Below are 57,671 nucleotides of genomic sequence, written 5' to 3' on the forward strand. Positions count from 1 at the left end.
ATTTCTTCTTCGCTTTTCAGCTCGATGTAGGCATCGATGAAGTCGTCGCTGAATACGCCGCCTTTGGTCAGGAACGCACGGCCCTTGTCCAGCTCTTCCAGGGCTTCTTTCAGGCTGCCGCACACTTGTGGGATCTCTTTGGCCTCTTCAGGCGGCAGGTCGTACAAGTTTTTGTCGGCGGCGTCGCCAGGGTGGATCTTGTTCTGGATACCGTCCAGGCCGGCCATGACCAGGGCAGCGAAGGCCAGGTATGGGTTGGCTGCTGGATCCGGGAAGCGAGCTTCGATACGGCGAGCGCGCGGGCTGGATACGTAAGGAATACGGATCGAGGCGGAACGGTTGCGAGCCGAGTAGGCCAGCATGACCGGTGCTTCGAAACCTGGGACCAGACGCTTGTAGGAGTTGGTCGACGGGTTGGTGAAGCCGTTCAGGGCCTTACCGTGCTTGATGATGCCGCCGATGAAGTACAGGGCGGTGTCGGACAGGCCGGCATAACCTTCGCCAGCGAAGGTGTTCTTGCCTTCTTTGGCGATGGACAGGTGAACGTGCATACCCGAACCGTTATCGCCGTACAGTGGCTTAGGCATGAAGGTAGCGGTACGGCCGTAGGCATCAGCCACGTTGTGTACGCAGTACTTCAGGGTCTGGACTTCGTCAGCCTTGGCGACCAGGGTGTTGAACTTCACACCGATTTCGTTCTGGCCGGCAGTCGCCACTTCGTGGTGGTGAACTTCGATGACCAGGCCCATTTCTTCCATGGCGTTGCACATGGAGGTACGGATTTCGTGGTCGTGGTCGAACGGCGGAACCGGGAAGTAGCCACCTTTGATGCCTGGACGGTGGCCTTTGTTGCCGCCTTCCACGTCCTGGTCGGACATCCACGAACCTTGTTCGGAGAAGATCTTGAACATCGAACCGGAGATGTCGGACTTGAACTTGACCGAATCAAAGATGAAGAATTCCGGCTCCGGGCCTACGAATACGGTGTCGCCGATACCGGTGGACTTCAGGTATTCCTCGGCACGCTTGGCGATCGCACGTGGGTCGCGGTCGTAGCCTTGCATGGTCGAAGGCTCGATCACGTCGCAGACGATGATCAGGGTTGGGTCTTCGGTGAACGGGTCGAGGACGGCAGTGCTGTCGTCCGGCATCAGGATCATGTCGGAGGCTTCGATGCCTTTCCAGCCAGCGATGGAGGAGCCGTCGAACATTTTGCCTTCTTCGAAGAAAGCATCATCCAGCGCGTCGCGAGCCGGCATGGTCACGTGGTGCTGAGTGCCTTTGGTGTCCGTGAAGCGCAGATCAATCCATTTAACGTCATGATCTTTGATGAGTTGAACCGACTTCGACATAGTGTCCTCCGGGTGGCTTCGGGCTGGGGTAGTGGAGTTAGCCCTTAGAATGTGGGTGATGCCGGCGCGGATAGTCCGCCATGGCAACCTGCCTCACAAGAGAGCAAATTGCATGCCAGTGCGCCAACATGGGTTTTTTGCTCCAAAAACGCCCTATAAAGGGTACATAGCGACAAAAGCCTGAAATACGAGCACCGAAATGTGGCGCAAGGCGATGCAAATGCACCTCTTTAGTGCGAGTCGAGTGTTGTGCATATTAACTGGTTAAACCTTGAGCGATTTCCGCTATAATCCGCGCCCCCCTTTTTCGGCAGGCCCTGCGCGCGCTGTTTCCATGAAATTAATCGTTAAAGTCTTCCCCGAGATCACCATCAAGAGCCGACCGGTACGGATGCGTTTCATCCGTCAGTTGGCCAAGAACATCCGTGCCGTGCTCCGCGATCTGGACCCGGCTGTGGTGGTGAACGGTGTGTGGGACAACCTCGAGCTGGAAACCCGCCTGACCGACGTCAAAGCCTTGAAGGACATGACCGAGCGCCTGAGCTGCATGCCGGGTATCGCGCATTTCCTGCAGGTGGATGAGTACCCGCTGGGGGACTTCGACGACATCACCGAAAAATGCAAACGGCACTTCGGCGACAGCCTTGAAGGCAAGATTTTTTCGGTGCGGTGCAAGCGTGCCGGCAAGCACCCGTTCAGCTCCATGGACGTCGAGAAATACGTCGGCAGCAAGCTGCGTCGCGAGTGCGGCGCCGCAGGAATTTCCCTCAAGGCGCCGCAAATTGAAGTGCGCATGGAAATTCGCGACCAACGGTTGTTTGTGATTCACAGCCAGCACGACAGCATCGGCGGCTACCCGCTGGGCGCCCTGGAACAGACCCTGGTCCTCATGTCCGGCGGTTTCGATTCCACGGTGGCGGCCTACCAGATCATGCGCCGCGGCCTGATGAGCCACTTCTGCTTCTTTAACCTGGGCGGGCGTGCACACGAATTGGGCGTGATGGAGGTTGCGCACTTTATCTGGAAGAAGTACGGCAGCTCCCAGCGCGTGCTATTTGTGAGCGTACCGTTCGAGGAAGTGCTGGGCGAAATTCTCGGTAAAGTCGATAACAGTCATATGGGCGTAGTTTTGAAGCGTATGATGTTGCGCGCTGCGTCCCGAATCGCCGATCAGTTGCAGATCGACGCGCTGGTGACCGGTGAAGCGATTTCCCAGGTTTCCAGCCAGACGCTGCCGAACCTGTCACTGATCGACTGCGTGACTGAAAAGCTGGTACTGCGTCCGCTGATCGCCAGCCACAAGCAGGACATCATCGACTTGGCAGAAGAAATCGGCACCGCCGACTTTGCCAAGCACATGCCTGAATATTGCGGGGTCATTTCGGTGAACCCCAAGACCCACGCCAAGCGCAACCGCGTGGAGTACGAAGAACAACAGTTTGATATGGCGGTTCTGGAGCGTGCGCTCGAGAACGCCAAGCTGGTCCCGATCGATCGTGTGATCGACGAACTGGGCCAGGATGTGCAGATCGAAGAAGTCAGCGAAGCCCTGGCCGGACAAATCGTCATCGACATCCGTCACCCGGATGCCGCTGAAGATGAGCCGCTGGAAGTCGCCGGCATCGACGTACAAACGCTGCCGTTCTATGCATTGAACGCGCGTTTCAAGGAACTGGATAACAGCCGTCAGTACCTGTTGTATTGCGACAAAGGCGTGATGAGTCGCCTGCATGCCCACCATTTGCTCAGTGAGGGGCATGCCAATGTGCGCGTTTATCGACCGAGCTAAGAGCCCGGGGCTGTTTGCCTGTGGCCTGCGTCACCGGCCCCCCGACTCTGCCGTCAAGCTGTAACGGCAAGGCCTGACTCTACTGTTAATCGCTGCCACGACCTGTCAGCACACCGAATCCTCTGATCGAGATACACAAGTGATCGAAAATCTACGTAACATCGCCATCATTGCTCACGTTGACCATGGTAAAACCACCCTGGTAGACAAACTCCTGCGTCAATCCGGCACCCTGGAGCGCAACGAGCTCAACGACGAGCGCGTGATGGACTCCAACGACCAGGAAAAAGAGCGCGGTATTACCATCCTGGCAAAAAACACCGCTATCAACTGGAACGGCTACCACATCAACATCGTGGATACCCCGGGCCACGCCGACTTCGGCGGCGAAGTAGAACGCGTAATGTCGATGGTTGACTCCGTTCTGCTGCTGGTTGACGCTCTAGACGGCCCTATGCCGCAAACCCGTTTCGTGACCAAGAAGGCTTTCGAAGCCGGCCTGCGTCCGATCGTGTGCATCAACAAGGTTGACCGTCCAGGCGCGCGTCCGGACTGGGTTCTGGACCAGATCTTCGACCTGTTCGACAACCTGGGTGCCACCGAAGAACAGCTGGACTTCAAAGTCGTCTACGCCTCGGCCCTGAACGGCATTGCCGGTCTGGAACACACCGACATGGCTGAAGACATGACCCCGCTGTACCAGTCGATCGTCGACAACGTACCGGCGCCTAAAGTTGACCGTGATGGTCCGTTCCAGATGCAAATCTCGGCACTGGACTACAACAGCTTCCTGGGTGTTATCGGCGTTGGCCGTATCGCTCGTGGTAGCGTCAAGCCGAACACCCCGGTTGTTGCTATCGGCGCCGACGGCAAGAAGCGTAACGGTCGTATCCTGAAGCTGATGGGTCACCACGGTCTGCACCGTATCGACGTTGAAGAAGCTTTCGCTGGCGACATCGTCTGCGTGAGCGGCATGGACTCCCTGTTCATCTCCGACACCCTGTGCCAGCCGGACAACGTTGAGGCGATGAAGCCTCTGACCGTTGACGAGCCAACCGTTTCCATGACCTTCCAGGTAAACGACTCGCCTTTCTGCGGTAAAGAAGGCAAGTTCGTGACTTCCCGTAACATCAAGGAACGTCTGGACAAAGAGCTGCTGTACAACGTTGCACTGCGCGTTGAAGAAGGCGACTCGGCTGACAAGTTCAAGGTTTCCGGCCGTGGTGAGCTGCACCTCTCGGTACTGATCGAAACCATGCGTCGCGAAGGCTTCGAAATGGGCGTTGGTCGTCCAGAAGTGATCATCCGTCAGGTTGACGGCGTGAAGCAGGAACCGTTCGAAAACGTCACCATCGACACCCCGGAAGAATCCCAGGGCAAGGTCATGGAAGAGATGGGCCTGCGTAAGGGCGACCTGACCAACATGGTGCCGGATGGCAAAGGCCGTGTGCGTCTGGAATACAACATTCCTGCTCGTGGTCTGATCGGTTTCCGTAACCAGTTCCTGACCCTGACCAACGGTGCTGGCATCCTGACCTCGATCTTCGATCGCTACGACACCATGAAGTCCGGCGACATGTCCGGCCGTCAGAACGGTGTCCTGGTATCGGTAGAAACCGGCAAGGCACTGACCTACTCCCTGGAAACCCTCCAGGCGCGTGGCAAGCTGTTCGTTGAGCACGGTCAAGAGATCTACAACGGTCAGATCGTTGGTCTGAACAGCCGTGACAACGACATGGGCGTCAACCCAACCAAAGGCAAGAAGCTCGACAACATGCGTGCTTCGGGCAAAGACGAAACCATCGCCCTGGTCCCACCTGTTCGCTTCACCCTGGAACAGGCCCTGGAATTCATCCAGGACGACGAGCTGTGCGAAGTCACGCCTAAGTCGATCCGCCTGCGTAAGAAGATCCTGGACGAAGGCGAGCGTACCCGCGCTGCCAAGAAAGCCAAGAACTGAGTTAACTCAGGCTGAATGAAAAACGCCCCCGGTCGAAAGGCCGGGGGCGTTTTTTTTGCCTGCAATTTGTGTTGTGCGGGCTCTTGTAGTGAGCGGGCTTGCCCCGCGCTGGGTGGCGAAGCCACCCCAAATCCAGGCACCTGAGTTTTATCTGGAAAAATGCAGAGACCGGGTTAGGGCCGCTTCGCAGCCCAGCGCGGGGCAAGCCCGCTCACCACAACAAGCCCGCTCACTACAAGGTTGTGATCAGAACTTGTCGAGGGTCTTGAACTTGGTCTCGCGCACCACTTCCTTCGGCTTGTACGCGCAATACCCCGGGCGCGGCCCGATCTTCGGGTGGTTGCGGCAAGTATCCGGGCGCTTGTCATAAATAGTGCAGAAGCGCGTCTTACGATCCAGGTACAGGCAGTCGTTGTTGCTCATGCGCTGCAGGGTAAAAATCTCGGATTTGTTGTTGTAGCGCTCGACGATGCCTTCCTTCTGCAACCGCTTGGCGATGTTCTTCGGCGGGTCGCCGCGCTCGAATTCATCGACGATGCCAATGCGGATCAGGTCCTTGATCTTCACCTCAACCGGCAGCGTGCAGCAGCTGGACACGCAGCCGCCGCACATATGGGCGGAATATTTCTGCCAAGTCTCGAGACGGTCGAGTTCCGCGGCGGCGATCAGTTGAGGCTTCATCGGGGTTCCAAAAGGTGGGGCTGTATCCGGGCGCGCGATCATACCGGGATTGGTGGTTTTTTGAACAATATTTTGCGTATTTCAGCTCAAAGGCTGGACATGGGCCGATCGGGCACGACCCCTGCATCAAATGCCTGTAAAGGTGAATGAGTTAAAAAACTGCCGAACCAGAGCGTCTACCGTCTGTCAGACCGACTAGGCTCTAGCAACTCTTTCAATCTCGCCCGAGGTCACACCGATGTCTCAGGAACCGCTTGCACGAGAAGCAGAGGTAGCCGCATTCCGCGATGCTGTCTTGACCAAACTCACCTACGCGGTGGGCAAAGACCCGGACCATGCCTTCGACCATGACTGGTTCGAAGCCATTGCCTTGGCCGCCCGCGACCAGATGGTCGACCACTGGATGGATCACACGCGGCGTATCTACCGCAAAGGCCAGAAGCGGGTTTATTACCTCTCCCTGGAATTCCTTATCGGCCGCCTGCTCTACGACAGCCTGAGCAACCTCGGCGTGCTGGAGATCGCTCGCGAAGCCTTGTCCGAGCTGGGTGTGGACCTCGAACGCATTCGCCTGCTGGAGCCCGACGCGGCGCTTGGCAACGGCGGCCTCGGCCGTCTGGCCGCGTGCTTTATGGAAAGCATGTCGACCTTGGGCATTGCCGGCCATGGTTATGGCATTCGTTATGAGCACGGCTTGTTCCGCCAGGCGATTGTCGATGGCTGGCAGCAGGAACAGACCGAACGCTGGCTGGATTTCGGCAACCCGTGGGAATTCGAGCGGGCCGAGGTGATTTACCCGATTGGCTTTGGCGGCAGCGTCGAGACCCTGCCGGATGCCTCCGGCAAGCTGATCCAAGTGTGGACGCCCAACGAAACCGTGCGTGCCGTTGCCTACGACACCCCGGTGGTCGGCTGGCGCGGCGCCAGCGTGAATACCTTGCGCCTGTGGCGTGCCCGTGCGGTGGAAGACCTGCACCTGGAGCGCTTCAACGCCGGTGACCACCTGGGCGCCGTCGCCGAAGTGGCCCGCGCCGAGAGCATCTCCCGAGTGCTTTACCCGGCGGACAGCACCGAAGCGGGGCAGGAACTGCGCCTGCGCCAGGAATACTTCTTCGTCGCCGCCTCCTTGCAAGACCTGTTGCGCCGCCACAAAAACATGCACGGCTCGGTCCTGAGCCTGGGCGAACACGCGGCGATCCAACTCAACGACACCCACCCCTCGATCGCCGTGGCTGAGTTGATGCGCCAGTTGGTCGACCTGCACGACATTCCGTGGGAAGCCGCGTGGGATGTGACCGTCGAAACCCTGTCGTACACCAACCACACCCTGTTGCCCGAAGCCCTGGAAACCTGGCCGGTCGGCCTGATGGAGCGCATGCTGCCCCGGCACATGCAGATCATCTACCTGATCAACGCCCAGCACATCGATGCGCTGCGCGCCAAGGGCATCCATGACTTCGACGTGCTGCGCGCTGTGTCCCTGATCGAAGAAGACAACGGCCGCCGTGTGCGCATGGGCAATCTGGCGTTCCTCGGCTCCCACAGCGTCAACGGCGTGTCCGGCCTGCACACCCAACTGATGCGCAGCACGGTGTTCTCCGAGCTGCACAAGCTCTACCCGGAGCGCATCAACAACAAGACCAACGGCATTACCTTCCGCCGCTGGCTGTACCAGGCCAACCCCAAGCTCACCGATATGCTGGTGGAAGCCTTGGGCCCGGACATTCTCGACAACATCGAAACCCGCCTGGGCGAGCTGGAAACCTTCGCCGAGAAACAGACCTTCCGCAAAGCCTTTGCCGACCAGCGCCTGCACAGCAAGCGTGCGCTGGCCGAGATCATCCATGAGCGCCTGGGCATTTCGGTGAACCCGGCGGCGATGTTCGACGTGCAGGTCAAGCGTATCCACGAATACAAGCGCCAGTTGCTCAACCTGCTGCACACCGTGGCGCTGTACCAGGCGATCCGTGCCGAGCCGGGCACCGACTGGGTGCCACGGGTGAAGATCTTCGCGGGCAAGGCGGCGGCCAGCTATCACCAGGCCAAGTTGATCATCAAGCTGACCAACGACATCGCGCGCACCGTCAACAACGACCCGACCGTACGTGGGCTGCTCAAGGTGGTGTTCCTGCCCAACTACAACGTCAGTCTGGCGGAAAGCATCATCCCGGCGGCGGACTTGTCGGAGCAGATCTCCACCGCCGGCTTTGAAGCTTCGGGCACCAGCAACATGAAGTTCGGCCTCAACGGCGCGCTGACCATCGGCACCATGGACGGCGCCAACGTGGAGATGCACGAGCGCGTGGGCGCCGATCACATGTTTATCTTCGGTCTCAGCGCACAGCAGGTCGAGGCACGTAAACACGCCGGGGAATTCAACGCCGGGCCCGATATTGCGGCGTCCCATCGTCTGAACGATGTGCTGCAAGCGATTCGGGGCGGGGTGTTCTCGCCGGACGATCCGGGCCGCTATGTGGGCTTGATCGACGGGTTGATCGACTACGACCGCTTCCTGGTCTGCGCCGACTTCGATTCCTACTGGGACGCCCAGGCGCGGGTCGAAGCGCATTGGCATGATTCCAAGGCGTGGTGGCGTTCGGCGGTGCTCAATACCGCACGGATGGGCTGGTTCTCGTCGGACCGGACGATCCGCGAGTACGCTACGGAAATCTGGAAAGCCCTCGACTAGATCTACTGTAGGAGCGAGCTTGCTCGCGAAAAACGCCAACGATAACGCGTGCTTTCTGATTTAACGCGGTATCTTTGCGTTCTTCGCGAGCAAGCTCGCTCCTACAGCACGGTTTGTTTAGGGAATATCGACCATGCAATGGATTTTCATGCTGATTGGCCTGGTGCTCGGCTGGACGCTCGATGAGTCGTTCTATGATGCGGGCATTGGTGCGCTGTTGGGGTTGGGCATTGGCCAGGCGATTCGCCTGTCGAAGCTGGCGGCCCAGGCGCAGCAACAGGCTGTTCAGTTGGAAGCCACGCAGAAGGCGTTGATCGCCCTGGGTGAGCGCCTGCGGCAACTGGAAGTACCCACGCCGACACGCACTGTCATCGTCGAGCCGCCTGTCCCTGAGGTGGCACCTGTCGCCAAGGCGCCTGAACTGGTGTGGGAGCTGCCGGCTGAATTGACGCCTGTCGCCATGGTCGCCGAACCGAGCCAGCCCTTGCCGGATGACGTCTGGACGCCTGCCCCGACGCCACGCCCGCCTCAAGAACCTGCCGCTCCCCGTGGCCCCAACCTGATCGAACGCGCCATCAGCGGCGCACGCAATTGGCTGTTTGGTGGCAACACCGTGCTGCGTGTCGGCGTGGTGCTGCTGTTTCTCGGCCTGGCGTTCCTGCTGCGCTACGCCACCGAAGGTATGGTGGTGCCGATCGAACTGCGTTACGCCGGCGTTGCGGCGGCGGCCCTTGGCCTGTTGGGCCTGGGCTGGTGGCTGCGGCTGCGCAACAGCAACTACGGCTTGATGCTGCAAGGCACCGGGATCGCGGTGCTGTACCTGACGGTGTTTGCCGCGATGCGCCTGCACCCGTTGATCGACCCGAGCGCGGCGCTGGGCCTGCTGGTGGCGGTCACGGTGTTCTCGGCGATCCTGGCGATTACCCAGGATGCGCTGGGACTGGCCTGTGCGGCAGCGCTCGGCGGCTTCGCGGCGCCGATCCTCACGTCCACCGGCGCCGGTAATCATGTCGCGCTGTTCAGTTATTTTGCCCTGCTCAATGCCGGTATCCTCGCCATCGCCTGGTTCAAGGCCTGGCGCCTGCTCAACCTGATCGGCTTTGTCGGCACCTTCGGTATCGGCTTTGCCTGGGGCATGCGTTCCTATACGCCTGAGTTGCTGTGGAGTACCGAGCCGTTCCTGATCCTGTTTTTCCTGATGTACCTGGCTATCGGCCTGTTGTTCGCCCGGCGCAAATTGCGGGAGATGGGCGACGCCCCCGAAGGTCGCGATGCGTTGTTGCGCTGGTCGGCGGCCAAGGGCGATTACGTTGATGGCAGCATGCTGTTCGGCCCGCCGCTGGTGGGGTTTGGCCTGCAGTTCGCGCTGGTGCAGCACCTTGAGTTCGCCGCAGCATTCAGCGCGCTGGGCCTGGGCATCCTCTACATGGGCCTGGCCCGCGTGCTCAATGGCGGGCGCGCCTTGCTGCTGGCGGAAACCTGCCTGGCCCTGGGGGTGATCTTTGCCAGCCTGGCGATTCCCCTGGGCCTCGATGCGCGTTGGACCGCAGCCGCCTGGGCGGTGGAAGGTGCCGGGATCTTCTGGCTCGGCTTGCGCCAGCAGCGGCCGTTGGCGCGGGCATTTGGCCTGTTGCTGCAATTGGGCTCGGCGCTGGCGTTTCTCAGTGAGCTGCGCATCGGCGAACACACGCTGCTGGAGGGGGCGCCCCTCGGGGCGTTGCTGCTGGGCGCGGCGTTGCTGTTCAGCTTCGACCAACTGCGCAGGGCCGCGACGGAGCAGGCGGCGGAGTGGGAGCGCAAGGGCCTGCCGGTTCTGGCCAGCCTCGGCCTGGCCTTTGTGTACCTGCTCGCGCCGCTGTTGTTGCTGACTCAAGGCACTGCCATCAGTTGGGCGCTCGCCGGCCTGGCGACCCTGTTCATCGGCTTGCGGATTGGCTCGCGCACCTTCCTGTTCACGGCGTTTGCCGTGCAACTGCTGGGCGGGGCGTTGTTCCTGCTGCGCTTGCAAGGCGGCGACTCGGCAGCGGTATTCAACGCCGGCTGGAGCGGCCTGCTCAGCGCGTCGTTGATCGGCCTGGCGTTGATCGGCGGCATGCTGCTGGCGGCGCGCGATGACATGGTGCGCAGCGATGTACGGCTGTTGCGCGGGCTGTCCGTGGTGCTGCTGGCCGGGTTGGTGCTGATCAATCTTGCCGTGCTGTTTGTACTGCCATGGGAAAGCGCCAGCGGTGTGTGGGCGGCCAGTGGGTTGTTGATCATCTGGTTGAGCCTGTACCTGCAACAGCGCGTCAGTTTCGTGTTCGGGTTACTGCTGCAAGTGATCGGCGGCGCGTCGTTCCTGCTGGCGGTGCCGGAGCTGCTCGGGCCTTTGGCCAGCGAGGGCCTGCGTCCCCTGGGGCATAGCGGGTTCTGGACACCGATGGTGTTGGGCCTGGCCGCCTTGATCGGTGCCTGGCGCCTGCAGCGTGAACCCCATGCGCCGGTGTTTGCCGTACTCAAGCTGCAACGCCTGTCGGACCTGCTGCTGGTGTGGGGCGCGGCGTGGTGGGCGTTGGCGCTGATCGCTGAAGTGCTGCGGTTTATACCCGATGAGCTGCGGGGTGCGCTCCTGCTGGGTAGTGCGGCGGTCAGCGTGGCGATCTGGGCGTTGCTCGCGACGCGCCTGCGCTGGGCGTCCCTGGGCATGCTCTGCACCCTGTTGATGCCGGCGGCGGGGATGGTATTGCTGGTGTCTGCGCATAATTATTACCACCCGGCAGCGCACTACGGCTGGCTGGCCTGGCTGGCGGTGTTCGGGGTGCATTTCATCGCGCTGCGGCGTTTGGCGACGCTGGTGCCGGCCACCGTCCTGAGCGTTGCTCACGTGTTGGGTTGCTGGATGCTGATCGGCGTATTGGCGCTGGAGCTGCGCTACGGCCTGTTGTTGCTGTCGAGCGAATACAACGCCTGGCGCTGGCTGGGCTGGGCAATCCTGCCAAGTCTGTACCTGGTGCTGGCTGCTGCACCGCGTCGCTGGCCGTGGCCGGTGTCGGCGTATCCACGGGAATATCGAGTGCTGGCGGCACTCCCATTGGCGGTGCTGATGCTGGGCTGGTTCTGGCTGGCGAATACCTTCAGCGACGGCACGGCCAGGCCGCTGCCCTATGTGCCGTTGCTCAACCCGCTGGACCTCGGCTTGCTGTTTGCGCTGCTGGGCGTGTACCTGTGGTCGCGCAGCGTGGCGCCGCAACGCGGGCCGCGTGCTGAATTGATCGCCCAAGGCATTGCCGGTATTTCGCTGTTCGCGTTCTTTACGGCCCTGGTGATGCGCACCGCACACCACTGGGGCGGCGTGCCGTTCCATCTGGATGGGTTGCTGGAATCGATGTTGGTGCAAGCCGGCCTGTCGATTGTCTGGACCCTGATCGCCCTCGGCCTGATGATCGGCGGTCACCTGCGCCATCGTCGCGAAGTGTGGCTGATCGGCGCGGCGCTGATCGCGGTGGTGGTGGCCAAGCTGTTCTTTGTCGAGCTGAGCAACCGTGGCGGCCTGGCGCGGATCGTGTCGTTTATCGGCGTGGGCGGGTTGTTGCTGGTGGTGGGCTACTTTGCGCCGCTGCCGCCCAAGCGTGCCGAACCTGTGTTGGACACTGAAGGAGCATCCTCTTGATCGGTAAGTTGAGCGTGGTCGTGCTGGGCATGTGTACGACGTTGTCGGTGTGGGCGCAGGAAACGCCGGCCGACTTCAGCAGCCAGGTGCCGCTGAGCGTCAGCGGCAACGGCCCCTGGTATCGCCTTGAGTTGCCCTTGGCCGTGCAACTGAATGCGCGCCAGGCTGACCTCAGCGATGTGCGGGTGTTTAACGCTGCCGGTGAACCCCAGGCCTACGCGCTGTCGCGTCAAGCGTCGCAACGCACCGAAAGTCGTGAAGTCACCGACGTGAAGTGGTTCCCGCTGTACGCCGCCGACACCCAGGCAACCTTGCCCGGTGTGGTGATGAAAACCACGGCCGAAGGCACCCTGGTGGAAATCAAACCGTCCACCGCACCCAAGCCCGGCAAGCAGGTGCTGCGTGGCTGGGTGCTCGATGCCAGTAAAATCAAGGCGCCGTTGCAGCAGTTGAGCCTGGACTGGAGCCGCGAGCAGGAGGGCTTCCAGCGCTTCAGCATTGAAGCCAGTGATGACTTGCAGCACTGGCAATCCTGGGGGGATGGGCAAGTGGCGCGTTTGTCGTTTGCCGACGAGCGGGTCGAGCAGCATGACGTCAGTTTGCCGGGCCAGTCCGCGCGTTACCTGCGCCTGGTGTGGAAGGGGCAGGCGGCACCGTTGCTGACCTCGGCCAGGTTGGCCAGTGCCACCAGCAGCAGCCTGCCGCTGCCGCTGGTATGGTCGCAGCCGCTCTCGGGCACGCGGCTCAAGGCGGGTGAGTACAGCTGGAAGTTACCTGCAGGGCTGAGCGTCGAACGTTTGCGTATCGAGTTGAAGCAGCCCAATACGCTGGCGCCGGTGACCCTGGCGGGGCGACGTGACAGCAATCAAGCCTGGCAGCCGCTGAGCAATGGTCTGCTCTACCGCCTGACCCAGAATGGCCAGGACGTGGTGCAGGACGAGTTGCAACTGCCCGGCCAGACGGTCGCCGAACTCAAGTTGCAGGTCGACGAGCGCGGCGGTGGCCTGGGCGTCGAAGCGCCGGCCCTGCACTTCGCGGTGCGCGCCACGCAGTTGGTGTTCCTGGCGCGGGGCGAGCCGCCGTTCACGCTGGCGCTGGGGAATGCTTCGGTGAAGGCGGCGAACCTGCCGTTGTCGACGCTGATCCCGGATTACACCGCCGAGCGCCTCAACACCTTGGGACAGGCCAAGGTGGCCGGGGCCGTCGCGGTCACTTCGCCAGCGGTCCCTGCGGCTGTCGACAGCGGGCCGAACTGGAAAAAACTCGGACTCTGGGCCGTATTACTGCTCGGCGTGGCGGCGCTGGGAGGCATGGCCTACAGTTTGCTGCGCAAGCCGCCGGAGGCACGTTAAATAAAGTCCATGAACTCTATTGGGTTTAAATCCTCTGATAGGAGGAAATACACCCCCGACTCGCGTTAAACTGCGCGGGTTTTTAGCCCCCCCCTTCATCGGAGCCTTCCATGTCCCGCGTTACCTTGAGTCGCTATTTGATTGAGCAGACCCGCAGCAACAACACGCCTGCCGATCTGCGCTTCCTTATCGAAGTGGTGGCGCGTGCTTGCAAGGAAATCAGCCACGCCGTGTCCAAAGGCGCATTGGGTGGTGTCCTGGGCAGCATGGGCACTGAAAACGTGCAGGGCGAAGTGCAGAAGAAGCTCGACGTGATTTCCAACGAAATCCTGCTCGAAGCCAACGAATGGGGCGGTCACCTGGCCGGCATGGCGTCCGAAGAAATGGACAATGCCTACCAGATCCCGGGCAAATACCCGAAGGGCGCCTACCTGCTGGTGTTCGACCCACTGGACGGTTCGTCCAACATCGACATCAACGCCCCGGTCGGCACCATCTTCTCGGTACTGCGTTGCCCGAACGAATACCTGAGCCAGAACGAAGCCCTGAACGAAAAGGCCTTCCTGCAGCCGGGCACTGAGCAGGTCGCTGCCGGCTACGCGATCTACGGCCCACAGACCATGCTGGTGCTGACCCTGGGCGATGGCGTCAAAGGCTTCACCCTGGACCGTGAAATGGGCAGCTTCGTCCTCACCCATGAAGACATCACCATTCCGGCTTCCACCCAGGAATTCGCGATCAACATGTCCAACCAGCGCCACTGGGAAGAGCCGGTCAAGCGCTATGTGAACGAGTTGATGGAAGGCGAAGAAGGCCCGTTGAAGAAGAACTTCAACATGCGTTGGGTCGCGGCGATGGTGGCCGACGTACACCGTATCCTGACCCGTGGCGGCCTGTTCATGTACCCACGCGACAGCCGCGAGCCGTCCAAACCGGGCAAACTGCGCCTGATGTACGAAGCCAACCCGATGTCCTTCCTGGTAGAACAGGCGGGCGGTGCGTCCACCGACGGCCACCAGCGCATCCTCGATATCCAGCCCGACGGCTTGCACCAGCGTGTGGCGGTGTTCCTGGGTTCCAAGGAAGAAGTTGAGCGTGTGACCGCCTACCACAAGAAGTAAGCTGCGGCGATAAGTGAACGGCGTTGTTGTGAGCCGGTTCACCCTTAAAGAAGCCCCGAAACGTTTCAGCGTTTTCGGGGCTTTTTTGTTTTCGTTCGTCGGGAACCAGACACCTCTTTTCCCTTCTAAGCTTCTGGCAGATACCCAAGCTGCTTCGTCCCTCCAGGAGTTATTCCATGTCGTTACGCCGTCTCGCTTTGCTGGCCTTTTGCGTGCTGTTGGCCGCTTGCAGCAAGGTCAATCAAGAAAACTACGCAAAGTTGTCGGCCGGCATGCCTAAGGCCGAGGTGGAGTCGCTGCTGGGCAAGCCGACCGATTGTTCCGGCGCACTGGGCATGTCCAGCTGCACATGGGGCGATAAAAACAGCTTTATCAGCGTTCAATATGCCGGTGACAAAGTTCTGATGTTTTCCGGGCAAGGCCTGAAGTAAACCGGGGCGAAAGCCTGCGGGAGAAGAAGAATGATGCGTTTTGTTTTGTTCCTTTGCGCCAGCCTGTTTTTGGCGGGCTGCGCCAGCCATTCTGGCGACGATCTGCAACCCAAGACAGCGAGCAACGTCAACCTCAAGCGTTACCAGGGCACCTGGTATGAGTTGGCTCGATTGCCGATGTACTTCCAGCGCAACTGCGCGCAGTCCGAAGCCCGCTACACATTGCTGCCTGATGGCGATATGTCGGTATTCAACCGCTGCCTCACCACCGAGTGGAAGTGGGAAGAAGCCAAGGGCACGGCCACGCCGCAGGTGCCTGGCAAGACCGACAAGCTCTGGGTGGAATTCAACAACTGGTTTACGTCACTGCTGCCAGGCGTCGCCAAGGGCGATTACTGGGTGCTGTACGTCAGCGATGACTACAAGACCGCCATCGTCGGCAGCCCGAGCCGGCGCTATATGTGGATCCTGTCGCGCACGCCGACGGTCAGTGCGGACACCCGTGAAGACCTTTTGAGCAGGGCGCGGCAGCAAGGGTATGACACCACGCGGTTGATCTGGCGCACGTCGGATAAGCAGATGGCGAAGACTTCGCAATAACCCAGGATCACTACAGATCCAATTGTGGGAGGGGGCTTGCTCCCGATAGCGGTGTATCAGCAGATTATTTCTAGCTGACACACCGCAATCGGGAGCAAGCCCCCTCCCACATTTGTTATGTGTTGCCTGTCAGCTCAGCAAATCTCTCAAGACTTCAGTGAACGCCCGGTTGCTTTCTTCCTCGCCGGCATGCCGCCCATCGCGCACCACCCACTTGCCGTTCACCAGCACATCGCGCACCTGCCGATCACCGCCGGCAAACAGCCAGCGATTGAGAATCCCATCCTCGCTGGCAGTCGCCAGGTAGGGATCGTTACCGTCCAGCACAATCCAATCCGCACGCTTGCCCACTTCCAGTCGACCTATCGGCTGCCCCAGCGCTTGTGCGCCGCCGTCCAGCGCCGCATCGAACAACGTACGGCCGACCATCGGCTGGTCGCTGCGATACAAGCGATTGCGCCGTTGATCGCGCAGGCGTTGGCCGTATTCCAGCCAGCGCAGTTCTTCCACCACGCTCAGTGATACATGGCTGTCGGAACCGATGCCCAGGCGTCCGCCCTGGGCGAGGAAATCCACGGCCGGGAAAATCCCGTCGCCCAGGTTGGCTTCGGTGGTCAGGCACAAGCCGGCAATCGCGCGGCTCGTGGCCATGCGTGTCACTTCTTCCGGGTTGGCATGGGTGGCGTGCACCAGGCACCAGCGCTCATCGACCTCGGCGTTGTCGTACAGCCATTGCAACGGGCGTTTGCCGCTCCAGGCCAGGCAGTCGTCGACTTCCTTTTGCTGTTCGGCGATATGGATATGCACAGGGCACGTCTTGTCGCTGGCGGCCAATACTTCATTGATCTGCTGTGGTGTAACCGCGCGCAGGGAGTGGAAGCACAAGCCCAGTTGCTGCGCCGGTTGCGCCGCGAGGATCGGTTTGAGGCGCGCCTGCAGGTCCAGGTAGTTTTGGGTGCTGTTGATAAACCGTCGCTGGCCCTCATTGGGCGCCTGGCCGCCGAACCCGGAGTGGGTATAGAGCACCGGTACCAGCGTCAGCCCGATACCGCTGCTCGCTGCGGCTTGGCTGATCTGCCGCGACAGTTCCGTGCGGTCGGCGTACGGCTGACCGCTGACGTCATGATGCACGTAGTGGAATTCGGCCACCGAGGTGTAGCCGGCCTTGAGCATCTCCATGTACAGCTGGCGGGCAATCACCTGCAGTTGCTCCGGGCTGATCTTGCCGACCATGCGGTACATCAGGTCGCGCCAGGTCCAGAAACTGTCATTCGGGTTGCCGGCCACTTCGGCCAACCCGGCCATGGCGCGCTGAAAGGCGTGGGAGTGCAGGTTCGGCATGCCCGCCAATACCGGGCCCCTGAGCCGTTCGGCACCGTCTGCGCTGGCGTTGGCCTCAACCTGTGTCAGCAGGCCATCGGCGCTGACTTCAAGACGTACATCGTTGGCCCATCCACTAGGCAGCAGCGCGCGTTCGGCAAAGAAAGCGGACATGATTAGAGCACCCCGGTCGTGTGTTTATTTGTATATACATATACAGACGTTTGCCTGCTCGGTAAACTCCGGCAATCTATGCATCTTTTCCCCTTGCAAGGATTCCCTGTGCCGACTCCGCCCGCCAAGTCTTCACTGGCTGCCCACATGGACGAAAGTCCGGCGCCCTTGTATGCCCGCGTCAAACAGATGATCAGCCAGCAGATCCTCAACGGCAACTGGCCGCCCCATTACCGCGTACCGTCGGAGAGCGAACTGGTCAGCCAGTTGGGCTTCAGCCGCATGACCATCAACCGTGCCCTGCGCGAGCTTACCGCCGAAGGTTTGCTGGTGCGCATGCAAGGTGTCGGTACGTTCGTCGCCGAGCCCAAGAGCCAGTCGGCGCTGTTCGAAGTGCACAACATTGCCGATGAGATCGCCTCCCGCGGTCATCGGCATACCTGCCAGGTCATCACCCTGGGCGAAGAGGCTGCCGGTTCCGAGCGCGCCGTCGCCCTGGAAATGCGCGAAGGCGGGCGGGTGTTCCACTCGTTGATCGTGCATTACGAAAACGATATTCCCGTGCAAATCGAGGACCGTTTCGTCAACGCCCTAGTCGCGCCGGAGTACCTGCAACAGGACTTCACCCTGCAAACCCCCTATGCCTATCTCAACCAGGTGGCGCCGTTGACCGAAGGCGAGCATGTGGTCGAAGCGATTCTCGCCGACGTTGCCGAGTGCAAGTTGCTGCAGATCGAGCCGAGCGAGCCGTGCCTGTTGATTCGCCGGCGTACCTGGTCCGGTCGTCAGCCGGTGACTGCCGCGCGTTTGATCCACCCCGGCTCCCGCCACAGCCTGGAAGGACGGTTCAGTAAATGAGTGCAGTAAAAGTCTGGCGCGCCGCCGATTACGCGCGCATGCCGTGGAAAAACGGCGGCGGCAGTACCGAAGAAATCACCCGCGATGCCGGCGAGGGCCTGGAAGGCTTCGGCTGGCGCCTGTCGATTGCCGATATCGGCGAGTCTGGCGGGTTTTCCACCTTTGCCGGCTACCAGCGCGTGATCACCGTGATCAAAGGCGCAGGCATGGTGCTGACCGTGGATGGCGAGGAGCAGCGCGGGTTGTTACCGCTGCAACCGTTCGCCTTCAAAGGCGACAGCCAGGTTTCATGCCGCTTGATTACCGGGCCGATCCGCGACTTCAACCTGATCTACTCGCCCCAGCGTTACCATGCGCGGTTGCAGTGGGTGGATGGTGTGCAACGGTTTTTCAGCACGGCGCAGACGGTGCTGGTGTTCAGTGTGGCGGATGAAGTGAAGGTGCTGGACGAGGTACTGGGCCATCACGATTGCCTGCAAGTGGACGGTAACAGCGGTCTGCTGGATATTTCCGTCACGGGTCGCTGCTGCATCATCGAACTGACCCCGCGGGGTTAAAAAATGTGGGAGGGGGCTTGCTCCCGATAGCGGTGGATCAGTGGGTATATCCTGGGCTGACACACCGCAATCGGGAGCAAGCCCCCTCCCACATTTGTTTTTGTGTCGCTTATAGAATCTGTTTCCAGTCCCTGCACCAATTTGTTACCGAACGCCCCAGCTCGGCGCAAAACCGCGCTGTCGTGACACACCTCCCTCGCTATAAAACCCCTTCGCAAGAAATTTCATCACGCCTCGAAGCCTTAATTTACAAGGCTCGCACACGCTTTTCGGAAAAATCCTAACACCTCTCTCGGAAAGTTGGCCGCTTGATTGCATATGCTTGTATGTACAAGTAAAGATGTGTGCGTAAGACTCTCCTTCGCACCATCCATGTTCGCGCATCGATCGCCGAGGAGTTCTTGTTGTGACCAAGCCTACAAAATACCGTGACGTCGAAATCCGCGCCGCCCGCGGTAACAAGCTCACCGCCAAAAGCTGGCTGACTGAAGCGCCGCTGCGCATGCTCATGAACAACCTCGATCCGCAAGTGGCCGAGAACCCCAAGGAACTGGTGGTGTACGGCGGTATTGGCCGTGCAGCGCGCAACTGGGAGTGCTACGACCAGATCGTCGAGAGCCTCACCCACCTGAATGACGACGAAACCCTGCTGGTGCAATCCGGCAAGCCGGTCGGCGTGTTCAAGACCCACAGCAATGCCCCGCGTGTGCTGATCGCCAACTCCAATCTGGTACCGCACTGGGCCAGCTGGGAGCACTTCAATGAACTGGATGCCAAGGGCCTGGCCATGTACGGCCAGATGACCGCCGGCAGCTGGATCTACATCGGCAGCCAGGGCATCGTCCAGGGCACCTACGAAACCTTCGTCGAAGCCGGTCGCCAGCATTACGACAGCAACTTGAAGGGTCGTTGGGTCCTCACCGCCGGCCTCGGCGGCATGGGCGGTGCCCAGCCTCTGGCCGCAACCCTCGCTGGCGCGTGCTCGCTGAACATTGAATGCCAGCAGGTCAGCATCGATTTCCGCCTCAACAGCCGCTATGTCGACGAGCAGGCCACCGACCTCGATGACGCCCTGGCCCGCATCGCCAAGTACACAAAGGAAGGCAAGGCCATCTCCATCGCGTTGCTGGGTAACGCCGCTGAAATCCTGCCGGAACTGGTCAAGCGTGGCGTGCGCCCGGACATGGTTACCGACCAGACCAGCGCCCACGACCCGCTCAACGGTTACCTGCCGGCCGGCTGGACCTGGGACGAATACCGCGCCCGCGCCAAGACCGAACCGGCTGCCGTGATCAAGGCCGCCAAGCAGTCGATGGCGGTGCACGTCAAAGCCATGCTGGACTTCCAGAAGCAAGGCATCCCGACCTTCGACTACGGCAACAACATCCGCCAGATGGCCCAGGAAGAGGGCGTGGAAAATGCCTTCGACTTCCCAGGCTTCGTACCGGCGTACATCCGTCCGCTGTTCTGCCGTGGCATCGGCCCGTTCCGCTGGGCTGCGCTGTCGGGCGACCCGCAGGACATCTACAAGACCGACGCCAAGGTCAAAGAGCTGATCCCCGATGACGCACACCTGCACAACTGGTTGGACATGGCGCGCGAGCGCATCAGCTTCCAGGGCCTGCCAGCGCGTATCTGCTGGGTTGGCCTGGGCCAACGCGCCAAGCTCGGCCTGGCGTTCAACGAGATGGTGCGTAGCGGCGAGCTGTCGGCACCGGTGGTGATCGGTCGTGACCACTTGGACTCCGGTTCGGTCGCCAGCCCCAACCGCGAAACCGAATCCATGCAGGACGGTTCCGACGCCGTGTCCGACTGGCCGCTGCTCAACGCCTTGCTCAACACCGCCAGCGGCGCGACCTGGGTTTCGCTGCACCACGGTGGCGGCGTGGGCATGGGCTTCTCCCAGCACTCCGGCATGGTGATCGTCTGTGACGGGACCGACGAAGCGGCCGAGCGCATCGCCCGCGTGCTGCACAACGACCCGGCCACCGGTGTGATGCGTCATGCGGACGCCGGTTACCAGATCGCCATCGACTGCGCCAAAGAGCAGGGCCTCAATCTTCCAATGATCAAGTAACCAATGTGGGAGGGGGCTTGCTCCCGATGGCGGTGTATCAGCCAATAGGTCTGGTGACTGACCCACTGCTATCGGGAGCAAGCCCCCTCCCACAGTTGAGCGGCGGCGACCCCCAAGACAATCCATCAGAGGTTGAACACCCATGGCTGCAAGTGACGCGCGTGCAAGCACCACCCCGTTGATCGAAAGGCGTTCGATCGACTACATCCCGGAAGCGGAAAGACACGGTCGTCTCTTGAGCCAGTTCACCCTGTGGCTGGGTGCCAACCTGCAGATCACGGCGATCGTCACCGGGGCCCTGGCCGTGGTGCTGGGCGGTGATGTGTTCTGGTCGTTGCTCGGTCTGTTGATCGGTCAACTGCTGGGCGGCGGCGTCATGGCGTTGCATGCGGCGCAAGGGCCCAGGCTGGGCCTGCCGCAGATGATCTCCAGCCGGGTGCAGTTCGGTGTGTACGGCGCGGCGATTCCGATCGTGCTGGTCTGCCTGATGTACCTTGGTTTCACCGCCACCGGCACCGTGCTTTCCGGCCAGGCCCTGGGCCAGTTGTTTGGTGTCAGCGACAGCGTCGGGATCCTGATCTTCGCCAGTGTCATCGTGCTGGTCACGGTGCTCGGTTACCGGGTGATCCACTTCATCGGCCGCGTTGCCAGCGTCATTGGCGTGATTGCCTTTGTCTACCTGTTCAGCCGTCTGATGAGCCAGGCCGACGTAGGCGCACTCCTGCAAATCCGCCACTTCAGCTGGAGCAGCTTCCTGCTGGCGGTGTCGCTCGCGGCCTCCTGGCAAATCGCCTTCGGCCCGTACGTGGCGGACTATTCACGCTACCTGCCGAGCAACACGTCCTCGCTGAAAACCTTTCTTGCCGCAGGCGCAGGTTCGGTGGTGGGTGCACAAGTGGCGATGATCCTCGGCGTGTTTGCCGCGGCCATGTCCAACGGGCAATTTGCCGGTCACGAAGTGGCCTACATCGTCGGCCTGGGCGGTACCGGAGCCACTGCGGCGCTGCTGTATTTCAGCATCGCGTTCGGCAAGGTCACCATCTCCACGCTGAACTCCTACGGCAGCTTCATGTGCATTGCCACGATCATCAGCGGCTTTCGCGGTCGCCTCGAGGTCACGCGCTTGCAGCGCCTGTTTTTCGTACTGGCCATCGTCGGTACGGCGACCCTGATCGCCTTGCTCGGGCAGCACTCGTTCCTGGGGGCGTTCAAGTCCTTCATCCTGTTCCTGCTGGCGTTTTTTACCCCATGGAGCGCGATCAATCTGGTCGACTACTACTGCATCACCCGCGATCGCTACGACGTGCCGGCGCTGGCCGATCCGAACGGGCGCTATGGCCGTTGGAACCTGCTCGGTATCAGCGTGTATGTCTTCGGTGTGCTGGTGCAATTGCCGTTCATCTCCACCAAGTTCTACACCGGTCCCCTGGTGGCGGCCCTGGGGGATGTGGATATTTCCTGGATCATCGGCCTGGTTCTTCCCGCCGCGCTCTATTACTGGGCGGCGAAAAAGTGGCCTCGCGCAACGCCTGAACACCTGACCCTGCCGACAGAGCAGGGCGCTGCACCGACGACGACAAACGGGCTGGTTGCACAGGCCTGATGGGACGTGGACAGGGCAGGATGCCTACTGACTGCCGTAATCCATTTCAAGATTTGGGAGCGTCACAACAATGAAAATGCATAAGACCCTGTTGGCCACCGTGTTTTCCGCGGGCTTGCTGGCCACTGCTGGCGCCCAGGCGGCCGGTTGGTGTGAATCCGGCAAACCGGTGAAATTCGCCGGCCTGAACTGGGAAAGCGGCATGTTGCTCACCGACATCCTGCAAACCGTGCTGGAAAAAGGCTACGACTGCAAAACCGACAGCTTGCCAGGCAACTCCATCACCATGGAAAACGCCCTGAGCAGCAACGACATCCAAGTGTTTGCCGAAGAATGGGTCGGCCGCAGCGAAGTCTGGAACAAGGCCGAGAAGGCCGGCAAAGTCGTCGGTGTCGGTGCCCCGGTGGTGGGCGCCGTCGAAGGCTGGTACGTACCGCGCTACGTGATCGAAGGCGACGCCAAGCGCAAGCTGGAAGCCAAGGCGCCGGACCTGAAAAACATCGCCGACCTGGCCAAGTACGCCGCGGTGTTCAAGGACCAGGAAGAACCGTCCAAGGGCCGTTTCTACAACTGCCCGGCCGGCTGGACCTGCGAGCTGGACAACAGCGAAATGCTCAAGAGCTACGGCCTGGAAAGCACCTACACCAACTTCCGCCCAGGCACCGGCCCGGCGCTGGATGCGGCGGTGCTGTCGAGCTACAAGCGTGGCGAGCCGATCCTGTTCTACTACTGGTCGCCAACCCCGCTGATGGGCCAGGTCGACCTGGTCAAGCTGGAAGAAAAAACCGGTGTGGATAAGACCGTGAGCATCAAGGTCGGCCTGTCCAAGACCTTCCACGAACAAGCCCCGGAACTGGTGGCCGTGCTGGAAAAAGTCAACTTGCCCATCGACCTGCTGAACCAGAACCTGGGGCGCATGGCCAAGGAGCGCATTGAGTCGCCGAAACTGGCGAAAATTTTCCTCAAGGAACATCCTGAAGTCTGGCACGCCTGGGTGAGCGACGAGGCAGCCAAGAAAATCGACGCGGCCTTGTAGGTCAAGTGTGCACGGCTACCCTCATGGGTAGCCGGGCGCCTGGCCACAACCCACTGGATCGAGAGCACGCTATGTTTCCTGAGAGTTTTACGTTTTCCATCGCCGACTGGGTCAATGGTTGGGTGGATTCACTGGTCACCAACTACGGCGATGTGTTCCGGCACATCTCCGACACCCTGCTGTGGGCCATCGTCAACCTGGAAGGGCTGCTGCGCGCCGCCCCCTGGTGGCTGATGCTGGCCATCGTCGGCGCCGTTGCCTGGCATGCCACCCGCAAGGTGCTGACCACGGCGGTGATCGTTGGTTTGCTGTTCCTGGTGGGCGCGGTCGGCCTGTGGGACAAGCTGATGCAGACCCTGGCGCTGATGATGGTTGCCACGGTGATCTCGGTGTTGATCGGCATCCCGCTGGGCATCCTGTCGGCGCGCAGCAATCGCCTGCGTTCGGTGTTGATGCCGCTGCTCGACATCATGCAGACCATGCCCAGCTTCGTGTACCTGATCCCGGTGCTGATGCTGTTCGGCCTGGGCAAGGTGCCGGCGATTTTCGCCACGGTGATCTACGCCGCGCCGCCACTGATTCGCCTCACCGACCTGGGGATTCGCCAGGTCGACGGCGAAGTCATGGAAGCCATCAACGCCTTTGGTGCCAACCGCTGGCAACAGCTGTTCGGCGTGCAATTGCCGCTGGCGCTGCCGAGCATCATGGCCGGTATCAACCAGACCACCATGATGGCGTTGTCGATGGTAGTGATCGCCTCGATGATCGGCGCCCGTGGCTTGGGTGAAGACGTCCTGGTCGGCATCCAGACCCTCAACGTCGGCCGGGGCCTCGAAGCCGGGCTGGCGATCGTGATTCTCGCCGTGGTCATCGACCGCATTACCCAGGCCTATGGTCGTCCACGGCATGAGGCGAGCAAATGACTACTGTCAGCAAAATCGAAGTTAAAAACGTCTTCAAGATCTTCGGCGCCCGCTCCAAGGAGGCGCTGGCGATGGTTGGCCAGGGCAAGACCAAGGACCAGGTGCTGGCCGAGACCGGCTGCGTGGTCGGCGTGAACGATTTGTCCCTGAGCATCGGCACCGGTGAGATCTTCGTGATCATGGGCCTGTCGGGCTCGGGCAAATCCACGCTGGTGCGCCACTTCAACCGCCTGATCGACCCCACCAGCGGCGCGATCCTGGTGGACGGCGAAGACATCCTGCAACTGGACATGGACGCCCTGCGCCAATTCCGTCGGCACAAGATCAGCATGGTGTTCCAGAGCTTCGGCCTGCTGCCCCACAAGAGCGTGCTCGACAACGTCGCCTACGGCCTCAAGGTGCGTGGCGAAACCAAGCAGGTCTGCGCTGAACGCGCGCTGCACTGGATCGAAACCGTGGGCCTCAAGGGCTACGAAAACAAGTACCCGCACCAGCTCTCCGGCGGCATGCGCCAGCGTGTCGGCCTGGCCCGCGCCCTGGCCGCTGACACCGACATCATCCTGATGGACGAAGCCTTCAGCGCCCTCGACCCGCTGATCCGCGCCGAGATGCAGGACCAGTTGCTCGAGCTGCAAAAGACCCTGCACAAGACCATCGTGTTCATCACCCACGACCTCGACGAGGCCGTGCGTATCGGCAACCGCATCGCGATTCTCAAGGACGGCAGGCTGATCCAGGTCGGCACGCCGCGGGAGATCCTGCATTCGCCGGCGGATGAGTATGTGGATCGGTTTGTCCAGCGGCGTGCGGCGGTGGTCTGACCCAGGTTCTGTGGTGAGGCCGGCAAAGCTGTAGAGAATATGAAGAGGTCAACAATGTCCCAGGCAGCAAAAATCATCATCGCCGACACCCCCCTGCGCTGGCAGGACGTGGTCGCCGTGGCCCGTCATGGTGCGGTGCTCGAACTCTCGGGCCAGGCCTGGGCGCGTATCGACAATGCCCAGGCCATCGTGCAGCGCATCGTTACCAGCGGCGAACGCGCCTACGGCGTGAACACCGGGTTGGGCGCATTGTGCAACGTGTCGCTTAAAGGCGAGCAACTGAGCCAGCTGTCGCGCAATACCCTGTTGAGTCACGCCTGTGGCGTCGGCCCGGTCCTCAGCGACGAGCAGACCCGCGCGATCATCTGCGCGGCGGTCATCAACTACAGCCACGGCAAATCCGGCCTGCATCCGCAGGTGGTGCATTCGCTGCTGGCGCTGCTCAACCACGGCATCACGCCACAAGTACCGTCCCAGGGCTCGGTGGGTTACCTGACTCATATGGCCCATGTCGGCGTGGCGCTGCTGGGTGTCGGAAATGTGAGCTATCGCGGCCGGATCGTCCCGGCGCAACAGGCCCTGGACGAAGAAGGTTTGCAGCCGGTGGTCCTCGGCGCCAAGGACGGCCTGTGCCTGGTCAACGGCACGCCGTGCATGACCGGCCTGAGCTGCCTGGCCCTGGCCGACGCCCATCATTTGCTGCAATGGGCCGACGTGATCGGTGCCATGAGCTTCGAAGCCCAGCGCGGCCAGATCGACGCCTTCGACGAAGAAATCATCGCCCTCAAGCCGCACCCGGGCATGCAGCATGTCGGCCGCAACCTGCGTGCGTTGCTCGATGGCAGTGAAGTGATTGCGAGCAGCAAAGGCATCCGCACCCAGGACGCCCTGAGCCTGCGCTCGATCCCGCAGATCCACGGCGCGGCGCGCGACCAGGTGGAACACGCCACTCGTCAGATCGAGACCGAACTCAACAGCGCCACCGACAACCCGCTGGTGCTCGGCACGCCGGACCACTACCGCGTGGTGTCCCAGGCCAACCCCCACGGCCAGTCCGTCGCCCTGGCGGCCGACCTGCTGGCGATTGCCCTGGCCGAAATCGGCTCGGTGGCCGAGCGCCGCCTCGACCGCCTGATCAACCCCCACGTCAGCGGCCTGCCGGCGTTCCTGGTGAGCAACCCAGGGGTCAACTCCGGGATGATGATCGTGCAGTACGTCGCCGCCTCGCTGTGCGGACAGAACCGCCAATTGGCGCAACCGGCGGTGCTCGACAACTTCGTCACCTCGGGCCTGCAGGAGGACCACCTGAGCATGGGCACCAACGCCGCGCTCAAGCTGCACCAGGTAGTGGCCAACGTCACCCAGATCCTCGCCATCGAGTACCTGCTGGCGGCCCAGGCCTTCGAATTCCTGAAAGACCAGCGCTTCGGCGCGGGCACCGATCGCGCCTGGCGCCTGTTGCGTGAAGTGGTGCCGGCCTATGAGCAGGACCGTTGGCTGGCGCCGGATATTGCGGCCGCCGCCAAGGTGCTCAAGGACACCGCCTTACCGAATCTGTACTGAATACTTATTTCAAAAGAATAATTCACAAGGAGTATGAATGTGACTGCGCTAAACCTGATTCCAGGCCAACTGAGCCTCGCCCAACTGCGGGCCATCTACCAGCAGCCGGTAACCCTCAGTCTGGATGACAGTGCCTCGGCCCAGATCGAAGCCAGTGTGGCCTGCGTGGAACAGATTCTCGCCGAGAACCGCACCGCCTATGGCATCAACACTGGTTTCGGCCTGCTGGCCTCGACCCGCATCGCCAGCGAAGACCTGGAAAACCTCCAGCGTTCCCTGGTGTTGTCCCACGCCGCCGGCGTCGGTGAGCCGATCAGCGATGCGCTGGTGCGGCTGGTCATGGTGCTCAAGGTCAACAGCCTCAGCCGTGGGTTCTCCGGGATTCGCCGGCAGGTGATCGACGCGCTGATTGCGCTGATCAATGCCGAGGTGTACCCGCATATTCCTCTGAAAGGCTCCGTTGGTGCTTCCGGTGACCTGGCGCCGTTGGCGCACATGTCCCTGGTGCTGCTGGGCGAAGGCAAGGCGCGCTACAAGGGCGAATGGCTGGAAGCCACCGACGCGCTGAAAGTCGCCGGCCTGACGCCGCTGACCCTCGCCGCCAAGGAGGGCCTGGCGCTGCTCAACGGCACCCAGGTGTCCACCGCCTATGCCCTGCGTGGCCTGTTCGAGGGCGAAGACCTGTTCGCCGGCGCCCTGGCGTGCGGCGGCCTTACCGTGGAAGCGGTGCTGGGTTCGCGCTCGCCGTTCGACGCCCGTATTCATGCGGCTCGCGGTCAACGTGGGCAGATCGATTCGGCGGCGGCCTACCGTGACCTGCTCGGTGAGAGCAGCCAGGTGTCGCAGTCGCACCAGAACTGCGACAAGGTGCAGGACCCGTACTCCCTGCGCTGCCAGCCACAAGTCATGGGCGCCTGCCTGACCCAGTTGCGCCAGGCGGCCGAGGTACTGGTGGTCGAAGCCAACGCCGTGTCCGATAACCCGTTGGTATTTGCCGCTGAGGGTGACGTGATCTCCGGTGGCAACTTCCACGCCGAACCGGTGGCCATGGCCGCTGACAACATGGCCCTGGCCATCGCCGAAATCGGCTCCCTGAGCGAGCGTCGCATCTCGCTGATGATGGACAAGCACATGTCGCAACTGCCGCCGTTCCTGGTGGGCAATGGTGGGGTGAACTCCGGTTTCATGATCGCCCAGGTGACCGCCGCCGCCCTTGCCAGTGAGAACAAGGCATTGGCTCATCCCCATAGCGTCGACAGCATCCCGACGTCCGCCAACCAGGAAGACCACGTGTCGATGGCCCCGGCTGCCGGCAAGCGCCTGTGGGAAATGGCCGAGAACACCCGCGGCATCCTCGCCGTGGAATGGCTGGCCGCGTGCCAGGGCCTGGACCTGCGCGAAGGCCTGAAAACCTCGCCGAAGCTGGAAAAAGCCCGTGGCATCCTGCGCGACAAAGTGACGTTCTACGACAAGGACCGCTTCTTCGCCCCGGACATCATCGCCGCCAGCGAACTGCTCGCCAGCCGCTGCCTGAATGAGCTGGTGCCGGCCACGTTGCTGCCGAGCCTGTAAGCGGTTCAGACAACGGCATGGCTCTCTGTGGTGAGCGAGCTTGCTCGCGCCGGGCTGCGCAGCAGCCCCAAAAAAGGCCGCGAGCGCTTCGCACTCGAGCGCGAGCAAGCTCGCTCACCACAAACAACTTTCTCAGGATAAAAATAATTAGGGACGAGAAATGCACCAGCAAGAAAAGGGTTTGAAACGCGGGCTGAGCGCCCGACATATTCGCTTCATGGCCCTCGGTTCCGCGATCGGCACCGGGCTGTTCTACGGGTCCGCCTCGGCCATCCAGATGGCTGGCCCCGCCGTGCTGCTGGCCTACCTGATCGGCGGCGCCGCAGTGTTCATGGTGATGCGCGCCCTCGGTGAAATGGCCGTGCACAACCCGGTCTCCGGCTCCTTCGGCCAATACGCCAGCACCTACCTGGGCCCGTTGGCCGGTTTTATCCTGGGCTGGACCTACGCCTTTGAAATGATCATCGTCTGTCTCGCCGACGTCACCGCCTTCGGCATCTACATGGGCTTCTGGTTTCCCGAGGTCGCACGCTGGGTCTGGGTGCTCGGCATCGTGTTTTTGATCGGCGGCCTGAACCTGTGCAACGTCAAGGTCTTTGGCGAGATGGAGTTCTGGCTGTCGCTGCTCAAGGTCGGCGCCATCGTGGCGATGATCCTCGGCGGTTTCGGCATCATGCTGTTCGGCATCCACTCGGCCGGCGAAACCCAGGCCAGCGGCCTGAGCAACCTGTGGGCCCACGGCGGCTTCATGCCCAACGGCATTGGTGGGCTGATCGCCTCGTTTGCAGTGGTGATGTTCGCGTTTGGCGGCATCGAGATCATCGGCATCACCGCCGGTGAAGCCAAGGATCCGCAGCGCGTGATCCCCAAGGCGATCAACGCCGTGCCGCTGCGCATCCTGTTGTTCTACGTGCTGACGTTGTTTGTCTTGATGGCCATCTACCCATGGCCGCAGATCGGCAGCCAAGGCAGTCCGTTCGTGCAGATCTTCAGCAACCTCGGGATAGGCTCGGCGGCGACCCTCCTCAATATCGTGGTGATTTCGGCGGCCGTGTCGGCTATCAACAGCGACATCTTCGGTGCCGGCCGCATGATGTACGGCCTGGCGCAGCAAGGGCAGGCGCCCAAGGGCTTTGCCCGGTTGTCCAGGCAAGGCGTACCGTGGATGACGGTGGTGGTGATGGGCGCCGCCTTGCTCGGCGGTGTGCTGCTCAACTACCTGATCCCGGAAAACGTGTTCCTGCTGATCGCGTCGATTGCCACCTTCGCCACCGTATGGGTGTGGCTGATGATCCTGTTCACCCAGGTCGCCATGCGCCGCTCGATGACGAAAGAGCAGGTCGCCGAATTGAAATTCCCGGTGCCGTTCTGGCCCTACGCGCCGGCTGCGGCCATCGTGTTCATGCTGTTTGTGTTTGGCGTGCTCGGTTACTTCCCGGACACCCAGGCGGCCTTGCTGGTCGGTGCGGTGTGGATCGTGTTGCTGGTCGTTGCCTATCTGCTGTGGGTCAAGCCCGCCGCCGGGCAAGCGGCCAAGGTCCATTACGACCCGGCCTTGTCTCATCGATAACTTAGGGAGGCGTTGATGAAAACCCTTTGGCAACACTGCCACGTCGCAACCATGGCCCAGGGCAAATACTCGATCATCGAGGATGCCGCCCTGGTCACCGCCGGTTCGCTCATCGAGTGGATCGGTCCGCGCAGCGAAGTACCGACGGCGGATTACGCCCAGGTGCATGACCTGCAAGGCGCGTGGGTCACCCCCGGGCTGATCGACTGCCACACCCACGCGGTGTTTGGCGGCAATCGCAGCGGCGAATTCGAGCAGCGCCTCGAGGGCGTGAGCTATGCCGACATCGCGGCCAAGGGCGGCGGTATTGCCAGCACCGTGCGCGCCACCCGCGCCGCCACGGAGGATGAACTCTTCGCCAGCGCCCATAAGCGCCTGCGCAGCCTGCTGCGCGATGGCGTGACCACGGTGGAGATCAAGTCCGGCTACGGCCTGGACCTGGCCAACGAGCGCAAGATGTTGCGTGTGGCTCGGCGCCTGGGCGAAGCGCTGCCGGTCAGCGTGCGTGCCACGTGCCTGGCGGCCCATGCATTGCCGCCGGAGTACAAGGACCGCGCCGACGATTACATCGAGCACATCTGCAATGAAATGCTGCCGGCCTTGGCGGCGCAGGGGTTGGTGGACGCGGTGGATGCGTTCTGCGAATACCTGGCGTTTTCCACCGAGCAGGTGGAGCGGGTGTTCAAGGTCGCCCAGCAACTCGGCCTGCCGGTGAAACTGCATGCCGAGCAGCTGTCGTCGCTGCACGGCTCCAGCCTGGCGGCGCGTTACCACGCGCTGTCGGCGGATCACCTGGAATTCATGACCGAAGAAGACGCCATCGCCATGGCCGCTGCCGGCACCGTCGCCGTGTTGCTGCCGGGGGCGTTCTACTTCCTGCGCGAAACCCAACTGCCGCCGATGGACGCCCTGCGCAGGCACGGCGTGAAGATCGCCATCGCCAGTGACCTCAACCCCGGCACCTCGCCGGCGTTGTCGGTACGCCTGATGCTGAACATGGCCTGCACCCTGTTCCGTATGACCCCGGAAGAAGCCCTGGCCGGTGTCACACAACATGCGGCCACCGCCCTGGGCATGGGCGACACCCATGGGTCCCTGGAAGTGGGCAAGGTCGCCGACTTTGTCGCCTGGCAGATTGATCGCCCCGCCGACCTCGCCTATTGGCTGGGCGGTGAGCTGGATAAACGCGTCGTGCGCCACGGCGTCGACGTCACCCTATAAGGAGCACTGCTGTGGATAAGGTTCTGAACTTCAAACAAGGCCGTGTGCCGCTGCTGATCAGCATGCCCCACGCCGGCCTGCGCCTGACGCCTGCGGTGGAAGCCGGGTTGATCCCCGAAGCGCAAAGCCTGCCGGACACCGATTGGCACATCCCCACGCTGTATGACTTCGCCGAAGCGCTGGGTGCCAGCACCCTGTCGGCGGAGTACTCGCGGTTTGTCATTGACCTGAACCGGCCCTCGGACGACAAGCCGCTGTACGCCGGTGCCACCACGGGCCTGTACCCGGCGACCCTGTTCGATGGCGTGCCGTTGTTCCGCGAAGGTCTGGAGCCGAGCGAGACAGAGCGCGCCAGTTACCTGCAAAAGATCTGGGGCCCGTATCACCGCGCGCTGCAAGAGGAACTGGCGCGGCTCAAGGCCGAGTTCGGTTATGCGTTGCTGTTCGATGCGCACTCGATCCGCTCGGTGATCCCGCACCTGTTCGACGGCAAACTGCCGGATTTCAACCTGGGCACCTTCAACGGCGCCGCCTGTGATCCGGAACTGGCCAGCCAGCTCGAGGCCATTTGTGCCACCCATCCTCAGTACACCCATGTATTGAACGGGCGCTTCAAGGGCGGCCATATCACCCGCCATTACGGCAATCCGGCGCAGGATATCCATGCGGTGCAGCTGGAATTGTGCCAGAGCACGTATATGGAAGAGTTCGAGCCGTTCCGCTATCGCCCGGATCTGGCCGAGCCGACGCAGGTGGTGTTGAAGCAGCTACTGGAAGGCTTGCTGGCGTGGGGGCGCAAGCGCTACGAGTGACGAACGGTCGCCCCTGTGCAACTCACAGTCGCCACAGGTCGTGTTGGGAGAGGTCTCGCTCGGTAAGGTTGTGGTTATGGCGCACCAGACGCCACTTCCCATAATAAAAGCTGCCGAGTGAGACCTCTTTCATGAAAAGACTGTTCAACCGTTACCTGTTGACCCTCACCGGCGCCGCACTCCTCAGTGCCCAAGCCATGGCCGCCGAACCGGCCTCCTGCAAATCCATTCGCATGGGCGTGGTCAGTTGGACCGATGTGGTCGCCACCTCGGGCATGGCCGACGTGCTGCTCAGCGGCCTGGGCTATGACAGCAAGCAGACCAGCGCCGTGCAGCAGATCATCTTTGCCGGTATCCGCGATAAACGCCTGGACGTGTTCCTCGGCTATTGGAAGCCGGCGATGGACAACAACATCGCGCCGTTTCTGGCCGCCAGGCAGGTCAAAGTCTTTGATAAACCCAGCCTCGCCGACGCCCAGGCCACCCTGGCCGTGCCGCAATACGTGGCTGACGCCGGGCTGAAGACCTTTGCCGACATCGCCCGCTTCAAGGACAAGCTGGGCGGCAAGATCTACGGCATCGAGCCCGGCAGCGGCGCCAATACCGATATCCAGAAAATGATCGACACCAACCACTTCGGCCTGGGCGGCTTCAAGCTGGTGGCTTCCGGTGAGGCTGGCATGTTGGCGGCGGTGCAGCGCGCGGTGAACCGCAAGGAGTTCATGGTATTTGTCGGGTGGACCCCGCACCCCATGAACATCAATATGAAAATGGCCTATCTCACTGGCAGCGAAGACGTGTTCGGTCCTGACGAAGGGCGCGCCACGGTCTCCACCGTGACCGCGCCGGACTTCGCCGAACGCTGCCCCAACGCTAACCGATTGCTCGAGAACCTGACCTTCACCGCGGCCCAGGAAAGCCAGCTCATGGTGCCGATCATGGAGCGCCAGTCACCGCAGGACGTGGCCAGGCAATGGCTGCGCGACCACCCCGAGGATTTGCAGCGCTGGTTGGCCGGGGTTACAGCATTTGATGGCAGCGATGGCTTGGCGTCGCTCCAGGCCTACCTCAAACCCTAAGCCAAGTGCAGCCCCCGATAGCCATGGGTATCTTAAGGGTTGACGCATAACGCTGTGGTGAGCGGGCTTGCCCCGCGCTGGGCTGCGAAGCAGCCCCAATAAAGGCGCCGGGATTTTCTGTTAGTACTCAGCGTGTGGGGTTTTAGGGCTGCTTCGCAGCCCAGCGCGGGGCAAGCCCGCTCACCACAAGGACTTCATTACCTTAGATTATTCTTTCACCGAAGATGTGTAGATACGACTGCCCCGATAGCGCCATGCCGGGCAACCTATCAAGTGACTGATTCATCGCAATCGGAAACCTCCGACCTTGAACCTGCCGCGCCAGAGATCATTGCGTATGTACCCGATATCCCCGCAACTTGTCGCGTTCGTTGAAAAAACCGAGTCTTTCACCAGCGCCCACTCTTCCCTGGCGAGCCTGCGCCAAAGTTACGAACGCATGTGCCAGGCATTCACCCCGCCGAAACCGGAAGGCTTGCAGCTCACGGACTTCACCCTGGCCGGCGTGGACGTGCGCAGTTATCTGCCCCCCACACCGCCACCCGCCGACGGCTGGCCATGTCTCCTCTATATACACGGCGGTGGCTGGGTGGTCGGCGGCCTGGATTCCCACGACTTCATCTGCTTCGAGCTGGCCAATGCCCTCCGGGTGCTGGTGATCGCCATCGACTACCGCCTGGCGCCCGAGCACCCATTCCCGGCCGCCTACGACGATTGCCACGCAGTGTGGCAGGCGATCCAGAAAGGGCAGGCGCCACACGCCATCGATCGGCAACGCCTGGCAGTGGTCGGTGACAGTGCGGGCGGCAACCTGGCGGCGGCGTTGTGCCTGGGGTTGCGCGATGATGGCCAGCCTATGCCGCGGGCCCAGGTCCTTATTTACCCCGGACTGGGCGGCCCGGCTGATTTGCCCTCGCGCCGTGACTGCATGGACGCGCCGCTGCTCAGCACTGCCGACACCGACTACTACCTGGCGCTCTACCTGCGTGGTTTGGCTAAACCATCGCCCTATGCTATGCCGCTGCTGGCCGAGGATTTCAGTGGTTTGCCCAAGGCCTTGATCGCAGTAGCCCAATTCGACCCGCTGCGCGACGACGGCATGCTGTACGCCGAGCGCCTGCAACAGGCCGGTGTGCCTGCGCGGTTGTATCCGGGCAAAGGCCTGGTCCACGGCTGTCTGCGCGCAAAGGGCCAGGCCCCGGAGGTGGATCGGCTGTACGGCTACCTGTTGGATTACCTGAGGAGCGAACTACTGACGCAGCTCTAAGCGCTCAAGGACATGCTCATTGCACAATTCGGGTTTATAGTGCCAGACGGCAAAATAAAAGACGTCCCCCCAGGGATGAACCCGACCCCCTACGGAGCGCGCAATGCAGACTTGGTACCCGCAGATCAAACCCTACGCCCGGCACGATCTGGCCGTCGATGACACCCACACGCTGTACGTCGATGAAAGTGGCTCCCCCGAAGGCTTGCCTGTCGTATTCATCCACGGTGGCCCTGGCGCCGGTTGCGATGCCCAGAGCCGCTGCTATTTCGATCCCAACCTGTACCGCATCGTCACCTTCGACCAGCGTGGCTGCGGCCGTTCCACCCCGCGCGCGAGCCTGGAAAACAACACCACCTGGGACCTGGTCGCCGACCTCGAGCGCATCCGCGAACATCTTGGCATCGACAAATGGGTGCTGTTCGGCGGCTCCTGGGGCTCGACCCTGGCCCTGGCCTACGCGCAAACCCACCCCGAACGTGTGCATGGCCTGATCGTGCGCGGTATTTTCCTCGCCCGCCCCCAGGACATCGAATGGTTCTACCAGGCTGGTGCCAGCCGCCTGTTCCCGGACTACTGGCAGGACTACATCGCGCCGATTCCCGCCGATGAGCGTCACGACATGATCGCGGCCTACCACAAGCGCCTGACCGGCAACGACCAGATCGCCCAGATGCACGCCGCCAAGGCCTGGTCCGGCTGGGAAGGGCGCATGCTCGGCCTGTGCCCGAGCCCGCAGCACGTGGAGCGTTTTTCCGAGCCTCAGCGCGCGCTGTCCATCGCCCGTATCGAGTGCCACTACTTCACCAACAACTCCTTCCTGGAGCCCAACCAGCTGATTCGCGATATGCACAAGATCGCCCATCTGCCTGGCGTCATCATCCATGGCCGCTACGATATGATCTGCCCGCTGGATAACGCCTGGGAGCTGCATCAGGCATGGCCGAACAGCGAACTGCAGGTCATTCGTGAAGCGGGTCATGCGGCGTCCGAGCCCGGGATTACCGATGCATTGGTGCGCGCGACCGGCGAAATGGCACGGCGCCTGCTTGATCTGCCGCCAGAAGAAGCATGAAGGCCTTGCTGCAACGGGTGCGTAGCGCCCGGGTCGAAGTGGCGGACGAAATCGTCGGAGCGATTGACCAAGGTTTGCTGGTGCTGGTGGCCGTCGAACCTGCAGATACGCCCGAGAGCGCCGACAAACTGCTGCACAAGCTGCTTAACTACCGGGTGTTCAGCGACGACGAGGGCAAGATGAACCTGTCGTTGAAGGATATCGATGGCGGATTGCTGCTGGTGTCGCAGTTCACCCTGGCGGCGGATACCAAGAGCGGCCTGCGGCCAAGCTTCTCAACCGCTGCACCGCCGGCCCTGGGAGCGGCGCTTTTTGATCACTTGCTGTTACAAGCGCAACAATTGCATGGCAAGGTGGCCTCGGGGCGTTTTGGCGCAGATATGCAGGTGCATCTGGTCAATGATGGCCCTGTGACCTTTCTCTTACAGACATGAATGTATTAAAAACGACTTTAATGCCTAAAAACGTAGGGTTTCGCTACAAATACTTCGTTGTCCCTGATGCGTTGTCTCGCGGGCTACTAGATAATCGCGCGCTACGGGGATCAGCGTTGTTTGGTCCATTTTTGACTTAGGTAGAGACTTGTCCGACGGCCTCAGGGGAATCATTTGGACCCTGGGGAGTCGGAACAATGCTCGCCAACCTGGCATATAGATAGCTGGCCGTTGGTTTTTTGATCTGTTTTCGGCGAGGGTTGCTCGTGATTGTTAGTCCCTGTAATGCACCAAAATTGTCGGCCAAACGGTTACGAAACGCACTGGTGACGGGCTCCGCCCTGTTTTGCCTGTTCGGCGCGGGTCAACTGTGGGCATTCAGTCTGGATGATGTGTCGGCCAAGGCAAAAGAGCTGGCCGGGCAGAAATACGAAGCTCCGCGCAGCAATCTGCCGAACGAGTTCCGCGAAATGAAGTTCGCGGACTACCAGAAGATTCGTTTCCGCAATGAAAAAGCCGAATGGGCCGATCAGAACACCCCGTTCAAGTTGTCCTTCTATCACCAGGGTATGCATTTCGATACACCGGTGAAAATCAACGAAGTGACCGCCGACAGCGTCCAGGAAATCAAATACGACCCGACTCGCTTCGATTTCGGCGACGTGAAGTTTGATCCTAAAGCCACCGAACAGCTGGGTTACGCCGGTTTCCGTGTGCTGTACCCGATCAACAAGGGCGACAAGCAAGACGAAATCATGACCATGCTCGGCGCCAGCTATTTCCGCGTCGTCGGCAAGGACCAGGTCTATGGCCTGTCCGCCCGTGGCATGGCGATCGATACCGCGCTGCCGTCGGGTGAAGAATTCCCGCGTTTCACCGAGTTCTGGATCGAACGTCCAAAACCGGGTGACAAGCACCTGGTGATCTTTGCCCTGCTGGATTCCCCACGTGCGACCGGCGCCTATCGCCTGATCCTGCGTCCGGGCACCGACACGGTTGTCGATGTGAAATCCCAGATGTTCCTGCGTGACAAGGTCAGCAAGCTGGGCGTTGCCCCGTTGACCTCCATGTTCCTGTTCGGCGCCAACCAGCCGTCCAAGGTGCTCAACTACCGTCGCGAGTTGCATGACTCCAGCGGCCTGTCGATCCATGCCGGCAACGGCGAGTGGATCTGGCGCCCCCTGAACAACCCTAAACACCTGTCGGTCAGCAACTTCACCGTGGAGAACCCGCGTGGGTTCGGCCTGCTGCAACGCGGTCGCAACTTCAGCCACTACGAAGACCTCGACGACAACTACGACAAGCGTCCAAGCGCGTGGATCGAGCCTGAAGGCGACTGGGGCAAGGGCTCCGTCGACCTGGTCGAGATCCCGACTGCCGATGAAACCAACGACAACATCGTTGCGTTCTGGAGCCCGGCCGAGTTGCCGGAAGTCGGCAAGCCGCTGGAAGTGGCCTACCGCCTGCACTGGACCCTCGATGATGCCGCGTTCCATTCGCCGGACAGCGCCTGGGTCAAGCAGACCCTGCGCTCCACCGGTGACGTGAAGCAATCCAACCTGATCCGTCAGCCGGATGGCAGCGTGGCTTACCTGGTGGACTTCGAGGGCCCGTCCTTGAAGAAACTGCTGCCGGACGCCCCGGTGCGCAGCCAGGTGAGCGTGAGTGACAACGCGGAGCTGGTAGAAAACAGCGTGCGCTACAACGAACACACCAAAGGCTGGCGCCTGACCCTGCGTATGAAGATCAAGGACGCAGGCAAGCCGACCGAGATGCGTGCAGCCCTGGTCCAGGACATCACGCCGCCTGAGCCTGAGCATGTTTCCACCCAGGTGCTGAAGGCCGACAAGGTCCTGGCCAAGCAGCATGATAAACAGGCCAAGAAAGACGCGAAAGACAAGGAAGCCAAGCAGCCAGAAGCTGCCCCAGCCACACCGGAGCCGATCAAGACCGAGCAAGTCCTGACCGAAACCTGGAGCTATCAGTTGCCTGCCGATGAGTAATTCTCAAGTCCAGCCAGAGACTCTCTCCGAGTACCTGGCGCATCTTCCGATGACCGCTGAGCAGCGCGCCGAGTTGGCGGGCTGCACATCCTTCACCGAGTTGCACGAGCGCTTGTCGTCCAAGGCGTTCGATGCACCCGTCGACGCCGCCCAGGCGTCGGTGGGTCGCCGCTTGACCCTCAGCACGGCCGAAGAGCTGCAAGACGCCGAAATGCTCGGGCTCGACGCCAGTGGGCGCGTGTGCCTCAAGGCCACGCCGCCCATCCGCCGTACCCGCGTGGTGCCTGAACCGTGGCGCACCAATATCCTGGTGCGCGGCTGGCGACGGATCACCGGCCGCAGCAACCCGCCGACCCCGCCGAAGGATGAGCGCGTATTGCCGGCGGCCCGCTGGCGTACCGTGGGTTCGATTCGTCGTTATATCCTGCTGGTGCTGATGCTCGGCCAGACCATCGTGGCCGGCTGGTACATGAAAGGCATCATGCCGTACCAGGGCTGGTCGCTGGTCGACTTCGACGAGATCCGCAACCAGACCCTGCTGCAAACCGCCACCCAGGTGCTGCCTTACGCCCTGCAGACCAGCATCCTGATCATGTTCGGAATCTTGTTCTGCTGGGTCTCGGCCGGTTTCTGGACTGCATTGATGGGCTTCCTCGAACTGCTCACCGGCCACGATAAATACCGGATTTCCGGTAAAAGTGCCGGCGACGAGCCGATCCCGAAAGAGGCGCGCACCGCGCTGGTCATGCCGATCTGCAACGAAGACGTGCCGCGGGTATTCGCCGGTTTGCGCGCGACGTTCGAATCGGTGGCCGCCACCGGTGACCTCGATCGTTTCGACTTCTTCGTGCTCAGCGACAGTAACGAGGCCGACATCTGCATCGCCGAGCAGCAAGCCTGGCTCGACGTCTGCCGTGAGGCGGGTGGCTTCGGCAAGATCTTCTATCGCCGCCGTCGCCGTCGCGTGAAGCGTAAAAGCGGCAACCTCGACGACTTCTGCCGTCGTTGGGGCGGCGACTACAAGTACATGGTGGTTCTCGACGCCGACAGCGTGATGAGCGGCGAATGCCTGACCAGCCTGGTGCGCCTGATGGAAGCCACGCCGGATGCCGGGATTATCCAGACCGCGCCGCGTGCGTCGGGCATGGACACCCTGTATGCGCGCATGCAGCAATTCGCCACCCGGGTGTACGGCCCGCTGTTCACCGCCGGCCTGCACTTCTGGCAGTTGGGTGAATCCCACTACTGGGGTCACAACGCGATCATCCGCATGAAACCGTTTATCGAGCACTGCGCCCTGGCGCCATTGCCGGGTAAAGGTGCGTTCGCAGGTTCCATCCTGTCCCACGACTTCGTTGAAGCGGCGCTGATGCGCCGTGCCGGCTGGGGCGTGTGGATTGCCTACGACCTGCCGGGCAGCTACGAAGAACTGCCGCCGAACCTGCTGGATGAACTCAAGCGTGACCGTCGCTGGTGCCACGGCAACCTGATGAACTTCCGCCTGTTCCTGGTCAAGGGCATGCACCCGGTGCACCGCGCGGTGTTCCTGACCGGCGTGATGTCCTACCTGTCGGCGCCGTTGTGGTTCCTGTTCCTGGTGCTGTCGACGGCCTTGCTGGCGGTCAACACCCTGATGGAGCCGCAGTACTTCATGGCGCCACGCCAGTTGTACCCACTGTGGCCGCAATGGCATCCGGACAAGGCGGTGGCGCTGTTCTCCACCACCATCGTGCTGCTGTTCCTGCCGAAGTTGCTGAGCATCATCCTGATCTGGGCCAAAGGTGCGAAGGAGTTCGGTGGCAAGTTCAAGGTGACGATGTCTATGCTGCTGGAGATGCTGTTCTCCATGCTGCTGGCGCCGGTGCGGATGATTTTCCACACCCGTTTCGTGCTCGCCGCGTTCCTCGGCTGGGCCGCGACCTGGAACTCGCCGCAGCGTGACGACGACTCCACCCCGTGGGGCGAAGCGATCAAGCGTCACGGCACGCAGACCCTGCTGGGCTTCTTCTGGGCCCTGCTGGTGGTGTGGTTGAACCCGAGCTTCCTGTGGTGGCTGGTACCGATCGTCGGTTCGTTGATGCTGTCGATCCCGGTGTCGGTGATCTCCAGCCGGGTCAACCTTGGCCTGAAGTCCCGCGATGAGAGCCTGTTCCTGATCCCTGAGGAATACAATCCGCCGCAAGCGTTGCTGTCCACCGACAAGTACACCCACGAAAACCGTTGGCACGCGCTGAAAGACGGCTTTGTGCGCTCGGTGGTCGACCCGCAGCAGAACGCCCTGGCCTGTGCCCTGGCGACCTCGCGTCACGGTCAGGCCGAGCCGATCGAGTACCTGCGTGCCGAGCGTGTGCGCCACGCGTTGAAAGTCGGCCCTGCCGGCCTCAACAACGGCGAACGCCTGGCGTTGCTCAGCGACCCGGTAGCCCTGGCCCGCTTGCATGAGCAGATCTGGAGCGAAGGGCATGCCGAGTGGCTCGCTGCCTGGCGTAATTCGATCAAGGCCGACCCGCACGCGCCGTTACTGCCGCTGCAACCGCTGTCGTCCCAGGCCCAACCGGCCTGATTCAGGCGCCCCCGAGGGTTCACTTCGGGGGCGTTCGAAGCGCTGGTCCTACAGCGTTTCTCTATCGCTCTAACTCCTTGTTATTTCGAAACAAAAGTCCCTTGTCCGAGGCGTATTTGCGTGCCCGCGAGTGGGGTAGGATCGCCCCCCAAATTTGACTCGGTCACAGGGGGATTCATGATCAAAAGGTATTGTTCGGCATTGCTGATCGGCGTTATTGCATTGATTCACGCTGGTCTGGTGCAGGCCGGTGCCATCGACGATGCGGTTCGGCGTGGTGTGTTGAAAGTGGGTACTACGCCCACCTATGTCCCCTTTGAAATGACCGATAAAGAGGGCCGTATCGTTGGCTTTGAAATCGACCTGCTCAAGGTGATGAGCCAGGCCCTGGGCGTTGAGCTTGAATTGGTCAGCGTGCCCTATACCGAGTTGCTGCCTGGGCTACAGGCGAAAAAGTTCGACCTGATCGGCAGCGGCATGACCGTCACCCAGAAGCGCAACCTGAAGCTGAATTTCAGCGACTCCTTTATCGTGGTAGGGCAAACCGTGTTGCTGCACCCCAGCCTGAAGGACAAGGTCACCAGTGTCGAAGACCTGGACGACGCCACTTACCGTGTCACCACCGTCCAGGGCACCACTGGCGAGGCGGCGGCGCAACGCTTCCTGGGGGCGGCGCGCTTGAGCAGTTTTGCAACGCCCCGGGAAGCTGTGCGCCAAGTGGTGAACGGTGCCGCCGATGCCTTTATTTACGATGCGCCCTACAACCTGATCGCCCTGAGCTTGCCGGAAAACCGCGAGCTGCTGGCGCTTGAACAGCCGTTCACCTTTGAACCCTTGGCGTTTGGCGTGAAGAAAGGCGATTTTGACAGCCTCAACTGGATCAACCATTTCCTCAATCAAGTCGCCCAGGACGGGACCTACGATCGCTTGCACGACAAGTGGTTCAAGGACATGGACTGGCTGGTAGAGGTCGACTGGAAGTCATAACTTCTTACACATCAATCCGTTGCCAGCGCTACCAACGCAAGCGTCTATCCCAGCAGTTGGCTGCGTTGTTGTGGGACTTTTCCGACATACGCAGATAACAAATACCCGTGAAACCTTTGTGACAGGCAATGAGTGGGTTAGGATCGCACCCCGAATTGGTGCAGCCCTTTTGCGCGCCGACCGTATAAGAATCGTTCAGGGGACTTGATGATGAAAAAGTATCTTTCGATGCTGCTGCTCGGCGTCGCCGCGCTGGTTGCGGCTAATGCCGCCCAGGCCGGTGCCATCGATGATGCGGTCAAGCGCGGCACGCTGAAAGTCGGCATGGACCCGACCTACATGCCGTTCGAAATGACCGACAAACGCGGCGAAATCATTGGGTTCGAGGTCGATATCCTCAAGGCCATGGCCAAGTCCATGGGTGTCAAGCTGGAGCTGGTGTCCACCGGCTATGACGGCATCATCCCGGCGTTCCTCACCGGCAAGTTCGACATGATCGGCAGCGGCATGACCCTGACTCAGGAACGCAACCTGCGCCTGAACTTCAGCGAACCCTTCATTGTGGTTGGCCAGACCCTGCTGATCCGCAAGGAGCTGGAAGGCACCATCAAGTCCTACAAAGACCTGAACGACGAGAAGTACCGCCTGACCTCCAAGCTCGGCACCACCGGTGAGATGGTCGCCAAGAAGCTGATCTCCAAGGCCAAGTACCACGGCTATGACAACGAGCAGGAAGGTGTGCTGGACGTGGTCAACGGCAAGGCCGATGCCTTTGTGTATGACGCGCCATACAACGTGGTCGCCGAGAAAAAAGTCGGTAACGGCAAGCTGGTGTTCCTCGAAGAACCCTTCACCTTTGAACCCCTGGCGTTCGGCCTGAAGAAGGGTGACTACGACAGCATCAACTTCATCAACAATTTCCTGCACCAGATCAAGAACGACGGCACCTACGATCGCATCCATGACAAGTGGTTCAAGAGCTCCGAGTGGCTCAAGGACATGGAATAAAGCGGGACTGTTTTCTGTTGTGAGAGGGCTTGATGTGGGGAGCGGGCTTGCCACCTCAAGTGTGCGGGCCTCGAATTTTTTGGATGCTGAGTAGATGAAACAGAAAAAAGCCCAATGGCCCTGGCACCTGCTGACCGTCGTCGTGCTGGTCGGCCTGGCTGGCGCCTTGTACTACGCTACCTCGCTGATGTCCTACGAATGGCGCTGGAACCGGGTCCCGCAATACTTCGCCTACCAGGCCGAAGAGTCCCAGCGCGCTGCGGACATCTCCACTGTCGTGGAGCTGGTCCGCAAGGGCGATGTGGCCGAAGTCACCCTGCGCAACGATGCCGGCGTCGAACAACGCGTGAGCGTGGCCGACAACAGCCTGCAAGTGGCGCGCGGCGATGATGTGGCCGAAGGCGATGTCATCGGGGTTAACCGCCATTGGGCGTTGGGCCCCTTGATGTGGGGGCTGTGGACCACGTTGTGGCTGTCGGTGGTATCCGGGATTCTCGGCCTGGCGATCGGTCTTGCAACCGGGTTGTGCCGACTGTCCAATAACCCGACCCTGCGCGATCTGTCGACGATCTACGTCGAGCTGGTGCGTGGTACGCCACTGTTGGTGCAGATCTTCATTTTCTACTTTTTTATCGGCACGGTGCTCAACCTGTCCCGGGAATTCGCCGGGATCGCCGCCCTGTCGTTGTTCACCGGCGCCTATGTGGCGGAAATCGTCCGCGCGGGGGTGCAGTCCATCACCCGTGGCCAGAACGAGGCGGCTCGCTCCCTGGGCCTGAGCGCCAGCCAGTCGATGCGTCATGTGGTGCTGCCGCAGGCCTTCAAGCGCGTGTTGCCGCCGCTGGCCGGGCAATTTATCAGCCTGGTGAAAGACACCTCGCTGGTCTCGGTGATCGCGATTACCGAGCTGCTCAAAAGCGGTCGCGAAGTGATCACCACCTCGTTCTCGCCGTTTGAAATCCTGTTCTGCGTCGCAGGGTTGTACCTGCTGATCAACCTGCCGCTGTCGAAAATGGCCAGCCGGCTTGAGCGGAGGCTCGCCCAAAGTGATTGAAGTCCGCGATCTGGTAAAAGTCTTCGATACCCGCGGGCATGTGGTGCGCGCGGTGGACCATGTGACCACCCAGGTGGCCAAGGGCGAAGTGTTGGTGGTGATCGGCCCGTCCGGCTCCGGCAAGTCCACGTTCCTGCGTTGCCTCAATGGCCTGGAAGAGTTCGATTCCGGCTCGGTGAGCATCGATGGCCTGCAACTGGCCGACCCGAAAACCGATGTGAATGCCTATCGCCGTGAAGTCGGCATGGTGTTCCAGCACTTCAACCTGTTCCCCCACATGACCGTGCTGGAAAACCTGTGCCTGGCGCAAAAAGTCGTGCGCAAGCGCGGTAAGAAAGAGCGCGAAGCCAAGGCCCTGGCGCTGCTGGAAAAGGTCGGCATTGCGCAGAAAGCCAACGAGTTCCCGTCGCGGCTTTCCGGTGGCCAGCAACAGCGCGTGGCGATTGCCCGGGCGTTGGCGATGGAGCCCAAGGTGATGCTGTTCGACGAGCCCACCTCGGCCCTCGACCCGGAAATGGTCGGCGAGGTGCTGGACGTGATGAAGACCCTGGCCCTGGAAGGCATGACCATGGTCTGCGTCACTCACGAAATGGGTTTTGCCCGTGAAGTGGCGGACCGGGTGCTGTTCTTCGATCATGGCAAGTTGCTGGAAGATGCGGCCCCGGCCGAGTTCTTCGCGGCGCCCAAAGACCCGCGTGCCCAGGCGTTCCTGCGCCAGGTGCTATAGGGCGCGGGGCGTTCATACCTTGAACCGCCCCACGCATTGCTGCAAATCCGTTCCCAACCGCGCCAGTTCGATACTGGCCGCTGCCGTCTGTTCACTGGCGGCGGCGGTTTGCTCCGAGGCGTCGCGTACTTTCAATACGCTGCGATTGATCTCTTCGGCCACCGCACTTTGCTCCTCGGCGGCAGCGGCGATCTGCGGGTTCATTTCCTGGATGACCGACACCGTGCGGGCGATCTCCGTCAGGGAGTCCCCGGCGTTGCGGGCCAGGCCGACGCTGTTGTCGGTCAGGGTGCGGCTGTAGTCCATGATGTCGGCCACTTGTTGGGTTCCGCTGTGCAGGCCGCCAATCAGCTCTTCGATTTCCTCGGCGGACTGCTGGGTCCGTTGGGCGAGACCGCGCACCTCATCGGCGACCACCGCGAAGCCTTGACCGGCCTCGCCGGCCCGTGCGGCTTCTATCGCAGCGTTGAGCGCCAGCAGGTTGGTCTGCTGTGACACGGACTTGATCACATCCAGCACGCTGCTGATTTTCTGGCTTTCCCGTTGCAGCCCAATCATGGCCTGGCCTGCGCGCGCCATTTCATGGGCAAGGTGCTCGATTTGCGCCACGACATCCGTCACCACCTGATCGCCCAGCTCAGTCTGTTGATTGGCCTGTCCGGCGGCGAGGGACGCCTGCTCGGCGTGGCGCGCAACCTCCTGGGCGGTGGCGAGCATCTGGTTCATGGCGGCGGCGACCTGCTCGGTTTCATCGCGCTGATTATTCACCCCTGCGCGAGTTTGTTCGGTCACGGTGGAGAGCTCCTCGGCGGCGCTGGCAATTTGCCGCGCGTTGTCGCTGATGTTGCCAATCAGCCCCCGCAGGTTCAGCGTCATTTGGCTCATGCTGCGTTGCAGTTGACCCAACTCGTCACGCCGTCGGGATTGCACGTCATGGCTCAGGTCGCCTTGCGCAATGCGATTGGCGGCGGACAGCGCTTTGCGCAGCGGTTTCACGATTTGCCCGGCAATCAGCCAGGCCGCCAGGGCTCCGAGGAGCAAGGCTGCAGCGGTCGTACCAAGGGTTTGGGTGCGGGCTTGTTCGGCTTCGCGTTCGCGTCGTTGAGTCTGGTCCTGGCTCAAGAGATCGCTCTGGGCGAGCAGTTGGTCCAGCTGCTGTTCCAATTGATTTTGCGCGCCTTCGGTTGTGAGTTGCGTGTCCTTGAGGCGTGTGAGGTGGGTGCGGATACTGAGCACGGTATTTTTCAGGGCGCCGCTGTCGACCGGCAATTTTGCTACGCCAGCCTGGGCGAGTTCGAGGTTACGCTCGGCGTCGCTGACGGCCTGGGCGTAGGCATCCAGCGAGCTGGCGGCCCAGGCAGGGGTTTGGGCGCGATCCTCCGCCTGCTCTATGGCCTGGCGCAGGTTTTCGATGGCATCGAGGGCTTTTTCATCCTCCTGGTCGGGTAAGTCGCTGGCCAGTTGTGCCAGCACGTCACCGGTGCGTACGGAGCTCTGCTTCAGTTGTTCACGGGCACTCTCACGTTTCTCGACCAGGGCAGGCACCTCCTTGAGCGTGGTTTTGAACGTTGCGGAGAGGCGGGTCATCTCCTGCAGGTATTGAATGGATTTGGGGACTTTGAGCCGGTTGGAAAGCTCGCTCAGGAGCCCGTCTATTTTTTCTATGCTCAGGCTCAATTTGTTGAGGCTGTTGGTATCGTCCAGGGTTCGGTAGACGATTCTGTCGGCCCGCAGTTCTTCACCCGTTACGGCCAGTTGCGCGAGCACGGTCAGGGTTTGCGAGCGGTAAAGGGACGCGGCCAGCGCCTGCCAGCCAGTCACGGCAATCACAAGGCTCAATGCCAGGACCAGGGAGAAGCCCAGGGCCAGTTTGAGAGTGACACTGGCGTCACCCAACAGGTAAGTCATTCGACGAAGCATGATCAACCTCCGACAAGTGAACAGTGGGCGTTCTCAACATGCGCAGGCACATTGAGCTGAATTGAACGCTAGTTCTCTCGGCGCAGAGGTGGGGCTGATAAACGCGTAGGAAATTTCACAGATTGCAGGCGGCGACCCAGGGCGGGTCGCCACGCGGGGAAGGGGTCAGACCCGGAAGCGGCCGACCAGCGCCTGGAGATGGGTGCCCAGGCGCGCCAGTTCGGTACTCGATGCGGCAGTCTCTTCACTGGCCGAAGCCGTCTGCTCGGAGATATCACGCACGTTCAACACACTGCGATTGATCTCTTCCGCCACGGCGCTTTGCTGCTCGGCGGCGGTGGCGATCTGGGAGTTCATCGCCTGGATGGTCGAGACCGTGCGTGTGATGTTCTCCAAGGCGCTGCCGGCGCGGCGCGTCAACTCGACACTGCTGTCGGTGAGGCCACGGCTGTTGTCCATGATGTTCGCCACCTGCTGGGTGCCGCTTTGCAGGCCGACGATCAGCTCTTCGATCTCTTCGGTGGACTTCTGGGTGCGCTGGGCCAGGCTGCGTACTTCATCGGCCACCACCGCGAAACCGCGTCCGGCCTCACCGGCCCGTGCCGCTTCAATGGCTGCGTTGAGGGCCAGCAGGTTGGTTTGCTGGGCCACGGACTTGATCACATCGAGCACGCTGCCGATCTTGTCGCTTTCGCGCTTCAGATCGGCCATGGCGACCGTGGAGTTGCCGACTTCAGTGGCGAGGCGTTCGATCTGGGCGATCGCTTCGCCGACCACTTTGTCGCCTTCACGGGCCTGCTGGTCGGCGGCCAGCGCGGCTTCCGAGGCTTCCTCGGCATTGCGCGCCACTTCCTGCACGGTAGCGGCCATTTCATTCATGGCGGTGGCCACCTGGTCGGTCTCGACTTTCTGGCTGTTGACCCCGGCGCTGGTCTGTTCGGTCACGGCCGACAGTTGCTCGGCAGCGCTGGCGATCTGGGTGACCCCTTCACTGATGCCGCCGATCAACTCGCGCAGGCCCATGGTCATGCTTTGCATGGCGCGTTGCAATTGGCCCAGCTCATCCTGGCGCAAGGAGGTGAGGTTGTGGCTCAGGTCGCCCGACGCGACACGCTCGGCGACCTGCAGGGTCTGGTTCAGGGGGAGGATGATCTGGCGGGTGATGGCCCAGGCGGCAACCAGGCCGAAGATCAGCGCCAGCACGGTGGCCATTAGCAGCAAGTATTTGGCTTGCGCGGCATCCGCATCGCGTACCGCGGTCTGGGAAACCGTCAGTTTGTCACTGTGGCCCAGCAGGATATCGCCCTGGGCAGACATGGTCTTGAGTGCCGCTGCGCTGGCCACTTGAGAGTCGCGGTATTGGCTGACGGCGGCGCGGTAGGCTTGCAGTGAGACGCTGGCCTGTTGCAGGTTGGCTGAATACTGATCAGGTATTTGGCTGGTGAGGCTGGTGATTTTTTTCAGCGCGTTGTCGATGGCATCCAGCGCGGGCTGCTCGGCCTCGACCTTGCCGCTGTAGGTGTAGCCCCGTACTTGGAAGCGCGCTTGCTGGATCAGTTTGCTCAGGTCCACCACGCTGTTGAACAGCGTGACACTGTCGCCTTGCAGCAGGGATTTCTCCACTTCGCTGACCTTGAGTACCGCATTATCGGCGGTATCGCCCAGCTTGCTGCGGGCATTTTCGCGGTTGGTGCCTGCCTGCACCATATCGTTGAACGCGCGCTTGTACTGGTCCACGGCGGCCAATTGCTCATCGACCAGGGCGGCATCCGTGGGTTGTTCGATCAGGCTGCGTGCGGTCTTCAGGCCAGTGTCCAGCTTGTTCAGCAGCTCGCTGACGGCGGTCGGGCCTTGTTCGCCACGGCGCATCTCGTAGTCGAGGCGTGCCAGGCGCAGGTCTTTGGTCAAGCCGTTGAGGCTGGAGATGTAACCCAGCTTGTCACCACGGCTGATCACGTCGCCCAGGCCGCTCCAGCCGGTGAAGGTGATCATCAGTGTCAACAGCAATACCAGGCCAAAGCCCACCGCCAGCTTGGTTTTGACGCTGACATTTCCCAGTTTTTCGGCTAACCAACGATACATGCTGCGAACTCCCCTGGAACAAAGCTTGGACTTATTCACGGGTTATCGGCTTGCATGCGGAATTCTGTAGCGACGCTGTCCCCTGTGGGGGGGAGCAAGCCCCCTCCCACAGGGTTATGCGGTGTGGTTAGAAAAGGCGGGCGAGCAGGGCGGTGACGGCCGTTTCGACGCGCAGGATGCGGGCGCCCAATTGCACCGGCTGCAAGCCGGCCTTGGCCAGCAGGTCCACCTCATAGGGGATCCAGCCACCTTCCGGGCCTATGGCCAGGGTGACCGGTTCATCCAGCCCACGGGGGCAGGCTGGGTAGTCGCCTGGATGGCCAATCAGGCCAAGGGTGCCTGCGGTCATGGCCGGCAGGCGGTCTTCGACGAAGGGCTTGAAGCGCTTTTCGATAACGATTTGCGGCAGTACCGTGTCCCGCGCCTGTTCCAGGCCGAGGATCAGTTGTTCGCGAATGGCCTCGGGCTCCAGGAAGGGGGTCTGCCAGAAGCTTTTTTCCACCCGGTAGCTGTTGACCAGCACCACTTTCGGCACGCCCATGGCCGCCACGGTTTGCAGGACCCGGCGCAGCATCTTCGGACGTGGCAGGGCCAGCAGCAGGGTCAGGGGCAGTTTGACCGGCGGTGGTTGGTCGAAGCTCACTTGCAGTTCGGCTTCGCGGGCTTCCAGGCGCAGCAATTGCGCGTTGCCCATCAACCCGCCAAGGCGCCCGACCCGCAGGCTGTCGCCTACGGCGGCGCGGTGGACTTCCTGCATATGCACCAGGCGCCGATCACGCAGGATCACCCGGTCGGCCGCGATAAAGTCGGCATCGAACAGCAGCAGCAGGTTCACGGCTGGGTCGCTGGCGGCTGGTCGTCGTCTGCGGGTTGGTCATCCGGGTGATCGCCACGCTTGCTGATCAGGCCGCTGAACAGGATGCCGATCTCGAACAGCATCCACATCGGCACGGCCAGCAGGGTCTGGGAGAAGATGTCCGGCGGCGTGAGGATCATGCCGACCACGAAGCAGCCGATGATCACGTACGGGCGGATCTTCTTCAGGTACTGCACGTTGACCACGCCGATCCACACCAGCAACACCACGGCCACGGGGATTTCGAAGGCGACGCCAAAGGCGAAGAACAGCGTCATCACGAAGTCGAGGTAGCTGGTGATGTCCGTCATCATCTCCACGCCGGCCGGGGTGGCGGCGGCGAAGAACTTGAAGATCAACGGGAACACCAGGAAGTAGGCGAAGGCCATGCCGGTGTAGAACAGCAGGATGCTCGACACCAGCAAGGGCACGGCGATGCGCTTCTCATGCTTGTACAGGCCCGGCGCGATAAAGCCCCAGATCTGGTGCAGGATCACCGGGATCGCCAGGAACAGCGAGACCATCATCGTCAGCTTCAACGGTGTGAGGAAGGGCGATGACACATCGGTGGCAATCATCGTCGCGCCGGCCGGCAGGTACTGGCGCAGCGGCGTGGAGACGAAGGTGTAGATCTGCTGGGTAAAGGCGAACAGCCCGGCAAAGATCACGAAGATCGCGGCCACGCAACGCAGCAGGCGGGTCCGCAGCTCGGTCAGGTGCGAGACCAGCGGCATATGCTGGTCGTTTTCCGGTTTATCAGCGCTCATGGGGCTCGCGGCGGCAATGTAGGGTCATGGGGCGCGGGCGACGCAGCGGGCGTCGGCGCAGGCTCGGTTGGAGCGGTCGGGGTCGGGGCGGCGGGCGGGGTATCCACCGCAGGCGCGATGCTGTGCTCGGCCCCAGGCTCCACCGGTTTGGCGGGCTCCTGCACCGGCGACAGGATCTTCCGGGCTTCCTGCTCCAGCGACAGAATATGTTCGTTGTGCAGTTGGCGACGGATCTCGTCGGCGCCGATTTCCCGTTCAACTTCCTGTTTGATGGCGTTGAAACTGCGTTTCAGGCGCCCGATCCACAGGCCGGCCGTGCGCGCGGCACCGGGCAGGCGTTCCGGCCCCAGTACCAGCAAGGCAACCAGGCCGACGAGCAGCAGTTCAGAGAAGCTGATACCAAACATTAGTCAGTGCTCACGAGTCTTTGCGGGTCGGCTCTTCGACTTTTTCAGCCTGCACGTCGAAGGTACGACGCTCGGTGATCGGCTGGGTGGCCTGGGGGTGTACAGGCTGGGCCGGTGGCACCGGGTTGGCGGCCGGGTCGGCAGGCTTCTCATCGTCGTTCATGGCTTTACGGAAGCCCTTGATCGACTCGCCCACGTCGGTGCCGAGATTTTTGAGTTTCTTGGTGCCGAATACCAGTACCACTACCACCAGGATGACGATCCAGTGTTTCCAGTCAAAAATGCCCATGCTGCAAATCCTCTAGTAAAAGTTATTCAAGCGGACGGGCGCGAGGCCTTTTCGGCGTGCCCGGACAAGCCGAAGCGACGGTCCAGTTCATCCAGCACGGCCTGTGGATGCTGCCCCAGTTGGGCGAGCATGACCAGGCTATGGAACCACAAGTCGGCGGTCTCATAGATGACATCACTGCAATCGCCGCTGATTTGCGCGTCCTTGGCGGCGATGATGGTCTCGATGGACTCTTCGCCGAGTTTTTCCAGAATCTTGTTCAGGCCCTTGTGGTACAGGCTGGCGACGTAGGAGCTGTCGGCGTCCGCACCTTTGCGGTCCTCCAGCACCTGGGCCACACGGTTGAGGGTATCGCTCATGTTCAGTGTCCTGGCGAGTAGATGGCGTGCGGGTCTTTGAGCACCGGCTCTACAACCTTCCATTCGCCGTTCTCGAACACGCGATAGAAGCAGCTGTGGCGGCCGGTGTGGCAGGCGATGTCGCCGATCTGCTCGACCTTGAGGATCACCACGTCGGCGTCGCAGTCGATGCGCATCTCGTGCAGGGTTTGCACGTGCCCGGACTCTTCGCCCTTGCGCCACAGTTTGCCACGGGAACGTGACCAGTAAATGGCGCGCTGCTCAGTGGCGGTGAGGCTCAGGGCCTCGCGGTTCATCCAGGCCATCATCAGCACGCGCCCGGTCTTGTAGTCCTGGGCAATGGCCGGCACCAGGCCGTCACTGTCCCACTTGATCTCGTCCAGCCAGTCTTTCATCTTCGGCTCCGGCAATTTGCGACAGTGTATAACCGGATGGGCTATCGACGCACGATCAGATAAACACCCACGGCGACCATGATGCCGGCCGGCCAGTGGCCCAGTTGGTTCAGCGGTCCGCCAATGGCCAGCATTGCCCCGCCCACCAGGTGCGCGGCGCCCAGCAGGCGCAGGAACCAATCGTCCTTGCGCTTGCGCCATGGCGGTTCCGGGTCTTTGGCGTGGGGCTGGGACATGCGCTCCAGCAGGTCGCGGGTCATGTTGGCCAGGTGGGGCAGTTGTTCCATCTGGCTATGCAAGTTGCCCAGCATGGTCTTGGGGCTCATGCGCTCGCGCATCCAGCGTTCCAGGAAAGGCTGCGCGGTGTTCCACAGGTCAAGGTCCGGGTACAGCTGGCGGCCCAGGCCTTCGATATTGAGCAAGGTCTTTTGCAGCAACACCAACTGCGGCTGCACTTCCATATTGAAGCGCCGCGCGGTCTGGAACAGGCGCATCAGCACCTGGCCGAAGGAGATATCTTTCAGGGGCTTTTCAAAGATCGGCTCGCACACGGTGCGGATCGCCGCTTCGAATTCGTTGAGCTTGGTTTCCGCCGGCACCCAGCCCGAATCGATGTGCAACTGCGCCACGCGGCGGTAGTCGCGCTTGAAGAAGGCGAACAGGTTGCGCGCCAGGTAGTCCTGGTCTTCCGGGGTCAGGCTGCCGACGATGCCGCAGTCGATCGCGATGTACTGCGGGCTCCAAGGGTTGACGGTGCTGACGAAGATATTGCCGGGGTGCATGTCGGCGTGGAAGAAACTGTCGCGGAACACTTGGGTGAAGAAAATCTCCACGCCGCGCTCGGCAAGCATCTTCATATCGGTGCGCTGGTCGGCCAGGGTGGCGAGGTCGGTGACCTGCACGCCGTAGATGCGCTCCATCACCAGCACTTTCGGGCGGCACCAGTCCCAATACACCTGCGGCACGTACAGCAACGGCGAACCTTCGAAGTTGCGCTTGAGCTGGCTGGCGTTGGCTGCTTCGCGCAGCAGGTCGAGTTCGTCGTAGATGGTTTTCTCGTAGTCGGCGACCACGTCCACCGGGTGCAGCAGGCGCGCATCGGCAGAGAAACGTTCGGCGGCGCGGGCCAGGATAAACAGCCACGCCAGGTCCTGGCCGATGATCGGCTTGAGGCCCGGACGGATCACCTTCACCACCACTTCTTCGCCGCTCTTCAACTGTGCGGCGTGCACTTGCGCCACCGAGGCCGAGGCCAGCGGTTCGACGTCGAAGCGGCTGAACACCTCGCTGATCTTCTTGCCCAGTTGCTCTTCGATCAGCTTCATCGACTGCTGGGAATCGAACGGCGGCACGCGATCCTGCAGCAGCATCAGTTCGTCGGCGATGTCTTCGGGCAGCAGGTCGCGGCGCGTGGAGAGGATCTGCCCGAATTTGATAAAGATCGGCCCCAGGTCCTGCAAGGCCAGGCGCAGGCGCGCGCCCCGGCTTAGTTCCAGCTGTTTGCGCGGGAACCAGCGCCACGGCAGCACATAGCGCACTGCCAGCAGGAACCACGGCAGGGGCAGGGCGAACAGCAGGTCATCGAGGCGGTAGCGGATTACGACGCGCTGGATACGGAACAAACGGCGGACGGCGAGCAGCTTCATGCGTTATCGCTTGGATCAAGGGAACGGCTCAGGCGCTCGAAGCGGGCCTCGAGGCGTTCCAGGTCGATTTTGGCCTTGTCGAGCTCACGAAAGCGCGCTTGCGCTTCGCGTTCTCCGACCAGGGTGCGCGATTCTTCGCTCAGGTATTCGGCAAGGTTCTGGTTGAGGCTGGCGAACCCCTGCTGGTACCAGCGCGTGCGACTGCGCAGGTGCCCGCTGATCAACTGGGTGGCGACGGGGCCGATCCAGCGGGACAGCTCGTATTCCCAGTCCAGTTCCAGGTCCTGCAGTACGGCGGCCAGGTCCATCAGGACCGCGCTGTCGCCTTCCAGGTGCACTTCGGGGCCGTGGAGGATGGCGGTCTTGTTGCGGCTCAGCGTTAGGTGCAACAGGCTGGAGGCCGGTGCACGCAGGGTGCAGTCGGCTTCGGCAGCCCATTGAGTGGCGAGCAGCAGGCCTTCATCGCTGGGCAGGATAAACAGCTGCAGGGCGGGGCTGGTGCAGTCCACGGCGATGACCTTGCCGTTCAAGTGCGCGAGCCGTGCCAGGGCGGTGCTGTCCAGGCGCAGTACACGGTTGATACCGTGTTCGACGCTGGCGAGAAGGCCTTTGAGCAGCATCAGGGCTTGATGCCACGGTGCAGGGCGACAATGCCCGAAGTCATGTTGTGGTAGGTCACGCGGTCGAAACCGGCTTCTACCATCATCGACTTCAGGGTTTCCTGGTCAGGGTGCATGCGGATCGATTCGGCCAGGTAGCGGTAGCTTTCGGCGTCATTGGTGATCAGCTTGCCCATCAACGGCATGAAGGCGAAGGAGTAGGTGTTGTAGACCTTGGACATCAGCGCGTTGGTCGGCTTGGAGAACTCCAGTACCAACAGGCGACCGCCCGGCTTGAGGACGCGCAGCATCGAGCGGATCGCGTCTTCCTTGTGGGTCACGTTGCGCAGGCCGAAGGCGATAGTCACGCAGTCGAAATGGTTGTCGGGGAACGGCAGCTTTTCAGCGTCGGCCTGGACGAATTCGATATTGCCGGCCACGCCTTTGTCGAGCAGGCGGTCACGGCCGACCTTGAGCATCGAGCCGTTGATGTCCGCCAGCACCACCTGGCCGGTAGGGCCGACGAGCTTGGAAAACTTGGCCGCCAGGTCGCCCGTGCCGCCGGCGATGTCCAGCACGCGGTTGCCGGTGCGTACACCCGACAGCTCGATGGTGAAGCGTTTCCACAGGCGGTGCATGCCGCCGGAGAGCACGTCGTTCATCAGGTCGTACTTGGCCGCCACGGAGTGGAATACCTCAGCGACTTTTTCCGCTTTCTGGCTTTCCGGGACGTTCTTGAAGCCGAAGTGAGTGGTGGGTTCGGCATCGCTGCCTTTGCGCTGATCAGTCATATCGCTGTCACCAAAAGAGAATGCGGGACATGATAATCCCCAAGGCCTGCTTTGTCTTGGCAAGGCTGCAGGTAAGATAGGCAGGCACCGAGACCTTTTGCCGCATTCAAGGTATTCAAATCCCTATAAAGAGGAGTCATTGCAATGGCCCGTATAACCGTTGAGCGTGCGCATTCCCTGGGTAAAGAAGGGGCACGCGCAAAGGCCGAGAAGTTGGCGCATAAACTCCAGGAGCAATATGGCCTGGAGCCCTCGTGGTCCGGCGATACCTTGAACCTCAAGCGTTCGGGGGTTAAAGGCACCGTGTTGGTGGCGGATGATTCGCTGCGCATTGATGTGGAACTGGGCCTGTTGATGTCGGCCATGAGTGGCACCATCAAGTCCGAAATCGAGAAAGCCCTGGATAAAGCCTTGGCCTGATCCGCGAGTACTTAGGGTGCCGATTCTAATTTTCCAGCCTACTTTGTGCCCAGGTCCTCAACTCCTGCGGGCCGTTCCTCCCCCCTTTTCTGCGTGAGGTGCACCATGGCCAAAGTTATCCTGAAGAAAAAAATCGATGCTCAGACCGGCGCGTTGAGTGACGTTAAAACCTATGCCCGCAAGATCTGGTTGGCGGGTCTTGGTGCCTACGCGAAGGTCGGCAGCGAGGGCGGCGACTACTTCAAAGAGCTGGTTAAAACCGGTCAACATGTTGAAAGTAAAGGCAAAAAAGTTGCAGTGGAACAACTTGATGCCGCCAACAGTCAGATTGATCAAGTAAAGAGTAATGTCTCCGCGGTCAAAGGTCTGGTAGAAGTTCAGCTGGATAAAGTTGAAAAAGCTTTTGATACTCGCGTTGCCAGTGCCTTGAATCGAATTGGCATTGCGTCTAAACATGACGTGGAGACACTCTCTGCTAAGCTCGAAGAGCTGACGGCATTGCTCGAACGTGTCGCGCGTAAACACTAAGGAGACATCGGGATGGCTGTTAAAAAGACTACTCAGAAAGAAGGCAGCTCGTGGGTCGGGAAAGTTGAAGAATACTCCCGCAAGATCTGGCTGGCTGGTTTAGGCGTTTACTCGAAGATCGACAGTGACGGCAGCAAACTCTTCGAGACCTTGGTTAAAGACGGCGAGAAGGCCGAGAAGTTGACCAAGAGCGCAGTCGGTAAACAAGTAGGCGCTGCTAAAGCGACTGCCGGCTCGCGCATCAGCGATGCGAAGAAACAGGTATTGGGTACTTGGGGCGAGCTTGAAGGGGCGCTGGACAAGCGCCTCAACAGTGCTATTTCGCGCCTGGGCGTGCCGAGTAAAGCTGAATTGAAGGCATTGCACGGCAAGGTCGATACCCTGACCAAGCAGATCGAAAAACTCACCGGTGCCAAAGTGGCTCCTGTGAAAGCGGCTGCAGCCAAGCCTGCTGCAAAAACGGCCGCTGCCAAACCAGCGGCTAAAACGGCTGCCAAACCTCTGGTGAAAGCTGCCGCCAAGCCAGCTGCAAAACCCGCGGCCAAGGCAGCTGTAAAAGCAGTCGCTAAACCGGCTGCCAAAACCGCAGCGGCCAAACCGGCTGCCAAGACCACAGCTAAACCCGTGGCTGCGAAAGCAACTGCCAAACCTGCGGCCAAGCCAGCAGCCAAGGCCGCCGCAAAACCGGCCGCTAAGCCCGCAGCCAAAACCGCAGCCGCCAAACCCGCGGCCAAGCCTGCCGCTGCTAAACCTGCAGCCAAGCCCGCCGCCGCGAAACCGGTGGCCAAGCCAGCCGCCAAACCTGCTGCGGCGAAAAAGCCAGCTGCAGCGAAAAAAACGGCAGCGCCTAAGCCTGCTGTTGCCGCCAAGCCGGCAACCACGGCACCGGCTGCTTCGGCGGCCAACTCGGTGTCGGCACCCACGCCTGCCGCCACCCCGACTGCAACGCCGGTCACCCCGACGCCAACCAGTCAGTCCTGATTTTTCCGGGACGCGCAAAAAATGCCCGGCCTGCAAAAGCTGGGCATTTTTTTTGTGCGCGGTTACCCCATCAATTATAAGTGATGGAAACGGTGACAGTGCTGTCCAGGGTACCTGCGGTAATCGCGGAGCCGGTTTTCCGGTACGACGCATTCATCGGTAACAACGCTCTTGCGCCGCTTGTGGCGATCTGGCGGGTGCGCTGGGCGACAGAACCATTGGCGGGAATGTCAGCGACGTTTCGGTGGGAAAGCGAGAGCGCCGTCCCGGCTGAGGTTCCGGTGTTGGCGAACAATGCGCCGTTGCCGCTGGACGGAGTGCCCGCGAACAGAAAGAACACATTTTGAATGTCCGATTCGCACTCGGCGGTAATGTCGAAATTTGTCGTACCCACTTCTTCGGATGAATCAAAATCCGATACTTTGATCGAGGGCAGGGTGATGGTGCGGGTCACATCACCGGCGGCCAGGTTGCAGGTGCCGGCATTGACCTGGCCGGTAAAGCGCAAGGTGCCCGTGGTTGCGGCCTGGACCGCAGTGGCGGCCAGGCTCGCGGTGATAGCCAGCAGCAGGGGCAGGGCTCGAATCCTCATTACATACTCCTCAGGTTTTTAGTTATAGGTGATGTTGACGGTCGCGGTCGTTTCGAGCCTGCCTTGGCTGACCGTGCCGTTCTTGTGATACGCCGCACCCAGCGGCAGCACCGCGCGCCCCCCGGAGACCGGCACCGTGCGGGTGTTTTCGGTGCCGTTGGCGAGGATGTTCTGGATACCACCGCCAATGCGTGAATACAGCCACAGGGCGACGCCACCGGCAGTGCCCGTATTGGCGAAGAGCCGATCATTGCCAGGTGCGGGGGTACCGGAAAAGCGGAAGGTCACGTTGGAAGCGTTGGTGCAGTTTGCGGTTAACTCGAAGTTGCGTGGGCCTGCGGTCGTTGCGTTATTGAATGCGCCGACTTGCACCGGGTCGAGCGAGATCGTGCGGTTGACGTCGCCGGTCGCCAGGTCGCAGGTGGCGGCGGGCCTGACAAAGCGCACTGCGTTGCCGAGCCTCAGGGTAAAACTCTCCGGACGGTTATCCAGTCTCTTCACCCAAATGTTACCGGCAGGCACTGTCCCGTCTGTCACAGGTCCGGATTTATAGAACCTTAATTCCGCGGCCATAAAGCTGGTGACGGGGCCACTGAAGGTGTTTTGTCGGCTCTGCATGGCAAAGAAAGGGTAAAGCGCGCCGGAATGTCGGATGCGCATGTGTACACCCACACCAGGAACTTCGGTCTCGTAGTACTTTACGTGAGACCTTGCGCTGTAGCGCCCGGTGATCGTTCCTAAAGTGTGGCCGCAATTCATGGTGTAATTGGGTGCCGTACCAGTGAATTCCTTAATGACAATTTCAGACTCCACTGGGAGGCTGTCCGGTACGACGATTGTGGACGGAAGGGTGAGTGTGAATGTGTCGTTCTGATACCTGTCACACGCCGCTTGAGCCGCAATCGGCGAGCCAAGGACCAGCACTGTTGACATGAGTTGTATGGCGCGTTTCATCTTCAGTCCCGCAAAAGAAATAGGGCGGTTGCAGGCAAGCAGTGCACTGGGCGTGCTTGCCTGCGCCGGATCAACTGCTTGCATTGCGCTCGCTCGACGGTGGCATGTGCTGTGCTGTATCGAGCCGGCAGGTGCCCGCGTCGAGATTAAGCAACCG

Annotated in this window: 50 protein-coding genes and 1 pseudogene (2 of these 51 cut by a window edge); 33 read left to right on the plus strand and 18 right to left on the minus strand. The window is 61.4% G+C overall.

All coding sequences use genetic code 11. The features are described 5' to 3' along the window. Positions 1 to 1,352 carry the 5' portion of a glutamate--ammonia ligase gene (gene glnA, locus BLW22_RS31925; protein ID WP_024072899.1) on the minus strand. 55 nt of this gene lie to the left of the window's left edge, so only the first 1,352 of its 1,407 coding nucleotides appear in the window; its start codon is at positions 1,350 to 1,352; its stop codon lies off the left edge, out of view. Between the two features lie 334 nt (positions 1,353 to 1,686). Between glnA and thiI the strand changes: the two genes are divergently transcribed. Both thiI and typA read left to right on the plus strand, forming a co-directional pair. After that, a complete protein-coding gene (thiI, locus tag BLW22_RS31935; RefSeq protein ID WP_065925747.1) occupies positions 1,687 to 3,141 on the plus strand; it encodes a tRNA uracil 4-sulfurtransferase ThiI in 1,455 nt (484 codons plus the stop codon). 139 nt (positions 3,142 to 3,280) lie between these two features. Continuing rightward, positions 3,281 to 5,101 carry a translational GTPase TypA gene (gene typA, locus BLW22_RS31940; protein ID WP_074848456.1) on the plus strand — a complete coding sequence of 607 codons (1,821 nt, stop codon included), beginning with the start codon at positions 3,281 to 3,283 and terminating at the stop codon, positions 5,099 to 5,101. Between the two features lie 246 nt (positions 5,102 to 5,347). Here typA and BLW22_RS31945 read toward each other — a convergent pair whose 3' ends face one another. Further along, the gene (locus tag BLW22_RS31945) at positions 5,348 to 5,782 is read right to left on the minus strand and encodes a YkgJ family cysteine cluster protein (RefSeq protein ID WP_024072902.1); all 435 of its coding nucleotides are present in this window, start codon (positions 5,780 to 5,782) and stop codon (positions 5,348 to 5,350) included. A 238-nt stretch (positions 5,783 to 6,020) separates the two neighbouring features. Between BLW22_RS31945 and BLW22_RS31950 the strand changes: the two genes are divergently transcribed. The 6 genes from BLW22_RS31950 (at position 6,021) to BLW22_RS31975 (ending at position 15,624) form a co-directional block, all read left to right on the plus strand. Beyond that, on the plus strand, positions 6,021 to 8,471 hold the full coding sequence (locus BLW22_RS31950) for a glycogen/starch/alpha-glucan phosphorylase (RefSeq protein ID WP_065925746.1): 2,451 nt from the start codon (positions 6,021 to 6,023) through the stop codon (positions 8,469 to 8,471). A 133-nt stretch (positions 8,472 to 8,604) separates the two neighbouring features. Then, positions 8,605 to 12,120 carry a DUF2339 domain-containing protein gene (locus BLW22_RS31955; RefSeq protein WP_074848458.1) on the plus strand — a complete coding sequence of 1,172 codons (3,516 nt, stop codon included), beginning with the start codon at positions 8,605 to 8,607 and terminating at the stop codon, positions 12,118 to 12,120. Further along, a complete protein-coding gene (locus tag BLW22_RS31960; RefSeq protein WP_074848775.1) occupies positions 12,120 to 13,472 on the plus strand; it encodes a DUF3999 domain-containing protein in 1,353 nt (450 codons plus the stop codon). The genes BLW22_RS31955 and BLW22_RS31960 overlap by 1 nt, the downstream gene beginning before the upstream one ends. Before the next feature lie 110 nt (positions 13,473 to 13,582). Continuing rightward, complete coding sequence (locus tag BLW22_RS31965; RefSeq protein ID WP_027605062.1) at positions 13,583 to 14,593, plus strand: class 1 fructose-bisphosphatase; 1,011 nt, start codon at positions 13,583 to 13,585, stop codon at positions 14,591 to 14,593. A gap of 176 nt (positions 14,594 to 14,769) precedes the next feature. Continuing rightward, positions 14,770 to 15,024: a hypothetical protein gene (locus tag BLW22_RS31970; RefSeq protein ID WP_027605061.1), complete on the plus strand. Its 255-nt coding sequence runs from the start codon at positions 14,770 to 14,772 to the stop codon at positions 15,022 to 15,024. 30 nt (positions 15,025 to 15,054) lie between these two features. Then, positions 15,055 to 15,624, plus strand: coding sequence for a lipocalin family protein (locus tag BLW22_RS31975; protein ID WP_027605060.1), 570 nt, complete (start codon positions 15,055 to 15,057; stop codon positions 15,622 to 15,624). Positions 15,625 to 15,753: 129 nt separating this feature from the next. Here the strand turns inward: BLW22_RS31975 and BLW22_RS31980 are convergent, their stop codons facing one another. Next, on the minus strand, positions 15,754 to 17,118 hold the full coding sequence (locus BLW22_RS31980; RefSeq protein ID WP_074848460.1) for a formimidoylglutamate deiminase: 1,365 nt from the start codon (positions 17,116 to 17,118) through the stop codon (positions 15,754 to 15,756). 147 nt (positions 17,119 to 17,265) lie between these two features. Here BLW22_RS31980 and hutC point away from each other — a divergent pair, with 147 nt between their 5' ends. The 22 genes from hutC (at position 17,266) to BLW22_RS32090 (ending at position 43,928) form a co-directional block, all read left to right on the plus strand. Next, positions 17,266 to 17,976 (plus strand): histidine utilization repressor, encoded by a 711-nt coding sequence (hutC, locus tag BLW22_RS31985; RefSeq protein ID WP_223841674.1) that lies wholly within the window; start codon positions 17,266 to 17,268, stop codon positions 17,974 to 17,976. Beyond that, positions 17,973 to 18,533 carry a HutD/Ves family protein gene (locus BLW22_RS31990; RefSeq protein WP_065925743.1) on the plus strand — a complete coding sequence of 187 codons (561 nt, stop codon included), beginning with the start codon at positions 17,973 to 17,975 and terminating at the stop codon, positions 18,531 to 18,533. The genes hutC and BLW22_RS31990 overlap by 4 nt, the downstream gene beginning before the upstream one ends. A 406-nt stretch (positions 18,534 to 18,939) precedes the next feature. After that, a complete protein-coding gene (hutU, locus tag BLW22_RS31995; RefSeq protein WP_027605056.1) occupies positions 18,940 to 20,610 on the plus strand; it encodes a urocanate hydratase in 1,671 nt (556 codons plus the stop codon). Positions 20,611 to 20,752: 142 nt separating this feature from the next. After that, positions 20,753 to 22,213 (plus strand): purine-cytosine permease family protein, encoded by a 1,461-nt coding sequence (locus BLW22_RS32000; RefSeq protein ID WP_074848462.1) that lies wholly within the window; start codon positions 20,753 to 20,755, stop codon positions 22,211 to 22,213. 70 nt (positions 22,214 to 22,283) lie between these two features. Beyond that, the gene (locus BLW22_RS32005) at positions 22,284 to 23,249 is read left to right on the plus strand and encodes an ABC transporter substrate-binding protein (RefSeq protein ID WP_074848464.1); all 966 of its coding nucleotides are present in this window, start codon (positions 22,284 to 22,286) and stop codon (positions 23,247 to 23,249) included. Between the two features lie 71 nt (positions 23,250 to 23,320). After that, entirely contained in the window at positions 23,321 to 24,172 is an 852-nt protein-coding gene (locus BLW22_RS32010) for an ABC transporter permease (protein ID WP_027605053.1), read from the plus strand. Beyond that, positions 24,169 to 24,993: a quaternary amine ABC transporter ATP-binding protein gene (locus BLW22_RS32015; protein WP_051429333.1), complete on the plus strand. Its 825-nt coding sequence runs from the start codon at positions 24,169 to 24,171 to the stop codon at positions 24,991 to 24,993. Before BLW22_RS32010 ends, BLW22_RS32015 begins: the two co-directional genes overlap by 4 nt. Before the next feature lie 54 nt (positions 24,994 to 25,047). Beyond that, complete coding sequence (hutH, locus tag BLW22_RS32020) at positions 25,048 to 26,556, plus strand: histidine ammonia-lyase (protein ID WP_074848466.1); 1,509 nt, start codon at positions 25,048 to 25,050, stop codon at positions 26,554 to 26,556. Between the two features lie 33 nt (positions 26,557 to 26,589). After that, a complete protein-coding gene (gene hutH / locus BLW22_RS32025; protein WP_137211651.1) occupies positions 26,590 to 28,128 on the plus strand; it encodes a histidine ammonia-lyase in 1,539 nt (512 codons plus the stop codon). A gap of 160 nt (positions 28,129 to 28,288) precedes the next feature. After that, positions 28,289 to 29,698, plus strand: a complete 1,410-nt coding sequence (locus tag BLW22_RS32030; RefSeq protein ID WP_065925740.1) for an amino acid permease — start codon at positions 28,289 to 28,291, stop codon at positions 29,696 to 29,698. 15 nt (positions 29,699 to 29,713) lie between these two features. Beyond that, positions 29,714 to 30,919 (plus strand): imidazolonepropionase, encoded by a 1,206-nt coding sequence (gene hutI, locus BLW22_RS32035; RefSeq protein ID WP_065946672.1) that lies wholly within the window; start codon positions 29,714 to 29,716, stop codon positions 30,917 to 30,919. Between the two features lie 11 nt (positions 30,920 to 30,930). After that, positions 30,931 to 31,731 carry an N-formylglutamate deformylase gene (gene hutG, locus BLW22_RS32040; protein WP_065925738.1) on the plus strand — a complete coding sequence of 267 codons (801 nt, stop codon included), beginning with the start codon at positions 30,931 to 30,933 and terminating at the stop codon, positions 31,729 to 31,731. A gap of 131 nt (positions 31,732 to 31,862) precedes the next feature. Next, entirely contained in the window at positions 31,863 to 32,810 is a 948-nt protein-coding gene (locus tag BLW22_RS32045) for a choline ABC transporter substrate-binding protein (protein WP_074848468.1), read from the plus strand. 337 nt (positions 32,811 to 33,147) lie between these two features. Further along, positions 33,148 to 34,077, plus strand: coding sequence for an alpha/beta hydrolase (locus BLW22_RS32050; RefSeq protein ID WP_074848470.1), 930 nt, complete (start codon positions 33,148 to 33,150; stop codon positions 34,075 to 34,077). Positions 34,078 to 34,180: 103 nt separating this feature from the next. Next, positions 34,181 to 35,152, plus strand: coding sequence for a prolyl aminopeptidase (gene pip, locus BLW22_RS32055; protein ID WP_027605045.1), 972 nt, complete (start codon positions 34,181 to 34,183; stop codon positions 35,150 to 35,152). Further along, positions 35,149 to 35,586 (plus strand): D-aminoacyl-tRNA deacylase, encoded by a 438-nt coding sequence (gene dtd / locus BLW22_RS32060; protein ID WP_065925734.1) that lies wholly within the window; start codon positions 35,149 to 35,151, stop codon positions 35,584 to 35,586. The genes pip and dtd overlap by 4 nt, the downstream gene beginning before the upstream one ends. Positions 35,587 to 35,909: 323 nt before the next feature. After that, positions 35,910 to 37,589: a glucan biosynthesis protein G gene (locus BLW22_RS32065; protein ID WP_235865643.1), complete on the plus strand. Its 1,680-nt coding sequence runs from the start codon at positions 35,910 to 35,912 to the stop codon at positions 37,587 to 37,589. Next, positions 37,582 to 40,152 carry a glucans biosynthesis glucosyltransferase MdoH gene (gene mdoH / locus BLW22_RS32070; RefSeq protein ID WP_065946670.1) on the plus strand — a complete coding sequence of 857 codons (2,571 nt, stop codon included), beginning with the start codon at positions 37,582 to 37,584 and terminating at the stop codon, positions 40,150 to 40,152. Before BLW22_RS32065 ends, mdoH begins: the two co-directional genes overlap by 8 nt. 177 nt (positions 40,153 to 40,329) lie before the next feature. Then, positions 40,330 to 41,139 (plus strand): transporter substrate-binding domain-containing protein, encoded by an 810-nt coding sequence (locus tag BLW22_RS32075; protein WP_074848472.1) that lies wholly within the window; start codon positions 40,330 to 40,332, stop codon positions 41,137 to 41,139. A gap of 210 nt (positions 41,140 to 41,349) precedes the next feature. Further along, positions 41,350 to 42,147, plus strand: coding sequence for a transporter substrate-binding domain-containing protein (locus tag BLW22_RS32080; protein WP_065925731.1), 798 nt, complete (start codon positions 41,350 to 41,352; stop codon positions 42,145 to 42,147). Between the two features lie 94 nt (positions 42,148 to 42,241). Further along, on the plus strand, positions 42,242 to 43,201 hold the full coding sequence (locus BLW22_RS32085) for an amino acid ABC transporter permease (RefSeq protein ID WP_065925730.1): 960 nt from the start codon (positions 42,242 to 42,244) through the stop codon (positions 43,199 to 43,201). Beyond that, entirely contained in the window at positions 43,194 to 43,928 is a 735-nt protein-coding gene (locus BLW22_RS32090; RefSeq protein ID WP_027605038.1) for an amino acid ABC transporter ATP-binding protein, read from the plus strand. Before BLW22_RS32085 ends, BLW22_RS32090 begins: the two co-directional genes overlap by 8 nt. 12 nt (positions 43,929 to 43,940) lie before the next feature. Here BLW22_RS32090 and BLW22_RS32095 read toward each other — a convergent pair whose 3' ends face one another. The 12 genes and pseudogenes from BLW22_RS32095 to ubiE all read right to left on the minus strand — a co-directional run bounded on the left by BLW22_RS32095 (position 43,941) and on the right by ubiE (position 54,039). Continuing rightward, positions 43,941 to 45,848, minus strand: coding sequence for a methyl-accepting chemotaxis protein (locus BLW22_RS32095; RefSeq protein ID WP_065946668.1), 1,908 nt, complete (start codon positions 45,846 to 45,848; stop codon positions 43,941 to 43,943). A 165-nt stretch (positions 45,849 to 46,013) separates the two neighbouring features. Further along, positions 46,014 to 46,886, minus strand: coding sequence for a methyl-accepting chemotaxis protein (locus tag BLW22_RS36125; RefSeq protein WP_407693626.1), 873 nt, complete (start codon positions 46,884 to 46,886; stop codon positions 46,014 to 46,016). Continuing rightward, positions 46,869 to 47,930: pseudogene (locus tag BLW22_RS36130) on the minus strand (methyl-accepting chemotaxis protein); the annotation flags it as partial. The gene BLW22_RS36125 and the pseudogene BLW22_RS36130, both read right to left, overlap by 18 nt. A gap of 127 nt (positions 47,931 to 48,057) precedes the next feature. Beyond that, positions 48,058 to 48,765, minus strand: a complete 708-nt coding sequence (locus BLW22_RS32105; protein ID WP_065946666.1) for a 16S rRNA (uracil(1498)-N(3))-methyltransferase — start codon at positions 48,763 to 48,765, stop codon at positions 48,058 to 48,060. Continuing rightward, complete coding sequence (gene tatC / locus BLW22_RS32110; protein ID WP_027605034.1) at positions 48,762 to 49,553, minus strand: twin-arginine translocase subunit TatC; 792 nt, start codon at positions 49,551 to 49,553, stop codon at positions 48,762 to 48,764. The genes BLW22_RS32105 and tatC overlap by 4 nt, the downstream gene beginning before the upstream one ends. Continuing rightward, entirely contained in the window at positions 49,550 to 49,960 is a 411-nt protein-coding gene (gene tatB / locus BLW22_RS32115) for a Sec-independent protein translocase protein TatB (RefSeq protein WP_065946665.1), read from the minus strand. The genes tatC and tatB overlap by 4 nt, the downstream gene beginning before the upstream one ends. A 10-nt stretch (positions 49,961 to 49,970) precedes the next feature. Further along, positions 49,971 to 50,249: a twin-arginine translocase TatA/TatE family subunit gene (locus tag BLW22_RS32120; protein ID WP_003171180.1), complete on the minus strand. Its 279-nt coding sequence runs from the start codon at positions 50,247 to 50,249 to the stop codon at positions 49,971 to 49,973. A gap of 26 nt (positions 50,250 to 50,275) precedes the next feature. Next, positions 50,276 to 50,608, minus strand: coding sequence for a phosphoribosyl-ATP diphosphatase (locus BLW22_RS32125; protein WP_027605032.1), 333 nt, complete (start codon positions 50,606 to 50,608; stop codon positions 50,276 to 50,278). A 2-nt stretch (positions 50,609 to 50,610) separates the two neighbouring features. After that, positions 50,611 to 51,003: a phosphoribosyl-AMP cyclohydrolase gene (hisI, locus tag BLW22_RS32130; protein WP_065946664.1), complete on the minus strand. Its 393-nt coding sequence runs from the start codon at positions 51,001 to 51,003 to the stop codon at positions 50,611 to 50,613. A 41-nt stretch (positions 51,004 to 51,044) separates the two neighbouring features. Then, on the minus strand, positions 51,045 to 52,649 hold the full coding sequence (gene ubiB, locus BLW22_RS32135) for a ubiquinone biosynthesis regulatory protein kinase UbiB (RefSeq protein WP_065925725.1): 1,605 nt from the start codon (positions 52,647 to 52,649) through the stop codon (positions 51,045 to 51,047). Beyond that, positions 52,646 to 53,269 carry a ubiquinone biosynthesis accessory factor UbiJ gene (locus BLW22_RS32140; RefSeq protein ID WP_065925724.1) on the minus strand — a complete coding sequence of 208 codons (624 nt, stop codon included), beginning with the start codon at positions 53,267 to 53,269 and terminating at the stop codon, positions 52,646 to 52,648. Before BLW22_RS32140 ends, ubiB begins: the two co-directional genes overlap by 4 nt. Continuing rightward, complete coding sequence (ubiE, locus tag BLW22_RS32145; protein ID WP_074848474.1) at positions 53,269 to 54,039, minus strand: bifunctional demethylmenaquinone methyltransferase/2-methoxy-6-polyprenyl-1,4-benzoquinol methylase UbiE; 771 nt, start codon at positions 54,037 to 54,039, stop codon at positions 53,269 to 53,271. The genes BLW22_RS32140 and ubiE overlap by 1 nt, the downstream gene beginning before the upstream one ends. A 144-nt stretch (positions 54,040 to 54,183) precedes the next feature. On the opposite strand from ubiE, the gene BLW22_RS32150 reads away from it, so the two are divergent. From BLW22_RS32150 to BLW22_RS32160, 3 genes are all read left to right on the plus strand, one after another. Beyond that, on the plus strand, positions 54,184 to 54,459 hold the full coding sequence (locus tag BLW22_RS32150; RefSeq protein ID WP_027605029.1) for a polyhydroxyalkanoic acid system family protein: 276 nt from the start codon (positions 54,184 to 54,186) through the stop codon (positions 54,457 to 54,459). A 105-nt stretch (positions 54,460 to 54,564) separates the two neighbouring features. Beyond that, a complete protein-coding gene (locus BLW22_RS32155; RefSeq protein WP_027605028.1) occupies positions 54,565 to 54,987 on the plus strand; it encodes a phasin family protein in 423 nt (140 codons plus the stop codon). 12 nt (positions 54,988 to 54,999) lie between these two features. After that, the gene (locus tag BLW22_RS32160) at positions 55,000 to 55,968 is read left to right on the plus strand and encodes a phasin family protein (protein WP_074848476.1); all 969 of its coding nucleotides are present in this window, start codon (positions 55,000 to 55,002) and stop codon (positions 55,966 to 55,968) included. 70 nt (positions 55,969 to 56,038) lie between these two features. Here the strand turns inward: BLW22_RS32160 and BLW22_RS32165 are convergent, their stop codons facing one another. The 3 genes in view from BLW22_RS32165 to BLW22_RS32175 are tightly spaced (at most 18 nt apart) and all read right to left on the minus strand, a layout consistent with a single transcriptional unit that may run on beyond the window. Next, positions 56,039 to 56,560 carry a fimbrial protein gene (locus tag BLW22_RS32165; RefSeq protein ID WP_065925722.1) on the minus strand — a complete coding sequence of 174 codons (522 nt, stop codon included), beginning with the start codon at positions 56,558 to 56,560 and terminating at the stop codon, positions 56,039 to 56,041. 18 nt (positions 56,561 to 56,578) lie between these two features. Further along, the gene (locus BLW22_RS32170; RefSeq protein ID WP_413038083.1) at positions 56,579 to 57,598 is read right to left on the minus strand and encodes a fimbrial protein; all 1,020 of its coding nucleotides are present in this window, start codon (positions 57,596 to 57,598) and stop codon (positions 56,579 to 56,581) included. Beyond that, positions 57,585 to 57,671, minus strand: partial view of a fimbria/pilus outer membrane usher protein gene (locus BLW22_RS32175; protein ID WP_083244881.1) — the 3' portion only. The gene runs 2,499 nt beyond the window's last position; 87 of the gene's 2,586 nt are visible here — the last part of the coding sequence; the start codon falls outside the window, past its right edge; its stop codon occupies positions 57,585 to 57,587. The genes BLW22_RS32170 and BLW22_RS32175 overlap by 14 nt, the downstream gene beginning before the upstream one ends.

Origin of the sequence: Pseudomonas marginalis (genome assembly GCF_900105325.1) — a bacterium.
Taxonomy (GTDB): domain Bacteria; phylum Pseudomonadota; class Gammaproteobacteria; order Pseudomonadales; family Pseudomonadaceae; genus Aquipseudomonas; species Aquipseudomonas marginalis.

Coding starts and splice junctions, on each gene's coding strand:
- thiI (WP_065925747.1), top strand. CDS start 1,687: ATGAAATTAATCGTTAAAGTCTTCCCCGAGATCACCATCAAGAGCCGA.
- BLW22_RS31945 (WP_024072902.1), bottom strand. CDS start 5,782: ATGAAGCCTCAACTGATCGCCGCCGCGGAACTCGACCGTCTCGAGACT.
- BLW22_RS31950 (WP_065925746.1), top strand. CDS start 6,021: ATGTCTCAGGAACCGCTTGCACGAGAAGCAGAGGTAGCCGCATTCCGC.
- BLW22_RS31955 (WP_074848458.1), top strand. CDS start 8,605: ATGCAATGGATTTTCATGCTGATTGGCCTGGTGCTCGGCTGGACGCTC.
- BLW22_RS31965 (WP_027605062.1), top strand. CDS start 13,583: ATGTCCCGCGTTACCTTGAGTCGCTATTTGATTGAGCAGACCCGCAGC.
- BLW22_RS31970 (WP_027605061.1), top strand. CDS start 14,770: ATGTCGTTACGCCGTCTCGCTTTGCTGGCCTTTTGCGTGCTGTTGGCC.
- BLW22_RS31975 (WP_027605060.1), top strand. CDS start 15,055: ATGATGCGTTTTGTTTTGTTCCTTTGCGCCAGCCTGTTTTTGGCGGGC.
- BLW22_RS31980 (WP_074848460.1), bottom strand. CDS start 17,118: ATGTCCGCTTTCTTTGCCGAACGCGCGCTGCTGCCTAGTGGATGGGCC.
- hutC (WP_223841674.1), top strand. CDS start 17,266: ATGGACGAAAGTCCGGCGCCCTTGTATGCCCGCGTCAAACAGATGATC.
- BLW22_RS31990 (WP_065925743.1), top strand. CDS start 17,973: ATGAGTGCAGTAAAAGTCTGGCGCGCCGCCGATTACGCGCGCATGCCG.
- BLW22_RS32000 (WP_074848462.1), top strand. CDS start 20,753: ATGGCTGCAAGTGACGCGCGTGCAAGCACCACCCCGTTGATCGAAAGG.
- BLW22_RS32005 (WP_074848464.1), top strand. CDS start 22,284: ATGAAAATGCATAAGACCCTGTTGGCCACCGTGTTTTCCGCGGGCTTG.
- BLW22_RS32010 (WP_027605053.1), top strand. CDS start 23,321: ATGTTTCCTGAGAGTTTTACGTTTTCCATCGCCGACTGGGTCAATGGT.
- BLW22_RS32015 (WP_051429333.1), top strand. CDS start 24,169: ATGACTACTGTCAGCAAAATCGAAGTTAAAAACGTCTTCAAGATCTTC.
- hutH (WP_074848466.1), top strand. CDS start 25,048: ATGTCCCAGGCAGCAAAAATCATCATCGCCGACACCCCCCTGCGCTGG.
- hutH (WP_137211651.1), top strand. CDS start 26,590: ATGAATGTGACTGCGCTAAACCTGATTCCAGGCCAACTGAGCCTCGCC.
- BLW22_RS32030 (WP_065925740.1), top strand. CDS start 28,289: ATGCACCAGCAAGAAAAGGGTTTGAAACGCGGGCTGAGCGCCCGACAT.
- hutI (WP_065946672.1), top strand. CDS start 29,714: ATGAAAACCCTTTGGCAACACTGCCACGTCGCAACCATGGCCCAGGGC.
- BLW22_RS32045 (WP_074848468.1), top strand. CDS start 31,863: ATGAAAAGACTGTTCAACCGTTACCTGTTGACCCTCACCGGCGCCGCA.
- BLW22_RS32050 (WP_074848470.1), top strand. CDS start 33,148: ATGTACCCGATATCCCCGCAACTTGTCGCGTTCGTTGAAAAAACCGAG.
- pip (WP_027605045.1), top strand. CDS start 34,181: ATGCAGACTTGGTACCCGCAGATCAAACCCTACGCCCGGCACGATCTG.
- dtd (WP_065925734.1), top strand. CDS start 35,149: ATGAAGGCCTTGCTGCAACGGGTGCGTAGCGCCCGGGTCGAAGTGGCG.
- mdoH (WP_065946670.1), top strand. CDS start 37,582: ATGAGTAATTCTCAAGTCCAGCCAGAGACTCTCTCCGAGTACCTGGCG.
- BLW22_RS32075 (WP_074848472.1), top strand. CDS start 40,330: ATGATCAAAAGGTATTGTTCGGCATTGCTGATCGGCGTTATTGCATTG.
- BLW22_RS32080 (WP_065925731.1), top strand. CDS start 41,350: ATGAAAAAGTATCTTTCGATGCTGCTGCTCGGCGTCGCCGCGCTGGTT.
- BLW22_RS32085 (WP_065925730.1), top strand. CDS start 42,242: ATGAAACAGAAAAAAGCCCAATGGCCCTGGCACCTGCTGACCGTCGTC.
- BLW22_RS32095 (WP_065946668.1), bottom strand. CDS start 45,848: ATGCTTCGTCGAATGACTTACCTGTTGGGTGACGCCAGTGTCACTCTC.
- BLW22_RS36125 (WP_407693626.1), bottom strand. CDS start 46,886: ATGCAAAGCATGACCATGGGCCTGCGCGAGTTGATCGGCGGCATCAGT.
- tatC (WP_027605034.1), bottom strand. CDS start 49,553: ATGAGCGCTGATAAACCGGAAAACGACCAGCATATGCCGCTGGTCTCG.
- tatB (WP_065946665.1), bottom strand. CDS start 49,960: ATGTTTGGTATCAGCTTCTCTGAACTGCTGCTCGTCGGCCTGGTTGCC.
- BLW22_RS32120 (WP_003171180.1), bottom strand. CDS start 50,249: ATGGGCATTTTTGACTGGAAACACTGGATCGTCATCCTGGTGGTAGTG.
- BLW22_RS32125 (WP_027605032.1), bottom strand. CDS start 50,608: ATGAGCGATACCCTCAACCGTGTGGCCCAGGTGCTGGAGGACCGCAAA.
- hisI (WP_065946664.1), bottom strand. CDS start 51,003: ATGAAAGACTGGCTGGACGAGATCAAGTGGGACAGTGACGGCCTGGTG.
- ubiB (WP_065925725.1), bottom strand. CDS start 52,649: ATGAAGCTGCTCGCCGTCCGCCGTTTGTTCCGTATCCAGCGCGTCGTA.
- BLW22_RS32140 (WP_065925724.1), bottom strand. CDS start 53,269: ATGCTGCTCAAAGGCCTTCTCGCCAGCGTCGAACACGGTATCAACCGT.
- ubiE (WP_074848474.1), bottom strand. CDS start 54,039: ATGACTGATCAGCGCAAAGGCAGCGATGCCGAACCCACCACTCACTTC.
- BLW22_RS32150 (WP_027605029.1), top strand. CDS start 54,184: ATGGCCCGTATAACCGTTGAGCGTGCGCATTCCCTGGGTAAAGAAGGG.
- BLW22_RS32155 (WP_027605028.1), top strand. CDS start 54,565: ATGGCCAAAGTTATCCTGAAGAAAAAAATCGATGCTCAGACCGGCGCG.
- BLW22_RS32160 (WP_074848476.1), top strand. CDS start 55,000: ATGGCTGTTAAAAAGACTACTCAGAAAGAAGGCAGCTCGTGGGTCGGG.
- BLW22_RS32165 (WP_065925722.1), bottom strand. CDS start 56,560: ATGAGGATTCGAGCCCTGCCCCTGCTGCTGGCTATCACCGCGAGCCTG.
- BLW22_RS32170 (WP_413038083.1), bottom strand. CDS start 57,598: ATGCAAGCAGTTGATCCGGCGCAGGCAAGCACGCCCAGTGCACTGCTT.